Source organism: Sinorhizobium sp. B11, assembly GCA_039725955.1.
Taxonomy (GTDB): Bacteria; Pseudomonadota; Alphaproteobacteria; order Rhizobiales; family Rhizobiaceae; genus Rhizobium.
This window is the reverse complement of sequence record CP091034.1, coordinates 114,337-170,098: the sequence shown is the minus strand read 5'-3', so window position 1 is coordinate 170,098 and position 55,762 is coordinate 114,337. Positions and strand designations below refer to the sequence as shown.

General features: G+C 60.5%; 60 protein-coding genes and 1 tRNA gene (2 of these 61 running past the window's edge). 34 read left to right on the top strand and 27 right to left on the bottom strand.

What is annotated here, in order from left to right; all coding sequences use genetic code 11:
* The 9 genes from LVY75_10580 to LVY75_10540 form a co-directional block, all read right to left on the bottom strand.
* Positions 1-939, bottom strand: partial view of a type II secretion system F family protein gene (locus tag LVY75_10580; GenBank protein ID XAZ23688.1) — the 5' portion only. 69 nt of this gene lie to the left of the window's left edge; only the first 939 of its 1,008 coding nucleotides appear in the window; it begins with the start codon at positions 937-939; its stop codon lies off the left edge, out of view.
* 1 nt (position 940) lies between these two features.
* Positions 941-2,425, bottom strand: a complete 1,485-nt coding sequence (locus LVY75_10575) for a CpaF family protein (GenBank protein XAZ23687.1) — start codon at positions 2,423-2,425, stop codon at positions 941-943.
* 23 nt (positions 2,426-2,448) lie between these two features.
* Positions 2,449-3,726 (bottom strand): CpaE family protein, encoded by a 1,278-nt coding sequence (locus LVY75_10570; protein XAZ23686.1) that lies wholly within the window; start codon positions 3,724-3,726, stop codon positions 2,449-2,451.
* 17 nt (positions 3,727-3,743) lie between these two features.
* The gene (locus LVY75_10565; protein XAZ23685.1) at positions 3,744-4,496 is read right to left on the bottom strand and encodes a CpaD family pilus assembly protein; all 753 of its coding nucleotides are present in this window, start codon (positions 4,494-4,496) and stop codon (positions 3,744-3,746) included.
* Positions 4,493-5,998, bottom strand: a complete 1,506-nt coding sequence (locus tag LVY75_10560) for a type II and III secretion system protein family protein (GenBank protein XAZ23684.1) — start codon at positions 5,996-5,998, stop codon at positions 4,493-4,495. The genes LVY75_10565 and LVY75_10560 overlap by 4 nt, the downstream gene beginning before the upstream one ends.
* Before the next feature lie 11 nt (positions 5,999-6,009).
* Complete coding sequence (gene cpaB / locus LVY75_10555; GenBank protein ID XAZ23683.1) at positions 6,010-6,825, bottom strand: Flp pilus assembly protein CpaB; 816 nt, start codon at positions 6,823-6,825, stop codon at positions 6,010-6,012.
* A gap of 110 nt (positions 6,826-6,935) precedes the next feature.
* Entirely contained in the window at positions 6,936-7,448 is a 513-nt protein-coding gene (locus tag LVY75_10550; protein ID XAZ23682.1) for a prepilin peptidase, read from the bottom strand.
* Positions 7,449-7,547: 99 nt separating this feature from the next.
* Positions 7,548-7,736, bottom strand: coding sequence for a Flp family type IVb pilin (locus LVY75_10545; protein ID XAZ23681.1), 189 nt, complete (start codon positions 7,734-7,736; stop codon positions 7,548-7,550).
* A gap of 51 nt (positions 7,737-7,787) precedes the next feature.
* The gene (locus tag LVY75_10540) at positions 7,788-7,976 is read right to left on the bottom strand and encodes a Flp family type IVb pilin (GenBank protein XAZ23680.1); all 189 of its coding nucleotides are present in this window, start codon (positions 7,974-7,976) and stop codon (positions 7,788-7,790) included.
* A gap of 391 nt (positions 7,977-8,367) precedes the next feature.
* Between LVY75_10540 and LVY75_10535 the strand changes: the two genes are divergently transcribed.
* The 7 genes from LVY75_10535 (at position 8,368) to LVY75_10505 (ending at position 13,909) form a co-directional block, all read left to right on the top strand.
* Positions 8,368-8,769 carry a pilus assembly protein N-terminal domain-containing protein gene (locus tag LVY75_10535; protein ID XAZ23679.1) on the top strand — a complete coding sequence of 134 codons (402 nt, stop codon included), beginning with the start codon at positions 8,368-8,370 and terminating at the stop codon, positions 8,767-8,769.
* A 112-nt stretch (positions 8,770-8,881) separates the two neighbouring features.
* The gene (locus LVY75_10530) at positions 8,882-9,511 is read left to right on the top strand and encodes a pilus assembly protein (GenBank protein ID XAZ23678.1); all 630 of its coding nucleotides are present in this window, start codon (positions 8,882-8,884) and stop codon (positions 9,509-9,511) included.
* Positions 9,511-10,092 carry a pilus assembly protein gene (locus tag LVY75_10525; protein XAZ23677.1) on the top strand — a complete coding sequence of 194 codons (582 nt, stop codon included), beginning with the start codon at positions 9,511-9,513 and terminating at the stop codon, positions 10,090-10,092. The genes LVY75_10530 and LVY75_10525 overlap by 1 nt, the downstream gene beginning before the upstream one ends.
* Before the next feature lie 201 nt (positions 10,093-10,293).
* A complete protein-coding gene (locus LVY75_10520; protein ID XAZ23676.1) occupies positions 10,294-11,514 on the top strand; it encodes a phosphopentomutase in 1,221 nt (406 codons plus the stop codon).
* Positions 11,511-12,479 (top strand): adenosine deaminase, encoded by a 969-nt coding sequence (locus tag LVY75_10515; GenBank protein XAZ23675.1) that lies wholly within the window; start codon positions 11,511-11,513, stop codon positions 12,477-12,479. Before LVY75_10520 ends, LVY75_10515 begins: the two co-directional genes overlap by 4 nt.
* 110 nt (positions 12,480-12,589) lie before the next feature.
* Complete coding sequence (gene upp / locus LVY75_10510) at positions 12,590-13,219, top strand: uracil phosphoribosyltransferase (GenBank protein ID XAZ25685.1); 630 nt, start codon at positions 12,590-12,592, stop codon at positions 13,217-13,219.
* 123 nt (positions 13,220-13,342) lie between these two features.
* Positions 13,343-13,909, top strand: a complete 567-nt coding sequence (locus LVY75_10505) for a TIGR02281 family clan AA aspartic protease (protein ID XAZ23674.1) — start codon at positions 13,343-13,345, stop codon at positions 13,907-13,909.
* Between the two features lie 6 nt (positions 13,910-13,915).
* Here LVY75_10505 and deoA read toward each other — a convergent pair whose 3' ends face one another.
* The 9 genes from deoA to LVY75_10460 form a co-directional block, all read right to left on the bottom strand.
* Positions 13,916-15,223 carry a thymidine phosphorylase gene (deoA, locus tag LVY75_10500; protein XAZ23673.1) on the bottom strand — a complete coding sequence of 436 codons (1,308 nt, stop codon included), beginning with the start codon at positions 15,221-15,223 and terminating at the stop codon, positions 13,916-13,918.
* A 1-nt stretch (position 15,224) separates the two neighbouring features.
* A complete protein-coding gene (deoC, locus tag LVY75_10495) occupies positions 15,225-16,001 on the bottom strand; it encodes a deoxyribose-phosphate aldolase (GenBank protein XAZ23672.1) in 777 nt (258 codons plus the stop codon).
* A gap of 21 nt (positions 16,002-16,022) precedes the next feature.
* A complete protein-coding gene (locus tag LVY75_10490; protein ID XAZ23671.1) occupies positions 16,023-16,817 on the bottom strand; it encodes a purine-nucleoside phosphorylase in 795 nt (264 codons plus the stop codon).
* Positions 16,814-17,203 carry a cytidine deaminase gene (locus tag LVY75_10485; GenBank protein XAZ23670.1) on the bottom strand — a complete coding sequence of 130 codons (390 nt, stop codon included), beginning with the start codon at positions 17,201-17,203 and terminating at the stop codon, positions 16,814-16,816. Before LVY75_10485 ends, LVY75_10490 begins: the two co-directional genes overlap by 4 nt.
* A 1-nt stretch (position 17,204) precedes the next feature.
* Positions 17,205-18,176, bottom strand: coding sequence for an ABC transporter permease (locus LVY75_10480; protein ID XAZ23669.1), 972 nt, complete (start codon positions 18,174-18,176; stop codon positions 17,205-17,207).
* Positions 18,177-18,186: 10 nt separating this feature from the next.
* Positions 18,187-19,290, bottom strand: coding sequence for an ABC transporter permease (locus tag LVY75_10475; protein ID XAZ23668.1), 1,104 nt, complete (start codon positions 19,288-19,290; stop codon positions 18,187-18,189).
* Between the two features lie 7 nt (positions 19,291-19,297).
* Positions 19,298-20,809, bottom strand: a complete 1,512-nt coding sequence (locus tag LVY75_10470) for an ABC transporter ATP-binding protein (protein ID XAZ23667.1) — start codon at positions 20,807-20,809, stop codon at positions 19,298-19,300.
* 72 nt (positions 20,810-20,881) lie between these two features.
* Entirely contained in the window at positions 20,882-21,874 is a 993-nt protein-coding gene (locus LVY75_10465) for a BMP family ABC transporter substrate-binding protein (GenBank protein ID XAZ23666.1), read from the bottom strand.
* A 319-nt stretch (positions 21,875-22,193) separates the two neighbouring features.
* Positions 22,194-22,511, bottom strand: coding sequence for a hypothetical protein (locus LVY75_10460; protein XAZ23665.1), 318 nt, complete (start codon positions 22,509-22,511; stop codon positions 22,194-22,196).
* A 227-nt stretch (positions 22,512-22,738) separates the two neighbouring features.
* Between LVY75_10460 and LVY75_10455 the strand changes: the two genes are divergently transcribed.
* The 5 genes from LVY75_10455 (at position 22,739) to LVY75_10435 (ending at position 26,227) form a co-directional block, all read left to right on the top strand.
* Positions 22,739-22,828 (top strand) — tRNA-Ser (locus tag LVY75_10455).
* Between the two features lie 269 nt (positions 22,829-23,097).
* Positions 23,098-23,814 (top strand): SOS response-associated peptidase, encoded by a 717-nt coding sequence (locus LVY75_10450; protein ID XAZ25684.1) that lies wholly within the window; start codon positions 23,098-23,100, stop codon positions 23,812-23,814.
* 222 nt (positions 23,815-24,036) lie between these two features.
* Positions 24,037-24,243 carry a hypothetical protein gene (locus LVY75_10445; protein ID XAZ23664.1) on the top strand — a complete coding sequence of 69 codons (207 nt, stop codon included), beginning with the start codon at positions 24,037-24,039 and terminating at the stop codon, positions 24,241-24,243.
* A gap of 420 nt (positions 24,244-24,663) precedes the next feature.
* A complete protein-coding gene (locus LVY75_10440) occupies positions 24,664-25,155 on the top strand; it encodes a histidine kinase (protein ID XAZ23663.1) in 492 nt (163 codons plus the stop codon).
* A gap of 79 nt (positions 25,156-25,234) precedes the next feature.
* Positions 25,235-26,227 (top strand): DUF72 domain-containing protein, encoded by a 993-nt coding sequence (locus LVY75_10435; GenBank protein XAZ23662.1) that lies wholly within the window; start codon positions 25,235-25,237, stop codon positions 26,225-26,227.
* Here the strand turns inward: LVY75_10435 and pncB are convergent.
* The 8 genes from pncB to LVY75_10395 form a co-directional block, all read right to left on the bottom strand.
* Positions 26,224-27,528 (bottom strand): nicotinate phosphoribosyltransferase, encoded by a 1,305-nt coding sequence (pncB, locus tag LVY75_10430; protein ID XAZ23661.1) that lies wholly within the window; start codon positions 27,526-27,528, stop codon positions 26,224-26,226. The two genes, LVY75_10435 and pncB, sit on opposite strands and share 4 nt — an antisense overlap.
* Positions 27,529-27,705: 177 nt before the next feature.
* Positions 27,706-27,999: a hypothetical protein gene (locus LVY75_10425; protein XAZ23660.1), complete on the bottom strand. Its 294-nt coding sequence runs from the start codon at positions 27,997-27,999 to the stop codon at positions 27,706-27,708.
* Between the two features lie 142 nt (positions 28,000-28,141).
* Positions 28,142-29,101, bottom strand: a complete 960-nt coding sequence (locus LVY75_10420) for a glyoxylate/hydroxypyruvate reductase A (GenBank protein XAZ23659.1) — start codon at positions 29,099-29,101, stop codon at positions 28,142-28,144.
* 25 nt (positions 29,102-29,126) lie between these two features.
* Positions 29,127-30,755, bottom strand: a complete 1,629-nt coding sequence (locus tag LVY75_10415) for an ABC transporter ATP-binding protein (GenBank protein XAZ23658.1) — start codon at positions 30,753-30,755, stop codon at positions 29,127-29,129.
* Positions 30,752-31,900, bottom strand: a complete 1,149-nt coding sequence (locus tag LVY75_10410) for an ABC transporter permease (protein ID XAZ23657.1) — start codon at positions 31,898-31,900, stop codon at positions 30,752-30,754. Before LVY75_10410 ends, LVY75_10415 begins: the two co-directional genes overlap by 4 nt.
* Positions 31,900-32,988, bottom strand: a complete 1,089-nt coding sequence (locus LVY75_10405) for a microcin C ABC transporter permease YejB (protein XAZ23656.1) — start codon at positions 32,986-32,988, stop codon at positions 31,900-31,902. The genes LVY75_10410 and LVY75_10405 overlap by 1 nt, the downstream gene beginning before the upstream one ends.
* A gap of 150 nt (positions 32,989-33,138) precedes the next feature.
* Entirely contained in the window at positions 33,139-34,971 is a 1,833-nt protein-coding gene (locus LVY75_10400) for an extracellular solute-binding protein (protein ID XAZ23655.1), read from the bottom strand.
* 112 nt (positions 34,972-35,083) lie between these two features.
* Positions 35,084-35,713 carry a TetR/AcrR family transcriptional regulator gene (locus tag LVY75_10395; GenBank protein ID XAZ23654.1) on the bottom strand — a complete coding sequence of 210 codons (630 nt, stop codon included), beginning with the start codon at positions 35,711-35,713 and terminating at the stop codon, positions 35,084-35,086.
* 41 nt (positions 35,714-35,754) lie between these two features.
* On the opposite strand from LVY75_10395, the gene LVY75_10390 reads away from it, so the two are divergent.
* From LVY75_10390 to LVY75_10360, 7 genes are all read left to right on the top strand, one after another.
* Positions 35,755-36,327, top strand: coding sequence for a hydrolase (locus LVY75_10390; GenBank protein XAZ23653.1), 573 nt, complete (start codon positions 35,755-35,757; stop codon positions 36,325-36,327).
* A gap of 111 nt (positions 36,328-36,438) precedes the next feature.
* Complete coding sequence (gene mepA, locus LVY75_10385; GenBank protein ID XAZ23652.1) at positions 36,439-37,533, top strand: penicillin-insensitive murein endopeptidase; 1,095 nt, start codon at positions 36,439-36,441, stop codon at positions 37,531-37,533.
* Positions 37,534-37,627: 94 nt separating this feature from the next.
* Positions 37,628-38,008, top strand: coding sequence for a methylglyoxal synthase (locus LVY75_10380; GenBank protein XAZ23651.1), 381 nt, complete (start codon positions 37,628-37,630; stop codon positions 38,006-38,008).
* A gap of 29 nt (positions 38,009-38,037) precedes the next feature.
* A complete protein-coding gene (locus tag LVY75_10375; protein ID XAZ23650.1) occupies positions 38,038-39,054 on the top strand; it encodes a glucokinase in 1,017 nt (338 codons plus the stop codon).
* 92 nt (positions 39,055-39,146) lie between these two features.
* Entirely contained in the window at positions 39,147-40,934 is a 1,788-nt protein-coding gene (locus LVY75_10370) for an ABC transporter ATP-binding protein/permease (GenBank protein XAZ23649.1), read from the top strand.
* Positions 40,935-40,952: 18 nt separating this feature from the next.
* Positions 40,953-41,777 (top strand): 4-hydroxy-tetrahydrodipicolinate reductase, encoded by an 825-nt coding sequence (gene dapB, locus LVY75_10365; protein ID XAZ23648.1) that lies wholly within the window; start codon positions 40,953-40,955, stop codon positions 41,775-41,777.
* A gap of 22 nt (positions 41,778-41,799) precedes the next feature.
* Entirely contained in the window at positions 41,800-42,435 is a 636-nt protein-coding gene (locus LVY75_10360; protein ID XAZ23647.1) for a 2,3-bisphosphoglycerate-dependent phosphoglycerate mutase, read from the top strand.
* A 72-nt stretch (positions 42,436-42,507) separates the two neighbouring features.
* Here the strand turns inward: LVY75_10360 and phnF are convergent, their stop codons facing one another.
* Positions 42,508-43,245: a phosphonate metabolism transcriptional regulator PhnF gene (gene phnF, locus LVY75_10355; GenBank protein XAZ23646.1), complete on the bottom strand. Its 738-nt coding sequence runs from the start codon at positions 43,243-43,245 to the stop codon at positions 42,508-42,510.
* A gap of 135 nt (positions 43,246-43,380) precedes the next feature.
* Between phnF and phnG the strand changes: the two genes are divergently transcribed.
* From phnG to LVY75_10280, 15 genes are all read left to right on the top strand, one after another.
* Positions 43,381-43,857, top strand: a complete 477-nt coding sequence (gene phnG, locus LVY75_10350; protein XAZ25683.1) for a phosphonate C-P lyase system protein PhnG — start codon at positions 43,381-43,383, stop codon at positions 43,855-43,857.
* Complete coding sequence (gene phnH, locus LVY75_10345; protein XAZ23645.1) at positions 43,857-44,465, top strand: phosphonate C-P lyase system protein PhnH; 609 nt, start codon at positions 43,857-43,859, stop codon at positions 44,463-44,465. The genes phnG and phnH overlap by 1 nt, the downstream gene beginning before the upstream one ends.
* Positions 44,466-44,469: 4 nt before the next feature.
* On the top strand, positions 44,470-45,576 hold the full coding sequence (locus tag LVY75_10340) for a carbon-phosphorus lyase complex subunit PhnI (GenBank protein XAZ23644.1): 1,107 nt from the start codon (positions 44,470-44,472) through the stop codon (positions 45,574-45,576).
* Positions 45,573-46,448 (top strand): alpha-D-ribose 1-methylphosphonate 5-phosphate C-P-lyase PhnJ, encoded by an 876-nt coding sequence (locus LVY75_10335; protein ID XAZ23643.1) that lies wholly within the window; start codon positions 45,573-45,575, stop codon positions 46,446-46,448. The genes LVY75_10340 and LVY75_10335 overlap by 4 nt, the downstream gene beginning before the upstream one ends.
* A complete protein-coding gene (gene phnK, locus LVY75_10330; GenBank protein XAZ23642.1) occupies positions 46,445-47,221 on the top strand; it encodes a phosphonate C-P lyase system protein PhnK in 777 nt (258 codons plus the stop codon). Before LVY75_10335 ends, phnK begins: the two co-directional genes overlap by 4 nt.
* Before the next feature lie 4 nt (positions 47,222-47,225).
* Positions 47,226-47,936, top strand: coding sequence for a phosphonate C-P lyase system protein PhnL (gene phnL / locus LVY75_10325; protein XAZ23641.1), 711 nt, complete (start codon positions 47,226-47,228; stop codon positions 47,934-47,936).
* Positions 47,933-48,550: an acetyltransferase gene (locus LVY75_10320; protein XAZ23640.1), complete on the top strand. Its 618-nt coding sequence runs from the start codon at positions 47,933-47,935 to the stop codon at positions 48,548-48,550. The genes phnL and LVY75_10320 overlap by 4 nt, the downstream gene beginning before the upstream one ends.
* 118 nt (positions 48,551-48,668) lie before the next feature.
* Complete coding sequence (gene phnC, locus LVY75_10315; protein ID XAZ25682.1) at positions 48,669-49,514, top strand: phosphonate ABC transporter ATP-binding protein; 846 nt, start codon at positions 48,669-48,671, stop codon at positions 49,512-49,514.
* Between the two features lie 88 nt (positions 49,515-49,602).
* Positions 49,603-50,511 (top strand): phosphonate ABC transporter substrate-binding protein, encoded by a 909-nt coding sequence (phnD, locus tag LVY75_10310; protein XAZ23639.1) that lies wholly within the window; start codon positions 49,603-49,605, stop codon positions 50,509-50,511.
* A 161-nt stretch (positions 50,512-50,672) separates the two neighbouring features.
* Positions 50,673-51,638, top strand: coding sequence for a phosphonate ABC transporter, permease protein PhnE (gene phnE / locus LVY75_10305; GenBank protein ID XAZ23638.1), 966 nt, complete (start codon positions 50,673-50,675; stop codon positions 51,636-51,638).
* A gap of 7 nt (positions 51,639-51,645) precedes the next feature.
* Complete coding sequence (gene phnE, locus LVY75_10300; GenBank protein ID XAZ23637.1) at positions 51,646-52,992, top strand: phosphonate ABC transporter, permease protein PhnE; 1,347 nt, start codon at positions 51,646-51,648, stop codon at positions 52,990-52,992.
* 138 nt (positions 52,993-53,130) lie between these two features.
* Positions 53,131-53,826: a DUF1045 domain-containing protein gene (locus LVY75_10295; protein ID XAZ23636.1), complete on the top strand. Its 696-nt coding sequence runs from the start codon at positions 53,131-53,133 to the stop codon at positions 53,824-53,826.
* A gap of 13 nt (positions 53,827-53,839) precedes the next feature.
* Entirely contained in the window at positions 53,840-54,979 is a 1,140-nt protein-coding gene (locus LVY75_10290) for an alpha-D-ribose 1-methylphosphonate 5-triphosphate diphosphatase (protein XAZ23635.1), read from the top strand.
* A complete protein-coding gene (gene phnN / locus LVY75_10285; protein XAZ25681.1) occupies positions 54,979-55,575 on the top strand; it encodes a phosphonate metabolism protein/1,5-bisphosphokinase (PRPP-forming) PhnN in 597 nt (198 codons plus the stop codon). Before LVY75_10290 ends, phnN begins: the two co-directional genes overlap by 1 nt.
* An 18-nt stretch (positions 55,576-55,593) precedes the next feature.
* Positions 55,594-55,762, top strand: the 5' end (the start) of a protein-coding gene (locus LVY75_10280) for a GrpB family protein (GenBank protein ID XAZ23634.1). The gene runs 338 nt beyond the window's last position; 169 of the gene's 507 nt are visible here — the first part of the coding sequence; the start codon lies at positions 55,594-55,596; its stop codon lies beyond the right edge, outside the window.

Genomic DNA, 55,762 nt, shown 5'->3' with positions numbered 1-55,762 from the left:
CATGATGAAGTGGCCGCGCGGATCGGTGAACAAGAGCATCATGTATTGCGGCGACGTGAGGTAAACGAGCAGGGCAACGATAAAAGGCAGGGCGCCGATGATGCAGGCCGATGCCTTGGCTTCCATCGACAGCGCCTTGACCTTGGCCTTCATCTTCTTGCGGTCACGCAGCACCTTTGAAAGGTTGCCGATCGCTTCCGACAGGTTGCCGCCAGCCTGCGACTGGATGGCGATGACGATCGCGAAGAAATTGACTTCCTGCAACGGCATCTGATTGGTCATGCGGGCGCAGGCTTCGGGCACGCTGAGGCCGACCTGCTGCGATTCGACGATACGGCGGAATTCGCCCTTGACCGGCTCGACCCCATCGGTCGCAACGAGGCGGATCGCGTCGTTCAGCGGCAGGCCGGAGCGGATGGAGCGGACGATAACGTCGAGCGCATTCGGAAATTCATCAAGGAACTTGTTCTGGCGGCGCGAAATGAGGAAGCCCAGCACCCAGCGCGGCAGACCAAGCCCTGCGGCCACGGGGATACCGAGCATGACCGGTGTCGATGCGCCGGCAATAAAAAGCAAGACCAGCAGCACAAGTGCGAAGAACGCGCTGAAGAGATAGAAACGGGTTGGCGTGATCGGCAGTCCCGCCTGCACCAGGCGGGATTTCAGCGACAGCGTTTTCTTGGTCTTCTCATGCTGCCGTTTTTCGAGATCCTTCAGGCTGTCCTGTACCGATTTTCGGCGCTTCGACAGTTCCTGCACGCGGTCGCGGGCAGCCTTGACCTTGGTGCGATCGACTTCGGCCGATTTGACGCGGTTGATGCGACTTGCCGATTTCTTGTCGCTCTCGATACGCGAGAACAATACGGCATAGCTCACCGCTGCCGCCGCAACGGCTGCAAGAACGACAATTGCCAGCACTGTCGGATCGATGCCGAACATCTCAATCCTTCGATTTCAGTTCCATCTCGTCGAGCGCAGCGGCGAGGCGTTTTTCTTCGTTGTAGTAGCGGGCGCGATCCCAGAAATGCGGCTTGCCGATACCGGTCGACATATGGCGGCCAATCAGACGGCCGCTCGCGTCCTCGCCTTCAATCTCGTAACGCATCAGATCCTGAGTGATGATGACGTCGCCTTCCATGCCGATCACCTCGGTGATCTGGGTGATGCGACGCGAGCCGTCACGAAGGCGCTGCGCCTGGATAATGACATCGATCGAGGAGGAAATGATTTCGCGCACGGTCTTTGCCGGCAGGGTGAAGCCACCCATGGCGATCATCGATTCCATACGGCTCAGGCATTCGCGCGGGTTGTTGGCGTGGATCGTGCCCATCGAGCCGTCATGGCCGGTGTTCATGGCCTGCAGCAGGTCGAAAACCTCTGGTCCGCGCACTTCGCCGACGATGATGCGTTCGGGACGCATACGCAGGCAGTTCTTGACGAGGTCGCGCATGGTGATCTCGCCCTCGCCTTCGATGTTCGGCGGGCGGGTTTCCAGGCGCACCACATGCGGCTGCTGGAGCTGCAGTTCGGCCGTATCTTCGCAGGTAATGACGCGCTCGTCGCGGTCGATATAGTTCGTCAGGCAGTTCAGAAGCGTGGTTTTGCCCGAGCCCGTTCCGCCCGAGATGATGACGTTGCAGCGGACGCGGCCGATGATCTGAAGCACTGTCGCGCCCTCAGGCGTGATGGCGCCAAAGCGCACCAGCTGATCGAGCGTCAGCTTGTCCTTCTTGAACTTACGGATAGTGAGTGCCGGGCCATCGATCGACAGCGGCGGCGCGATGACGTTGACGCGCGAGCCGTCGGGCAGGCGCGCGTCGCAGATCGGGCTCGATTCATCGACACGGCGGCCGACCTGGCTGACGATGCGCTGGCAGATCGAAAGAAGCTGCGAATTGTCGCGGAAGCGGATTTCGGATTCGATGGTCTTGCCGCCGACTTCGATGAAGGTCTGGCCGGCACCATTGACCATGATATCGGCAATGTCGTCGCGCGCCAGCAGCGGCTCGAGCGGACCGTAACCAAGCACGTCGTTGCAGATATCCTCGAGCAGTTCTTCCTGCTCCGAGATCGACATCGCGAAATTCTTGATAGTGATGATATCGTTGACGATATCGCGGATTTCCTCGCGTGCGCTTTCGCCATCCAGCTTGGAGAGCTGCGAGAGGTCGATCGTATCGATCAGTGCAGAAAAGACCTGCGCCTTGGTATCGTAATATTCATCCGTTCGGGCGGGCCGCTTGCGCTGCGGCGTCTGTATAGGCGGCGGCGCCACCTGCTGGCGGACAGGTTCGCGCGACGGCTCGACGAGCACCGCGGGACCGGATGGCGCTGCCGGGGCGGCAGCCGGCATCGGCGGCGGAGGAGCGGCGATACCGCCGGCACCGGCCTTTCCGAAACCTTCATTTCCGCGTTTTCCGAACATTGATCCGATCCAATTCTACTCGTTCACTTGCGCTTCAGAAGGCCGAGCAGGCCGCCCTTCCTGGATTTCTTGATCGCCACGCGACCCGTGACGATGTGCGAGATCTGCGAAAAGGTCTCTGATGTCGGCGACTTCGGGTCGACCTCGGAGATCATCCGGCCGCTGTTGGCGGCGTTACCGAAAAGACCGATATCGAAGGGAATGATGGCGATCGGTTCGACTTCCAGCGGCTCGCAGAAATCTGAAATCGAAATTTCCGGCCGCTTTGGCATGCCGACCTGATTGAGAATGAGATGCGGCACCTTGTCGTTCGGGCGCATCTTGCGGAGCGCATCAAGCATGTTCTTGGTATTGCGAAGGTTAGCGAGGTCGGGAACGGCGCAAATGACGACCTCATCGGCGCTCGAAAGGACCGAACGGGTCCAGTCCGACCAGGCATGAGGAACATCGAGCACCGTCACCGGCGCGCTGCGCTGCAGCACATCCATGACCGGCTGGAAGGCCTGGCCATCGAAATCATAGGCGCGATCGAGAAGCGAAGGGGCAGCCAGAAGCGAGAGATGCTCCGAGCACTTGGTCAGCAGGCGGTCGAGGAAAACCTCGTCAAGCCGCTCCGGTGCAAAGACAGCCTCGGCAATGCCCTGGGCCGGATCCTGATCGAAATCGATGTTCGCCGTGCCATAAGGCAGGTCGAGATCGGCCAGGATCGTTTCGGTCGAGAACAGGTTCGAGATCCCGAAGGCGCAATTGTGAGCGATGGTCGATGCGCCGACACCGCCCTTGGCGCCAATAAAGGCGATCGAGCGGCCAAGCGGCTCGGCTTCCGGATCGACGAAGATCGTCGCCATTGCGACCATGATATCCGGCATGGCGACAGGCTGGACCATATATTCGGAAATGCCGTTGCGGATCAGATCGCGGTAAAGACCGATATCGTTGTAGTAGCCGACGATGATGACCTTGGTCGAGGGATCGCAGACGGCAGCAAGTGGCGCGAGCTCGGCAAGCAGGCCCGCAGGATTCGCCCTGGTTTCAAGGATGATCAGGTTCGGGGTCGGTGCGCTGGAAAACATGTTCGCAGCCGCCGCCGTTCCGCCGCTGGTAATGCGCAGACTGACTTTCGACATGCGACGGTCATTGGCGCAGCGCTCCATCACCCGCTGCAATCCCTCGCTTTCGCAGAAGGCGTGAACGGAGATGCGCGGCAGCGGCCGCATATTTTCCAGTTCGCCCATGCGCATAGCCTCTTCGGCATGGCGGAGCTCGCTGGTATTCTTGATTTCGTAGTCGACGGTGCTCATCGTTTCATCCCGCCTGATCAGAAACCGGTCTGGCCGGAATCGACATCATCGATCGTGGTCGTGGTCGTCCGGTATTCCTGGATCGCCTGATTGCGCCGCTCGGCGTCGATCGGAGTCATGCCGCGCGGAGCAACAAAATCTTCCGGATTGGCGACCTGAGCGGCGAGGTTGTTCTGCGAGGCACAGCCGAAATTGTAGTAATTCTGGTTCGTGAAGTCTGCCGAGATATCCCTCGGCCACTGACCGCACTGGGTCGTTACCGCCGTCATACCGGTAAAACTCAAGCGTATCGGCGCAGCGTCGCGGAGACCGGTTGCTGCATAGGACGTATTGATGATCTTGTTGCTGGCAATGCCACGCGAAGCAAGTTCGGCACGAACCTGGCTGCGCAGGGCGCGAGCCGCGCCTGCATTGACTGATCCCTCCGGAGACAGGATATAGACCGGGCCGGAAGCGCGCGACACGTAATTTTGCGCGAAGCCGCGAATCAACTCGCGCTGTGCGATCGTCAGGCGGCGATCGCTGGAGGCAACGGGAATATCGACCGTTTGTTCGGCTTCCGTCACGACGATCGGGTGGCGCTCCCGGTAATCATCAGGAATGCCTCCGGTCGTGAGCTGGTCACGCGGACCAGCGCAGCCGGAAAGAATTGCAACGGCGAGCGATGCAGCCACGAGCAGAGGCCTTGTCGTGCGGAAATGTATCGCGCTGTAATGGGCCATCGCCTGATCTCTGTTCGTATTCATCGGTTCAGACCCTGCCCCGCTCATTTGTAGATAAATCCGATGGAACCGTGGAACTGCGCATCGGCAACCGGTGCCTGGGAGCTGCCGTAGACTTTGTTGACGCGGTTCATGAAGAAGGCGGATGCGTCATCCGGCGGGCTGAAATTGTCATCCGGCCGATTGAGCTGATTGCGTGCCACCGGGCGCACCAGGTAGGGCGTCGCGATGATGACGAGTTCCGTTTCCTGACGTTCAACCCCCTTCTGGCGGAAGAGCGTGCCGAGAAGCGGGATCTTCGAGACGCCGGGAGTGCCGTTCATCGTCTGAGAGACGTTGTCGCGGATGAGGCCTGCAAGAGCGATCGAACCGCCCGAGGGGAGTTCGACCGAGGTCTCTGCAGAGCGGCGCTGATAGGTGGGCGCGGTCCCTGATACCGACGGCGCCGGCTCCGAGACATTGGTCTTGATCTGCAGGGCGATGCGGCCGGACGAAAGGACCACCGGCTTGAAAGCCAGATTGATACCGTAATTATAGGGAACGACCGTGACGTTGCCCTGGTTGTCCGTCGTCGAATAAAGAACCTGACCGCCGGAATTGAAAGTCGCGGCCTGACCAGAGATCGCCGTCAACGTGGGTTCGGCCAGCGTGCGGACGACCTTGCCCTGTTCCAGCGCGTTCAGATAGGTCGAAATATCGTACTTGCCGATCGAGTTCTTGAAGAGTGCCGCAAGGCCGCCACCGACGACGGATGTGGCCGTATCCGCCGAGGGACTACCAAGCTGGGCGACCGTCATGCCCGAGGAGTTGGTAACGAGATTGTCGAAACCGAGTTGCTTCAGGATTTCGCGACGAACCTCGGCGATCGTGACCTTGAGCGTGACCTGGTCTTCACCCTGGATCTGCAAGAGGTTGACCACCTGCGAGACCTGGCGGTTTTCGGCAAAGAGTGCAACTGCACTGTCGCCGCCGGTGCCTGACGCCGTTTCCGTGCGCGTCGTAGCTTCACCGCCCTTCAGGAACGCTTCAGCGAGCGATGCTGCCTGAGTTGCATCCTGTGGCGTGCGAACGGTACCCGTCAGCACGATATTGTCAGAAACGATCTCGACCTTGATGGCGGAGTCGGGAATGAAGCGGCGCAGATTGACCTCAAGCCCGGATACGTCGCGCTCGATCTCGATATCGAGGCTGACAACCTCCTCGCCGCTGGCGCCGAAAACGAAGATGTTGGTCTGCCCGACCTTCTTGCCGAATAGATAGATGCGCCGCGACGTCCGGGTTACGGCATCGGCCATGCTGGGATCGGAAACGAGAATGTCATGGGCGTCTTCCGGCAGGTCGACCACCAGCGCCTTGTTGAGGCCGAGCTTCAGACGGCGATGCGCGCCGGGACCGCCTTGGGAAATACGGATGAGGCTTTCGGAACCGGCACTGGCCTGCTTCACTTCGAAAGGCGCATGAAAGGAAAACGGCATAACGCCCGTCGCCGCCATTGCCAGAGAAAGGCAGCCGGTCAGGAAAAGCCTGGTGCGCTGTTTTGAGTTGCCCATCTGCATTTCCCTTACTCCGGCTTCACTGAGCCGGTGGCATCCGTAACGATGGAGCCGGACTTGATGACCTGGACGATTGCGCTGCCGTTGTCGCCACTCAGCAGGTAGTCTGCCGCGCTGGTGTCCTGCTCTTGCGCGTCGGCAACGGAGCGCAGGGCGAGTGAAAGGCGATCGGCCATCTGCTGGGCGACGGCCAGAACCTTGGTCTGGTCGGGGGTGAGTTCCAGCGTTGCTGTCGTGCCAACCGCAGCCTTGGTGCCGTCTTCCTTTTCCTCGATCTGCTGGTCGATGGCGAGAACGCGGACGTTACTCAAAACGGTTTCGGTTATATATTTGTCCGTGCCCTGCCCCTTACGCACCATGATCACGTCAACGCGGTCATTGGGGAGTATGAAGCCACCGGCACCGGTCGCCACGGAGATTTCGGTCGCCACGGCGCGCTTGCCGGCAGGCAGCAGCGAGGACAGGATTCGGCTGTTGGAATCGGCGACCTTCTCCGGACGGATCGGTTCGCCCTCGAAGACGGGCAAGCGCACGACAGCGCCCTGCAGATCCTTGATAGCGTCCGGCCGATCGGTCTCGGTAATGAAGCCCTGGACGACCCCGTTCTGGGGCCAGGCTATCCAGTGGACGGCCTTCTCATCCAGCCGCGCGCCGACAGGGAGATTGGCGCTGGAAACCAGGACGTTGACGGTCGGCTCTTTCTCGATGACGGATTGGACCTTCGTGACGACGTTGCCACTACCGGCCATGTTCATCGCAAGAAGACCGGCAAGGCCGGCTGCCACCACAGCGACAGCTAGGATAATAAGGCGGGCCGGTTTCATTGATCATTCCTTAGGGCACGACGCGTTCGCCCCGCAGAATGCTCAGGAATTGGTATAATTATAGTTAATGGAACACTTACATTTTAAGTTAACGGCCGATTAATACGCCGTCATTTCAGGCTTTCCAGCACAGCCAGGAACAACGGCGAGGACGGGAAGGCGACGAAGCCACCAATCGCGATGGCAACACCATAGGGGATCTTCTTGGCGAGCAGGAGCGAATTGGGAATGGGCAGGCCGATCGCCAATATCATATCTGCCTGCGAGCGGATCAACAGGATTGCGACCGTCACCAAGCCGCCGATGAAACTGACATAAACAAGAAAAGACAGCAGAGCTGGATCGTAACCGAACCAGATCGCGGCCGCGCTCAGAAGTTTCGCGTCTCCGCCGCCCATCACATTGAGCGCGAAGAGTGCAAAGCAAATGCCGAACACGATGGCGGCGCCAAGTGCGTGCATTCCGATTGCAGGAAGAGCCATGCCACTCAAAGGCGCCAGCACGGCGAACGAAATCATCAGGATCAACGACACCCTGTTCGGGATCGTCATCGTCAACAGATCGGATATGGCCGCGAAAGCCAGGCAGAGCGGAAAAACCAGAAGGATTGCAGCTACGATCATCTTCTCACCTGCCCCAAGTTCTCATCTGCCCAAGACAAACAGGCTCACGGCGGTTCGCTCGTGAGCCTGATTGCTGTTAGCCAGAGCGACGCTCCAGTATTACAGATTTGTCTTCGTCGTGGCATTGCTCAGCTTTAGACCGAGCTCGCCGAACGTATCGTTGAGCTTGCCGCCGAGCGTGGTGGCGCCAGCAACGAGGGCTACGGAAATGAGAGCGGCGATCAGGCCGTATTCGATTGCGGTCGCGCCGGATTCATCTTTCAAAAAACGGCTAAAAAGCTTGATCATGGTCACTCCTAGCTCCAGTTGATGTTCTGAACCAGAGCTACGCTCGAGTTGTTAGGGAGTGGTCTTCGTCGTAGCGTTGGTCAGCTTCGAACCGAGGCCAACGAACGTATCGTTGAGCTTCTGGCCGAGCGTGGTGGCGCCAGCAACGAGAGCTACGGAAATGAGGGCGGCGATCAGGCCATATTCGATTGCGGTCGCGCCGGATTCATCCTTCAGAAAACGGCTAAAAAGCTTGGTCATGGTTACTCCTAACTCCAGTTGATGTTCAGCACGTCCGCCAACTGTTGCCGTTGATCGGATGGCTGCAACCTACCGAATGGCCGTTTCCATCGACTTAAGGAAATGCGTTAACAAGGTGTAAACGAGACAACCGGCCCAGTCAGGGTAAGTAATCTCTTACCGCATTTGTTGCATTTCTAAGGAATTTCCGGAAGTAATGTGTAGCATTAGCTTCCAGGCATCCAGAAACGGCACACGTTTCTGCTATATGTCGATTCCATGCCTCGTCAGAGCGTGCCGAGACGATGCAATACGTTTCGCAAACGAACATGGCAGGAAAAGCTTAAAGCTTCGTTCACCATTTTTTTCCATTCTATTGGCAATCTGCATTGCGATCGTGAAAGAGGGCCAAATGCCATCGAACGGCAAGACCGTTTTCTTTGCCTGGGTAATTACGGCTCTTATGGCATCCGCAGCCTCCGCCCAGGAAGACATGCTGCGCGTCTATATGGATCACGCGCGCGTCCTGAAGCTCGATCGGCCCGTCAGCAAGGTCATTGTCGGCAATTCCAAGGTTGCCGATGCGACGGTCGCCGACTCCAAGACAATCGTCTTGACGGGCCGCGCCTTCGGCACGACCAACATCGTATTGCTCGATACCGGCGGCAACGCCATTCTGGACGAGCGCATCCTCGTTTCCATCGATGAAGGCAATACAGTGCGCGTCTATCGCCAGACAGAGCGCTCGGTTCTTTCCTGCACGCCCAATTGCGAGCAGCATTCGCAGCAAGGTGAGGCGTCTTCCGGAAACTAGTTAGTTGCGCCCAGCTCGCACCTATTCGTTAAAATAGCTGCTCCGACCTGAAACGGAAAATCAACGAACGCGGCTTAGTGTGGCGCCCGAAGAACATTTTCGGGGCCAGACCATGGCGATCAGTGAGCAGGAGACGGGCAAGGTGCGTGCGTCCCTCCGTTTATCCAGACTTCGCGCCCTGGCTCGCTCACGTGACGGCTCCGCGGCGATCGAATTCGCGCTGCTGGCCATTCCGTATTTCATTATCATATTCGCCATTCTCGAGACCTTCATCGCCTTTGCGGCGGAACAGCTCGTGTCAAACGGCGTCGATACGGTGAGCCGACAGATGCGGACGGGACAGATCACATTCGATCCTGCGCGCGCCGGCTCCCTGACACAGACGCAGTTCCGGCAGGCCTTTTGCAATGAGATCTCGATCATCATCCGCTGCTCGGCGACGGAGGCGGCGACACCTAGCAAGCTCTATCTGGATGTACAGAGCTTCACGAATTTTGCGTCCATTCCAACGACGATCCCGAGAATGTCTTCGGATAAGTATTCCGATCTCAAGACTTCGGATTTCAAGTTCACACCCGGCGGCCCCGGCTCGATCAACATGGTGCGTGCCTATTACCGCTGGTCCATTATTGTCGATCTCGTTCGTCCCTATGTCACAGGCCTTCGCCCTGTCGGCAGTTCCATGCCGAGCGAATATCTGATGGTCGCGACGGCTGCCTTCCAGAACGAGCAGTATCCATAATGGCGCGCCGCGGACTTCTGATAAGGCTGGCTTCAACAACGCGGCGATTTGCACGCGACCGCAAGGGTGTCGGCGCCATCGAGTTTGCAATCATCTTCCCGGTTCTCGTCATGCTCTATCTCGGCGCGTTCGAGATCACGATCGGGCTCAGCGTCAGCAAGCGCACGACACGTGCTGCCGGCTCGATCGCCGATATCATTACCCAGCAGCAGAGCGTGACAAAAAGCTCGCTGACGGATATCGCCAAAGCCGCCCCGGCAATCTTCGCACCCTATGACAGTTCCGGTCTTTCGTTGAAGGTCACGGCAATCCAGATCGACGGCAGCGCCAATCCTACCGTTCTTTGGTCCTGGGCCCAGAGCGGTGCGGCACCCTATGCCAAGAACAGCGCGGTTTCCGATGTGCCCACGGAAATGAAGAAGGCAAACAGCTTCCTCATCCGCACCGAACTCAGCATACCGTACACGCTGCTCGTCTTTGCTCCCAGCTTCTTGCCGGCAGAGACACGCACCATCACGATCAGCCGCAGCTACTTCTATCGCCAGCGTCAAAACGACAATATTCCCTGCGGCGACTGCTAAAGCGTATCGTGATCGCTAGGATCCGCCGACACCCTTTAAGTCCCTGTTTGATAGATGTCGTTCTCGCAAAACCGCTTTAGCGCAAGATGCGCGGCGCTTTCACAGCTCAAATTTGCCAAGCGGTTCCCGTCAATATATGGCTTGGCGCCAGACAGATCGTTCCAGCCATACGCTGACGACAGCAGATAATACGGGTGAAAAATGGCGCGGGCCTTTCTCTTCGTTCTGGATTCCTTCGGTGTCGGCGGAGCGCCGGATGCCGCAGCCTATGGCGATGAAGGCGCCGATACGCTCGGCCATATCGCCGAATTCTGTGCGGCAGGTGCAGCCGACCGAGCCGGACTCCGTTCCGGCCCCCTTGCGCTGCCGAACATGTCTGCGCTCGGGCTGCTGCATATTGCCCGGGCGGCCAGCGGCCAGTTTCCGGCCGGCATGCCGCTGCCGGACAAGATCTACGGTATCTACGGCGCTGCCAACGAAACGTCGCGCGGAAAGGACACGCCGTCAGGTCATTGGGAAATCGCCGGAACGCCTGTTACCTTCGACTGGGGTTATTTTCCGAGCGAGGGCGATGCCTTTCCGCAGGAACTGATCGATGCGCTCTGCCGCGCGGCTGACGTTCCCGGCATTCTCGGCAATTGCCATGCTTCGGGAACCGAGATCATTGCCCGCTACGGTGAAGAGCATATGCGCAGCGGCAAGCCGATCTGCTATACCTCCTCGGATTCCGTGTTCCAGGTCGCAGCTCATGAGGTCTATTTCGGCCTCGACCGCCTGCTCACCTTTTGCCAAATCGCACGCAGCCTGCTCGACCCCTACAATATCGGCCGCGTCATCGCGCGTCCTTTCATTGGCCAAAGTGCTGCGACCTTCCAGAGGACGGGCAACCGCCGTGACTTCTCGGTGCCGCCTCCGGAGCCGACGCTGCTCGACCGGCTTGTCCAACATGGCCGTAATGTGCATGCGGTCGGCAAGATCGGCGACATCTTCGCCCATCAAGGCGTTTCGCGGGTTATCAAGGCAAATGGCAACGACGCCCTGATGGATGCTTCCCTTGCCGCAATCGACGAGGCGGAGGATGGCGATATCGTCTTCACCAATTTCGTCGATTTCGACATGGTATATGGCCATCGCCGCGACGTGCCGGGCTATGCGGCTGCCCTCGAAGCCTTCGACACGCGCCTTACTGAAGTTCATCAGAAGCTGCGGGCCGGCGACCTCGTGGTCCTGACCGCCGATCACGGCTGCGATCCGACCTGGCGCGGCACGGACCATACGCGCGAGCGCGTGCCTATCATCGCCTACGGTCCCGGCATCAGATCGCGTTCGGTCGGCATACGCCGGACCTATGCCGATATCGGCGAGAGCATTGCGCGGCATCTCGGCATTCCCGCGGGGCCGCATGGGAGGAGTTTTCTGTGACATCGCATTTGAAGAAGGTCGAGCTGCACTGCCATCTGGAGGGTGCGGCTCCGCCTGATCTGACCGAGGCACAGGCGCGCAAATATGGCATCGACATCAGCGCCTGCCTGCAGGACGGTGCCTATGTCTGGCATGATTTCGCGAGCTTTCTGGAATGCTACGACAAGGTTTCCGAAGTCTACAAGACCGAGGAAGACTATGCGCTGCTGACGGAAACCTATCTGGAGGAACTTGCCGGCATCGGTACGATCTACAGCGAGCTCATCGTTTCGCCAGACCACGGCAAGCGCATCGGGCTCGGCGCGGACGCCTATATATCAGGTGTGTGTGAAGGCATCCGCCGGGCAAAGGCGAAAAGCGGCATCGAAGCACGGCTTATCGTGACCGGGGAACGGCATTTCGGCCCTGAGAGCGTCATCGGTGCTGCGGAATATGCGGCGAAGGCCAATAATCCCCTGATAACAGGCTTCAATCTCGCCGGCGAGGAGCGGATGGGTCGCGTCGCCGATTATGCGCGCGCCTTCGACATCGCCCGCGATGCAGGGCTCGGCCTCACCATCCATGCCGGTGAAGTTTGCGGCGCCTTCAGCGTTTCGGACGCATTGGACGAGGTGCGTCCCTCGCGTATCGGCCATGGCGTACGGGCGATCGAGGACGCCGACCTCATCAGGCGGCTGGCGGGCCTCGGCACGGTGCTGGAGGTCTGCCCTGGTTCAAACATCGCGCTCAAGGTCTTTCCAGACTTCGCATCGCATCCGTTGCGCAGACTGAGAGAAGCGGGCGTCAAGGTGACGATCAGCTCCGACGATCCACCCTTCTTCCACACATCGCTCAAGCGGGAATACGAGCTTGCCTCGGAGGCCTTTGCCTTCAGCGATGCTGAAATCAATGCTATGACGCGAACGGCCATCGAGGCCGCCTTCGTCGACGAAGAGACACGCAAGGCGTTGCTTGCCCGCCTTTAAAGGCGCGCGGGATTGTTAATGGTCCAGGCAAATCGGTCTCCGCTATTGCAGTGGAGGCGATTTCCATGGAAGAAACAGCCGATAAGAACAAAGAATTGGAAGGTTTCCCTATGGACGGCGTCACAGTCATCGATCACCCGCTCGTGCAGCACAAACTCACCATCATGCGGCGTAAGGAAACCTCGACAGGCAGCTTCCGCCGGCTGTTGCGCGAAATCTCGACACTGCTCTGCTATGAGGTGACGCGCGATCTGGAACTGACGATGGAGACGATCGAAACGCCGATCCAGGAGATGCAGTCGCCGATCCTCGAAGGCAAGAAGCTGGTCTTTGCCTCCATCCTGCGCGCCGGCAACGGGCTCCTGGAAGGCATGCTCGATCTGGTCCCTTCCGCCCGCGTTTCCCATATCGGCGTCTATCGCGACCATGAGACGCTGCAGCCGGTCGAATATTACTTCAAGGCGCCTGAAGATGTCGCCGAGCGTCTGATCATCGTCGTCGATCCGATGCTTGCGACCGGCAACTCCTCAATTGCCGCCATCGACAAGCTGAAGGAGCGCGGAGCGCACAATATCCGTTTCCTCTGCCTGCTGGCGGCTCCTGAAGGCATCAAGAACTTCCGCGCCGCGCATCCCGATGTTCCGGTCTTCACAGCAGCGATCGACAGCCATCTGAACGAGAAGGGCTATATCGTGCCCGGTCTCGGTGATGCCGGCGACCGGATGTACGGAACCAAATAGTTTCAATTTCCTTTACCAATTCCAAATCCTTCAGGCCCGGGCGGTTCGTCCCGGGCCTTTTTATGTCGCCGTTAGCAACTTTTCAGCACTTATGGCTTAGCTGATTGAAGTGTGAGGTCCCGCATGAGGCGGGGTTTATACAGGAAGGATTTCTGTTTCATGCTCATGCGTACCGTCATATTTGCCAGCATCGCGGCTGCGCTGGCGACACAAGTGCCTTCCCTGCTCACCCGCACGACGCAGCCCGGCAATACGATTTCCGCAAATTTCGTCTCGACCGAGGATAGCGCGCCCGATGCGCCGGCCACGATCGCCGATGGCGGCATGATCCGCCTGCAGGCCGATGCTCAGGGTCATTATACCGGCAATTTCAGGATGAACGGCAAGCCCGTACAGGGGTTGATCGATACCGGCGCCACCTTTGTCGCGCTGAACGAAAGCCTCGCCCGCAGGCTCGGCTTTACCGGCAACCAGCTCGATTTCCGCTATGCAGTCAATACCGCGAACGGCCAGACCAAGGCGGCGCATGTGACGCTCGATCGCATAGAGATCGGCGGCATTCGCGTTCGCAGCGTCGAAGCCTTCGTGTTGAAAGACGAGGCGTTGAGCGGCACGCTTGTTGGCATGAGCTTCCTGCAGAAGCTTGCCTCCTATTCCGTGGCCGACGGCTCCCTCAGCCTCAAGCAGTAAATTCCATCAGATACGGCCGGCGATGACAGGTGGAAGCTCCGGCTTCTCGTCTGCAATACGATAGTTTGCAGCAAGAGAGGCGACGGCCTTTTCGGCCGAAGCCTCGTCTGCCGCGTGAACGAGCGCGATCGGATCGCCCTCATGCACATGCGTTCCAAGCGGCAGCAGGCCGGTGAAGCCGACGCTGTGGTCGATCCGGTCGGCCGGATGGCGTCGTCCGCCGCCGAGATCGATGACGCTGACGCCGACATCACGGGCATCGCAGGCGGCGAGCCAGCCGGCGCGCGATGCCGGAACCGGCCGTTCGACGGGCGCCTTGCGCAGATAGGCATCCGGCCGTTCCAGAAGATCGGCCGGGCCGCCGAGCATATGGACCATGCGCGCGAAGATCTCCACAGCGTTGCCGGAAGAGAGAGCATCCTGCGCCTTGCTCTCCGCCTCGAGAAGCGAAGTCGCGATACCCGACTGCACGAGCATTTCGGCGGCAAAGGCAAGCACGATCGTTTCGAGGCGGGTACCGGTCTTTCGCCCTGCCAGAAAATCGAGGCAGTTGCGGACTTCCACGGCATTGCCGGCGCTATCGGCAAGCGGTTGGTTCATGTCCGTGATCAGCGCAGATGTCTTCACACCCGCGCCATTTGCGACCTCCACCAGGGAATGCGCCAGCACGATTGCCTGCTCCGGATCGGCCATGAAGGCGCCGTTACCGGTTTTGACATCGAGCACCAGGGTCTGAAGGCCGGCGGCAAGTTTCTTCGAGAGGATAGAGGCTGTGATCAGCGGGATGGAATCGACGGTCGCCGTTACATCGCGCACGGCATAGAGCCTGCCGTCGGCCGGCGCCAAAGCACCGGTCGGGCCGATGATGGCGCAGCCGACCTCTTTCACCACCTTGCGGAAGAGACCGGCATCCGGATTGATCGTATAGCCTGGAATGGATTCGAGCTTGTCCAGCGTTCCACCGGTATGGCCAAGGCCGCGACCTGATATCATCGGTACGGCCAGACCGCAGGCAGCGGCAATCGGGGCAAGCATCAGCGAGACGTTGTCGCCCACCCCGCCGGTCGAGTGCTTGTCTGCGACTGGCCGGCCGATGCCTTCCCAGGAGAGCATGTCGCCGGAGCGCGCCATGGCGAGCGTCAGTGCAACGGTCTCGGTGCGCGACATGCCCTTGAACCAGACGGCCATGGCGAATGCGCCGATCTGGCCTTCCGACAGATTGCCGGCAGCCAGCGCCGCGATAAAGGCGTCGATATCACCAGTCGGCAGTTCCGCGCCGTTGCGCTTCTGGCGGATGATCTCCTGCGGGATCATCTCAATAGCTCGAGGCTGCCGCCGGCTTCGGCTCCGTGCCGCTGAGAACGGAGAGGATATTGTCGAGCAGGCCGGACGCGCCGAAACGAAAGGTGGAGGGCATCGCCCAGTCCGGCGTCATGATGGTTTCGGCAAGGCTCAGATAAAGGGCAGCATCGGCGACGGTCGATATGCCGCCGGCCGGCTTGAAGCCCACCTTGCGACCACTCTCGCGGATCGCGCGGATCATGATGTCGGCCGCTTCGAGCGTCGCGTTGACGGCGACCTTGCCGGTGGAGGTCTTGATGAAATCGGTGCCGGCTTCGATCGCCAGTTCCGAGGCGCGGCGGATGAGAGCGGCATCCTTCAGCTCGCCGGCTTCGATAATGACCTTCAACAGGACAGGCGCAACACATTCGGCGCGCACGGCCGCGACCATATCGATAACGGCCTTCTCGTTGCCTGCCATCAGCTTGCGATAGGGGATGACGAGATCGATCTCATCGGCGCCATCGGCGATCGCCTCACGCGTTTCGGCGGCGACATCGGCGATTTCCATATCACCGGAGGGAAAATTGACAACGGTCGCAATACGGACCGGGTGGCCCTTGCCGAGCACGATGCGGGCATGGGCGACGAAACGAGGCCAGATGCAGATTGCCGCGCTGCTGCCATAGGGTGTCTGCGCGCGGGCGCAAAGCGTGTCGATCTGCTCCTGGGTGCAATCGTCCTTCAGGTTTGTGAGATCGAGAAGGGAAAGGGCGACGGCGGCCGTTTCCCGGCTGGAATGGCTGTTCATTTTCGCTTCCTCCACCGGCAATCAGTGTCCGGCAATCATTTCTTTGAGTATGGCGGCGAGACGGGCACCGCCAACCGGCGCCATATCCTTGGTTTCCTCGTGGCTGAGCTCGTTTCCGGTCATGCCAGCCCCATAGTTGGTGATTACCGAGGCTGCCGCAACCCTCAGGCCCAGCATTCTTGCGATGATGACTTCAGGCACGGTCGACATGCCGACCGCATCGGCGCCGAGAATACGCGCCATGCGGATTTCGGCCGGCGTTTCGAAGCTCGGGCCCGAGAACCACATGTAGACGCCGCTTGCGAGCGGGATGCCGAGCGTCTTCGCTGCCTTTTGCATCGCCGCCGAAAGCTCGGCATCATAAGCGTTGGTCATGCCGACGAAACGATGATCGCTCTCCTGCCCGATCAGCGGGTTCATGCCGGAATAATTGATGTGGTCGGCAATCTGCATGACCGAGCCGGGCGGAATGTCGTCTTTCAGTGAGCCCGCCGAATTGGTGAGGATCAGGGCCTCGACGCCGAGGGCGTGCAAGACCTCGATCGGCAGGCGCATGGCATTGGCATCGCCCTTCTCATAATAGTGGACGCGGCCGGAGAGCATGATGACCGGCACCGAGCCGAGATGGCCGGCGACGACCTCTCCGGCATGGCCGGAGACGGCGCTGACCGGGAAACCCGGCAGGTCCTTGTAAGGAATGCACACGACATCGGTAAGCTCGCTGACAAGCGAGCCGAGGCCGGAGCCGAGCACGATGCCGTAGCGCGGTTTGAGCCCGCCGAGCAGAGCCGCGAGCAGATCGATGGTCGCGATCATCCGAGTTCCGTCTCGAAGCTGAAGGGAAGAAGCTGTTCCATGGTCATCGTCTTCTTCACGCCGGCTTCGTCGCAAAGGTAGATCTTCGTGTCCTTGCCGGCGAATTCCGAGATCTTCTGCCGGCAGCCGCCGCAAGGCGGGCAGAGCGGCAGTTTTTCGGCGATGACGGCCATTTCGACGATCTTCTTCGCGCCACCCATGATCATGGCGCCGATCGCCGTCGGCTCGGCGCACCACCCTTGAGGGAAGGAGAGGTTCTCGATATTGGCGCCGGTATAGACCTTGCCATCCTCGGCGCGGATCGCCGCGCCGACCGGGAACTTGGAATAAGGAGCGTGCGCGAAGGCCATGGCGCCGCGCGCGGCTTCGAACAGGTCGTGAGACATATCAACGCTCCTTCGTATAGGGCACGCCGCCGGCCTTCGGCGGAATTGCAACGCCGATGAAGCCGGCGAGCAGAACACAGGTCAGGATATAGGGCAGTGCCTGGAAAACCTGTACCGGTACCTCGCCGATCAGCGGCACCTGTTTGCCCTGCATGAAATTCGCCAACGCATCGAGGAAGCCGAAGAGCAGGCAGGCGAACATGACCGGCACCGGCCTCCACTTGGCAAAGACGAGCGCGGCAAGCGCGATATAGCCCTTGCCCGCCGACATGTCCTTGATGAAGGCCGCCGATTGGGCGATCGCCAGATAGGTGCCAGAGAAGCCGCAGAGGATGCCGGCGCACATGACAGCGCGGTAACGCAGCCAGGTTACCGAAATACCAGCCGTATCCACCGCACCCGGATTTTCGCCGACAGCACGAAGACGCAAGCCGAAACGCGTGCGGTAGAGGACCCACCAGGAGAAGGGCACGGCGAGAAAGGCGAGATAGGTCAGGATATTGTTGCCGGAGATCACGCCGGCATAGAGCGGGCCAATGAGTGGCACGTCCCTGATAGCATCGGCACCCGGCAGAATGATCGGTGCGAAGCGGGCGTCGGGCGCGAGCTGCGGCGTGCGGCCGCCCTGGCCGAACCAGGCCTGGCCGAGCACGATGGTGATACCGGCGATGAAGAAGTTGATGGCCACGCCCGAGATGATCTGGTTGCCGCGATTGGTGATCGAGGCAAAGCCATGCACGAGGCTGAGCGCCACCGAGCAGACCACACCGGCGCCCAAGCCTGCCCAGGCCGAGCCAGTGAGATAGGCCACACAGGCGGCCGCGAAGGCAGAGCCCAACATCTTGCCTTCGAGACCTATATCGAAGATGCCGGCGCGTTCGGAAAACAGGCCGGCAAGTGCGGTAAAGATCAGCGGAATGGAGAGCCGGATCGTCGAACTCAGAACGCTGATGAAAATTTCATAATATTCCATCGTCTGTTCCTCAGGCTCGCTTGAACTGCTGGTAGATGCGCACCATTGCCGGGCGGAACATGTATTCCAGCGCACCGGCAAACAGGATCACCAGACCCTGGATGACGAGGATCATCTCGCGGGTGATGTTGGGCATTTCGAAGGAGATCCAGTCGCCGCCCTGATAGAGGACGCCGAAAAGGATCGCTGCGAAGATGATGCCGAGCGGATGGTTTCGTCCCATCAGCGACACGGCGATGCCGACGAAGCCGGCGCCACCGACGAACTCCACCTGCAGACGGGCCGACGAGCCCATGACCGGATTGAGCGCCATCATGCCGGCGAGCGCGCCTGACAGCAGCATGGCGATGATGATGGTGCGCGCATGAGGCGTGCCGGCATAGGCGGCGGCTGTCGGGCTGACGCCCAGCGTGCGCATATCGAAGCCGAGCTTGCTGCGCCAGACCAGCACCCAGACGAACCACGCGGCGAACAGCGCGATGATGAAGGAGACGTTGAACGGGGCCGCACCGAGCTTGGAACCGAACATGGTCATGACCCAGCCGAGCTTCGGAAGCTGCCCGCCCTCGAGAAAGGTGCGGGTTTCCGGCGCCATCTTGCCCGGCACGATCAGCACATGCACCAGCAAATAGACCATAAGGGCGGCTGCGATATAGTTGAACATGATCGTCGTGATGACGATGTGGCTGCCGCGCTTGGCCTGCAGGAAGGCGGGAATGAAGGCCCAGGCTGCCCCGAAGAGACCGGCTCCGATAACGGCGATCGGCATCGTCACATACCAGGGTACATAGTTGTCGAGCGCCAGCGCCACCAGCGCACAGCCAAGGCCGCCGACATAGGCCTGGCCTTCTGAGCCGATGTTGAAGAGGCCGGCATGAATGGCGACGGCAACGGAAAGGCCGGTGAAAATGAAACTGGTCGCGTAATAGAGCGTGAAGCCAATGCCTTCACCGCTGCCGAAGGCGCCTTCGATGAGCAGCGAGAGGGCAGCCAGGGGGCTTTCGCCGATCAGCCAGACGACGAAGCCGGAGATCAGGAAGGCAACGACCAGGTTCAAAAGAGGGATCAGACCGTAATTGATCCATCTCGGTAGTGTTACGGAAGCAGTGCTCATCGAGGCCTCACGCGGCAATGCCGGCCATCATCAGGCCGAGGGTCTGTTCACCGGCATCGGGCGTCTTCTCGCCGACGACGTGGCCGGCAAACATGACAAGGATACGGTCTGAAAGGGCGCGGATTTCGTCGAGCTCGACGGAGACGAGCAGAATGGCCTTACCCGCATCGCGCATCTCGATGATCCGGCGATGGATGAATTCGATGGCGCCTATATCGACGCCACGGGTCGGCTGGCCGATAATCAGCATCTTCGGATCGCGCTCGATCTCGCGGGCGACGACAATCTTCTGCTGGTTGCCACCGGAAAAATTCGCCGTCTTCAGGCGCGGGTTCGGCGGGCGGATGTCGTATTTCTCGATCTTTTCCATCGCATCCTTGCGGATGGCGTCGAGATCGAGCAGCGGGCCGCGGCTGTATTCGGGACGGTGGTGATAGCCGAGTACGGCATTTTCATATTCTTCGAACTTCAGCACCAGGCCCATGTGGTGGCGGTCTTCGGGAATATGCGCGAGGCCGAGCTCACGCAGGCGGGCCGGATCGGCCTTGTCGATCGGCTGGCCGTCGAGCAGGATTTCGCCGGATGCCGGCTTGCGGATACCCGCGATCGCCTCCAGCAGTTCCGACTGACCATTGCCGGCCACACCGGCAATGCCGACGATCTCGCCGGCGCGGACATCGAAGGAGACGTTGTCGACCATCGTCACGCCCCTGTTGTCCTTGACCGTCAGGTTGCGGACGGACAGCAAGACATCGGCGGGCTTTGCCTCGCCCTTCTGGACCCGCAGCAGCACGCGGCGGCCGACCATGAGTTCGGCGAGCTCTTCAACCGTGGTCTCGCTGGTCTTGCGGGTGGCGACCATCTCGCCGCGGCGCATGACGGAGACAGTGTCGGTGATCGCCATGATCTCGCGCAGCTTGTGGGTGATGAGGACAACGGTCTTGCCCTCGTCGCGCAGCACGCCGAGAATGCGGAACAGGTGATCGGCCTCGGCTGGTGTCAGCACGCCCGTCGGCTCATCGAGGATCAGGATCTCGGCGCCGCGATACATGGCCTTGAGGATTTCCACACGCTGCTGCAGGCCGACCGGAAGCTGCTCGATCAGCGCGTCCGGGTTGACCTCCAGGCCGTATTCGGTCTCCAGCCGCTTGAGCTCGGCGCGCGCGGAAGCAACGCCCCTTGCCAGCAGCGCGCCGCCTTCGGCGCCGAGCATGATGTTTTCGAGGACGGTGAAATTGTCGACCAGCATGAAGTGCTGGTGCACCATGCCGATGCCGGCGGCGATCGCTGCCTGGCTATCCTTGATGGTGATGGGCTGGCCGTTGACGCGGATCTCGCCGCTATCGGCCTGGTAAAAACCGTAGATGATGGACATCAGGGTCGATTTGCCAGCGCCGTTTTCCCCGATAATGCCATGGATCGAGCCCTTGGCGACGGTCAGGTTGATGTCCTTGTTGGCGTGAACGGCGCCGAATTTCTTGTCGATGCCGACAAGTTCGATAGCAGGCTGGTCTGTCACAGCAGGCTCCAAATAAGAAAAGGGCGTATGGCGAAAATCCTTGTCCGCCATACGCCCGATCTCAGTTACGACTCACTTCGGGCAGGCATTGTCCGTGGTGTAATCGTGAACCTTGACGGTGCCAGCAATGATGTCGGCCTTGGCCTTGTCGACGGCAGCCTGCATCTCCGGCGTGATCAACGGCTTGTTGTTGTCGTCCATGGCGGCGGCAACGCCGTCTTCCTTGACGCCGAGAGACTGGACACCGGCCGTGAACTTGTCGTTCTTGGTGTCATTATAGGCGTTGTAGACGGCGAGGTCGACGCGCTTGACCATCGAGGTCAACACGGAACCCGGATGCAGGTGGTTCTGGTTGGAATCGACGCCGATCGACAGTTTCTTGTTGTCGGCTGCCGTCTGCAGAACGCCGAGACCGGTGGCACCGGCTGCCGCGTAAACGACGTCAGCACCCTGGTCGATCTGGTTCTTGGTGAGCTCGCCGCCGCGGACCGGGTCGTTCCAGGCTGCACCGGTCGTGCCGGTCATGTTCTGGAAGACTTCGATGTCGGCCTTGGCGGCGCGTGCGCCCTGCTCGTAGCCACATTCGAACTTGCGGATCAGCGGAATGTCCATGCCGCCGACGAAGCCGACCTTGCCGGTCTTGGACGCCATGCCAGCGAGAACACCGACGAGATAGGAGCCTTCCTCTTCCTTGTAGAGGACGGAGCGGACGTTCGGCTTGTCGACGACGGAGTCGACGATGATGAACTTGGTGTCCGGGAATTCAGCGGCAACCTTCTCGACAGCCGAGGTCCAGGCGAAGGAAACGGCAACAACCGGGTTGAAGCCGCGGCTTGCGAAGTTGCGGATGGCCTGCTCGCCCTGGGTGTCGCCGGTCGGCTCGAAATCGCGGTAGGCGATGCCGGTTTCCTTCTTGAACTTTTCAGCACCGTTGAAAGCAGCTTCGTTGAAGGACTTATCGAACTTCCCGCCGGTGCCGTAAACGAGAGCCGGCTTGATGTCGGCGGCAAGCGCCGTCGTCGACATCGCTGCCACGGCAAGGAGGGTGAGAAGGGATTTTTTCATGAGTTTGCAGCCCTGTTGTTGCTATTTGTTTGGGGTCCTCCCGCAAGCCTTTTTCAGGCATGTCTGCGGAACCACCGACCTCCCCCCGGAGGCCTGGCTGCGTGCATCCTTGCATGGCTCCACAAAAAATTCACGAGAAATTTTTCGGTTGGTAAAGATTTGCCATTATTGCCGAAAATCAATCCACAGGTCCTGAATTCTGGGCAAATCGACCGCTAAAATGCGGATTTTCTAACCAGTGGCCTGGCGGCATCGGGCTCATCATCCCGCCATTTCGGGAACTGCCGATTGCACTTTTTCACACCCTCCAGCTCTTCAGCTATGCGGTAAAGCGGCCGGCCACCGGCGGCTTCTTGTAGCCAACCATCCACAGGATGAGCGACAGCACCAGAAACACGGCAAAGGCCGGCTGCAGCATGAGCCACTGGAAGATGAAAGCGTAGAAACGCGGATGGACATAATAGGAAACGGAAGACTGGAGCGCGGTAAGCGTCGAGGGGCTGACATCCTGCCACGCATCCGACATCGGGGTCATGAGCACTTGCGAGGATGCAACGGACTGAATGGAATCGATGGTTCCGGCAATGACCGCAACTGCCAGCGCAAACAGGCTGGCAAGACGCAACAAGAAACGCATCAAATCCTCCGATGACGGGTGTGCCTTGATGTCCGGCGAGCCGCGCCAATCTCCACTCAAACCTAGAGATAGGCTCGGAGCAGACACAGCGCAATGGACGGCATGCGCGCAGTTTTATCGGAAGAAGTCAAAAAACTGTTAGATTTGGGTTGATCGGCAAAAATTCTTGGGTATATATCGCGCCGTTCCGACGATTTGCTCCTCTCCAAGGCGCGAACGCCCAAAAAGGACAGGTGGCCGAGTGGTTTAAGGCGCACGCCTGGAACGCGTGTGTACGTGAAAGCGTACCGTGGGTTCGAATCCCACCTTGTCCGCCATTTTTCATCTAAATACCTGTATTCCCTTATCCTTTTCTGATTTCCGGTTGGGGCGACCCTGGAATTGATCCCAGTAACGCGATGGCTTCGCCTCGTCGCTTCAAACGCACAAACTCTGCAGCCGCGTTAACGCCAACATTTTTTCCTGCAAACAAATCCTTGACGGTTCTTTAGCTTCGCCTAATGTGTTCTCTTTATGTTCCGTTGATTGGCCCGAACCTTGTCCGATCAGCGCAAAGCAGGGCCGAGCTCAGAGCGGAGGGAAAAGCATGTGCGGGAGAGTGTTCGTCAAATCCGATCTGGTCACGCTGATGCAGGCTTTTGCCTTTGCCGGCAGAGAAGGTGCGCTCGGCATGGCAAACCAGTTTCCGCGCTACAACGGCGCTCCGAGCCTGGATTACCCGATCATCATCATGGATGTTGACCGGAACAACAACATGGGCGCCAACTTCGCACCGGCGCAATGGGGGCTGAAGCCGGCCTGGTGGAAAGCCGGGATGCCTACGCCGGTCAACGCAAAATGCGAAGAAGTTGCCGACAAGCCAATGTTCCGGAATGCGTACCAGAGCAGCCGCTGCCTCGTGCCGATCGACGGGTATTTTGAATGGAAAAAACTCGAACCTTCGGGAAAGAAGAAGCAGGCCTATGCAATCGCGATGAAGAGCGGGCAGCCTTTTGCTCTCGCCGGCCTCTGGGAGAGGTGGCGCGATCCAAAAACCGATTTGCAGGTTCGGACTTTTGCCATCCTCACCTGCGCCGCCAACGAAATGATGTCGACTATCCACGACCGTATGCCTGTTATCCTGCATGAAAAGGACTATCAGCGCTGGCTATCCGACGTGCCGCCGCCGCATGATTTGATGACGCAGTTTCCAAGCGAACTAATGACCATGTGGTCGATCGGACCCAACGTCGGCAATCCAAGGAATGACCAGCCCGATATCATCGAGGAGATCGACCCTGATCCAGAGCCGTCTTTCCTATAGTCGGCGGCGAAACAAATCTCAGCATTGTTGAGGCGCGGCTTAATTGCGCGAGGTGTCGATGTCCGAACTTCTCCCTGCCCCATCAACGATGATATCCGCCTGCACATCCCGCCGGCCAAGTTCGGCGGCGCGACGAAATTCGTGGGCTTCTCCACAACTCGACCCTAACGCGATAGGTTGGTCCACATTTTCATTGCCAACGACACAGAGGGGAGACCAGCAATGGCGAATTTCAAGGCTGAAGACGAAGCGATCGGAACGATCATCCTGGTGGAGGAACTGTTTCAAACCATGGTCAAGTCCGGCATCCTGCCTGCATCCGTTATGGCGGATGTCGTGCGCGGCGCAGTTGCGAGGCTGGATACGACTGATCATTTCGGCGCGGGTGCGGCTGTCCGCCACTATTTCGAAAGCTGGCTGTCGAAGTAGATAATCTTATCTGCTGCATAGGGTGCGGCAGCTTTCAACTGCTCTATAGCGAATGTCAGATCAATGCCTGTCATGTCACAATCTGACATTTCCCACACGGCGTATGGGCAATCTTGTGCCAGTTATGCGTCCTATGCGCGGCGGTAGTTGAAAGCCCCACCGCCAGGATGGGATTGGCTGCCGCGGCGGACATCCATCCCGAAGAAGGCCTCCGTGCGGCCTAGCGCGGTCGCCTTCGCAATGTCTTTGCTTGAAGACACCAAAAATGGACTGCGCGTTTAAATATTGGGCGCTTTGTGACCCGCGATCGGTAAGGCTTGGCAAAGCAAAAGCCGGTAACGATCCTATGTGGCGCGATCCGGAGCGAGAGGGGCGGCAAGGGCTGCTGCCCGCCGGGACGCGACCATGCGGGGACCTACCATGAAGAAGCTCATCATTGCCGCAGCCTTTGCGGCATTCCTGCCTGTGATTGCCCAGGCGGAAACGCTGGAATTTCCGAGCGACGATCCGGTCGCGACCGTGACCATTCCCGACAACTGGGGGCCGAAGGAGACGGAGACCGGCATCGATGCCCAGTCCGAGGATTCGGCGATCTATCTTTCAATCGACGTTGCCGATGAAAAGACCAGCGACAAGATCATCGACGAGGCCTTCGCCTTCCTGCAGAAGAACGGCGTCGCCATCGAGGAGAAGACCCAGAAGGAATCCGAAGCCGAAATCAACGGCATGAAGATGAAAACCTTCGACTGGGACGGCAGTGACAAGGAAGGCCCGGTCAATATCGGCGTCGCCGTCCTTTCGCCTTCTGAGGGCAAGCTGCTCCTGATCACCTATTGGGGCACCAAGGGCAAGCAGGACGCTCATGACGACGAGCTGATCGCCATCATCAGCTCGCTGAAGCCGGCCGGCTGATTTTGAGACGAGGCGCTGCCGGCAAGGCGGCGCCTTTCTTCATTCGGGAACAAGAGCGCACGGGCACAGTTCCCTTTGCATGACAAAAACAAGGGCAAAAACAGGCACGATCCGCATCGGCATATCGGGATGGACCTATGCGCCCTGGCGCGGTGTCTTCTATCCCAAGGGATTGGCCAGGAGGAGCGAACTTGCCTATGCCTCGCGGCAATTTCCCTCCATCGAGATCAACGGCACATTTTACGGGCTGCAGAAGCCGGATGTTTTTGCCCGCTGGCGCGATGAAACACCCGATGGTTTCGTCTTTTCGGTCAAGGGCTCGCGCTATATCACGCATCTCAAGCGCCTGCGCGACATCGAAACGCCGCTTGCCAATTTCCTCGCCTCCGGCCTCATGCGCCTGGGCACCAAACTCGGGCCGATCCTCTGGCAATTTCCGCCAGGCCTGACATTCAATGCCGATCTCTTCGCAAATTTCCTGGCAATGCTGCCCGAGAATACGGATGCCGCGGCCGATATCGCGAAACGGCATGACGAACGGCTTGACGGCCGCGCCTGGACGAAGAGCGAGACGACGCAGCCGATGCGCCATGCGCTGGAAATCCGCCACGACAGTTTCTGCACGCCCGAATTCATCGAACTGCTACGCAAGTACAAGGTCGGGCTAGTGGCGGCCGATACGGTGGAATGGCCGCGGCTGATGGATGTGACGGCGGATTTCATCTATTGCCGCCTGCACGGATCGGAGCAGCTTTACATCAGCGGCTATAGCGATGAGGCGCTTGATCGCTGGGCCCGGCGCATCGATGCGTGGACGCATGGAATCGAGCCCGATGATGCCGACCGCATCAAGCCGCCGCTGAAACGCTCGGCGAGCGGGCGCGATGTCTATGTCTATTTCGACAACGACGTGAAGGTACGTGCGCCGGCCGATGCCCATTCACTCGCCGACAAGCTCGGCGTCGCCCGGCCGCCGGATGATGGTCTTGTCGTCAAGCCAAAACGCCGTGGCGGCAGGACGGTGTTCGAGGAGCCGCGCCGGCACTGGCCGGCGCTGCGGTCGACGATTTAGACCAGCACGGCCTGATCGGTGCGGTCCTCGGTGCCGAAGAACTTCAGATAGCGCTCGACTTCGGCAGGCTCGCCGGTCGCCTTCTGAGGATTGTCCGAAAGCTTGACGGCGGGGCGGCCATTGGCGTCGCTCACCTTGCAGACGATCGAAATCGGCAGGAAGTCGGAACTGTCGTTCGGTGCGCAGCCGGCGAAGTCATTCGTCAGGTTCGTGCCCCAGCCGAAGCTCATGCGCACGCGGCCTTCGAAATGCTTGTAGGTATCGATGATCGCATCGACATCGAGGCCATCGGAGAAGATCAGGAGTTTTTGGCGCGGGTCGCGGCCCATCTTCTTCCACCAGTCGATGATCTTTTCGCCGCCTTCGACCGGCGGAGCGCTGTCCGGGCGGAAGCCTGTCCAGTCGGCCACCCATTCCGGTGCGTCGCGCAGGAAGGCGGCGGTTCCGAAGGCGTCCGGCAGCACGATCAGCAGGTTGCCGCCATAGAGCTTGTTCCAGTCGCGCAACACCTTGTAAGGCGCGTTCTTCAGCTGCTCGTCGGTCTCGGCAAGGGCTGCGGCGACCATCGGCAGCTCGTGGGCATTGGTGCCGACGGCTTCGAGATCGGAATCCATAGCCAGCAATACATTGCTGGTTCCGGTAAAGGCCGGGCCGATGCCTTCCTTCAGCGCTTCGACGCACCAGCGCTGCCAGAGGAAGCTGTGGCGGCGGCGGGTACCGAAATCGGAAATGCGCAGGCCCGGGAGTTCACGGAGCTTCTCCACCTTGGCCCACATCTTGGCTTTGGCGCGGGCATAGAGAACATCGAGCGTGAAGGGGCCCATCGCCTTCATGGCAGCGCGCGAGCGCATCTCGTTGATGATGGCAAGGGCCGGGATTTCCCACATGGTCGTTTCCTTCCACGACCCATGGAAATCGAGCACATATTGCCCGTCTTTCTTGGAGAGCTCGTATTCCGGCAGCTGGAAATTGGAGAGCCAGGCAAGGAATTCCGGCTCGAAGATCTGGGCGCGGCCATAGAAGCTGTTACCGGCGAGCCAGATCATCTCCTTCTTGGCGAGCTTCAGCGTGCGCGCATGATCAAGCTGCTCGCGCAACTCGCCCTCGTCGATCTGTTCGGCGAGACGCACGCGTTTGGTGCGGTTGATGAGGGTGAAGGAGGCATTCACATCTGGATAGAGCTTCCAGATCATCTGCAGCATCAGAAGCTTGTAGAAGTCCGTATCGATCAGACTGCGGACGATCGGATCGAGTTTCCAGGTGTGATTGTAGACGCGTCTTGCGATATCGGTCCTGGCCATGAAGCTCCTGCCTGTCCGTCAATCCGGTCAGGCGCGACCGTCTCGCGGCCAGCGCACGAAACCGGCTCGTGCGCCTTCTTATCGAAAAATCGATAAACAAAGTCCAGAAAAAACAACAATGATACCCCGCAGCCATTCTAGCTGCGGGGCGTGGTTTAAACGTTTGATATCAGCTCGTTATTGTGCAGGTGCCGCGGGCTGGGCCGGCACAGTGCCGCCATTCTGTGGCGGAGCCGCCGGAACTTGAGACTGCATCTGCTGACCGGGCTGCTGCGGGGCGACATCATCGGCCTCCTTCTGACCCCAGATCTCCACCGGAATCCAGACAAGGAAAGCCAGCACCAGTGCAGCGACCAGTACGGTCAGGATGCGATAGCCGGTACGGCCCTGCTTGGCCTTGACAGGCGAAATCTGCTCTTCGGCATGAAGCTTTTGATCGGACTTTTCCCAACGCGTTTCCGTATGCGTCATGATCGTCTCCTTGCGGTAATCCGTAGACAACGGCCTGCGGAGCTTCCGGAATGAAACGAGGAGCAGCGTGGTATGGTTCCGAGAAGGACTCTTTAGAGCATGTCGTTATCGCAAAACCGCGGCACACTTATGCGCGGCATGCTTAGTACCCAGAGTTACGATCGACGACGAATTGCAGCGCCTCGCCCCGTTCGAAGCGGACGATCTGGGTTTCGACATGGCGGAAAAGCGCGTTCTCTTCGGAGATCGCAGCGTCGTGCGGGGTGATGAAGACATTGTCCAAATGCCAGAGCGGATCGCCCGCCGGCAGCGGCTCGACCTCAAAGACGTCGAGCGAGGCGCCGCCGAGCACGCCGCCCTCAATCGCCGCCACGATATCGGCCTGGACCTGGCTCTTGCCGCGGCCTCCATTGATGAAGACCGGTTTGCCGAGCGCGCCGCCCTGGCGGAGCTTGGCGAAGAAGGCCTTGTTGTAGAGGCCTGATGTCTCAGGCGTCAGCGGCAGCAGGCCGACGACGATATCGGTCTTCGACAGGAAGGTATCGAACTGCGGGCCGTGGAAGGTTTCGATGCCTTCAACTTCCTTCTTCGAGCGTGACCAGCCGATGACATTGAAGCCCATGACCCTCAGCTTGGCGACCGCGTCCTGGCCGAGAATGCCGAGACCCATGACGCCGACGGTAATTTCGGCGGCTTCCGGCGGGACGAGCTTGCCCCAGACACGGTCGCGCTGGTCCCGGTCATGCGCGCGCTGCAGGCGCAGATGCATGAGGCATTGCATGACCACCCATTCGCTCATGCGTGTCGTCAGGCTGCGGTCGGCGAAGCGGACGATCGGGATGTCGGGCAGATCAGGAATGGAGAGGATGCTATCGACCCCGGCGCCACCTGAGAACAGTACCTTCAGGTTCGGCGCCCGCTTAAAGATATCGGCATCCGGCTTCCAGAGCAGCGCATAATCGACGCCGGTCAGGTCGAGCTCCTTGCTGGCCGGATCGGCTGAATTGATGCTGCCGCGGTCGGCAAAGGCGGTCTTCAGGATGCGGGCGACGGTCTCAGGGTCGAACTTGAGATCGACGAGGATGGGAGGTCTTGCTGACATGATCTTCTTTACTGCTGCCCGTCTTTCACTGCTGAACGGCTGATGTCGGTACCGCCTCGATATTAAAGGCGGCCGCCATCAATGCCTTGGTATAGTCATCCTTCGGCGCCTGGAAGATATCCGCTGACGGCCCCTGCTCCACCACCTTTCCGAAGCGCATGACGATGACATCATTGGCAAGCGCTTTCACCACCTTCAGGTCGTGGCTGATGAAGAGATAGGCGAGATCATGCTTCTTCTGCAGATCGCGCAAGAGGTCCACGACCTGCGCCTGCACGCTCATGTCAAGCGCCGAGGTCGGCTCGTCCAGCATGACGAAGCGTGGCTTCAGCACCATGGCGCGGGCAATGGCGATGCGCTGACGCTGGCCGCCGGAGAATTCATGCGGGAAGCGCCAGCGGGTGAGCGGATCGAGGCCGACTTCTTCGAGCGCCCAGCAGACGCGCTGATCGCGCTCTTCTGATGACAGCGAACGTTCATGCACTTTCAGGCCTTCGGCAACGATATCGCCGACGGACATGCGCGGGCTCAGCGAACCATAGGGATCCTGGAAGACGACCTGAAGCTGGTTGCGCAGCGGCCGCATGTCCGTGAATGAATAGCTCGCTATATCTTTTCCGACGAAGGAAATGCGCCCCTTCGAGGAGATGAGGCGCGTGAGCGCCAGGCCGAGCGTGGTCTTGCCGGAGCCGGATTCGCCGACGACGCCGAGCGTCTGCCCGGCCCGGAGCGTCAGGTCGATGCCATCGACGGCCTTCACGTGATCGACCACCTTGCGCATGAAACCGGCCTTGATCGGGAACCAGACCTTGATGTCATTGCCTTCCATGACAACAGGCTTGGAGGCATCGGTCACCGGCGGTTCGCCGCGCGGTTCAGAGGCGAGCAGGTGGCGCGTGTAGTCGTGCTGCGGATTGGTGAAGACCTCTTCCACCGGTCCGGTCTCGACGATCTTGCCCTTGGTCATGACGCAGACGCGGTCGGCGAATTTGCGCACGATGCCGAGATCGTGGGTGATGAAGAGCATGGACATGCCGTGCTCGCCCTTCAGCTTGCGCAGGAGTTCGAGGATCTGCGCCTGGACCGTGACGTCGAGTGCCGTGGTCGGTTCGTCGGCGATCAGCAATTCCGGCCGATTGGCGAGCGCCATGGCGATCATCACACGCTGGCGCTGGCCGCCAGAGAGTTCATGCGGATAGGCTTTCAGCCGCTTTTCCGGCTCGCGGATGCCGACCTGGTTCAAGAGTTCCAGCACGCGGGTGCGTGCCGCCTGCCCGGTCATGCCCTGGTGCAGCGCCAGGATTTCGGCAATCTGCTTTTCGATCGTATGGAGCGGATTGAGCGAGGTCATCGGCTCCTGGAAGATCATGGTGATGTCGTTGCCGCGCACTTCGCGCATTTCGCGGTCAGAGGCCTTCAATAGGTCCTTGCCCTTGAAGAAGATCTCGCCGCCCGGATGGCTTGCCGAGGGATAGGGCAGAAGCCGCAGCACCGAATTGGCCGAAACCGACTTGCCGGAACCGGATTCACCGACCAGCGCGACAACCTCGCCCTTGCCGATATCGAAGGAGATGCGATCCACGGCAAGCGAGGTCTCGCCACCCTGATGGAAGGCGACGGAGAGATCGCGGACGGAGAGCAGAGCTGCACTCATTGGAACGTCTTTCTCGGATCGAAGGCATCGCGCACCGCTTCGCCGACGAAGATCAAGAGCGAGAGCATGATCGACATGGTGAAGAAGGCGGTGAGCCCAAGCCACGGCGCCTGGAGGTTGGCCTTGCCCTGGGCGATCAGTTCACCGAGCGAGGGAGAGCCCGGCGGCATGCCGAAGCCCAGGAAATCGAGCGAGGTCAGCGTGGTGATCGAGCCCGAGAGGATGAAGGGCAGGAAGGTCAGCGTCGCGACCATCGCATTCGGCAGCATATGCCGCCACATGATGGTGCGATTGTTGACGCCGAGCGCCCTTGCGGCCCGGACATATTCGAAATTGCGGGCACGCAGGAACTCGGCGCGCACGACGCCGACGAAGCCCACCCAGGAGAAGAGCAGCATGATGCCGAGCAGCACGAAGAAGCCGGGCGGCAGGATGGCGGCAATGATAAGCAAAATGTAGAGCACCGGCATCGAGGACCATATCTCGATGAAGCGCTGGAGGAGAAGGTCGGTCCAGCCGCCGAAATAGCCCTGAATGGCACCCGCCGTCACACCGATGACGGCCGAGCAGATGGTGAGCACGAGGCCGAAGAGAACGGAAATGCGGAAGCCATAGATGACGCGGGCCAGAACGTCGCGGGCCTGATCGTCCGTGCCGAGCCAGTTGAGATTGCCGAGCCTGCAGCCGGGATTTTTGATGCCCTGCGGATAGGCCGAGCAGCGCTCCTCCTTCGACATCAGCCAGAAGGGCGGGGTCGGGGCCGAATGCGGGATGTTGGAATTGACCGACTGGTAGGAATAGCGGATCGGCGGCCAGATCATCCAGCCATTGGCATCGATCTCATCCGCGATGACGGAAGAGCGATAGTCGGTCTCGGCCAGGAAGCCGCCGAATTTATCTTCCGGGTAATCGACGACGACGGGGAAAAGGATCTCGCCCTTGTAGGAGGCGATGATCGGCCGGTCGTTGGCGATGAATTCGGCAAGCAAGCTAAGTACGAAGAGGACGAGGAACAGCCAGAGCGACCAGTAGCCGCGCTTGTTGGCCTTGAAGTTGTTCCAGCGCCTGATGTTGGTGGGCGAGAGCAGGCCTTTGCGGGGCGGGCGGACGGGTGCAGCCGTCGTCGGGTTTGCGGCGACATCCATCAGACGTCCCTCCGCTCGAAATCGATGCGCGGATCGATCCAGGTATAGATCAGGTCGGAAATCAGGCCGACGAAGAGGCCGAGCAGCGAGAAGATGTAGAGCGTCGCAAAGACGATCGGGTAATCGCGGTTGACGACCGAGAGATAACCGAGGCGGCCGAGGCCATCGAGGGAGAAGATGTTCTCGATCAGGAGCGAGCCGGTGAAGAAGGCGGAGATGAAGGCGCTGGGGAAGCTTGCGATGACGATCAGCATGGCGTTGCGGAAGACATGGCCGTAGAGCACCTGCCGTTCGTTCAGGCCCTTGGCGCGCGCGGTGATGACATATTGCTTCTTGATCTCGTCAATGAAGGAATTCTTGGTCAGAAGCGTGGTGGTGGCGAAGGATGCGAGCGCCAGCGAGATCAGCGGCAGCGTGAGGTGCCAGAAATAGTCGAGCGGCTTCTGCCACCAGGCGAGCTGATCGAAATTATCGGATGTCAGGCCGCGCAGCGGGAACCAGTCATAGAAGGAGCCGCCGGCGAACAGCACGATCAGCAGGATGCCGAACAGGAAGCTCGGCACGGCATAACCGACGATGATGACGCCTGACGTCCAGACATCGAAGGAGGAGCCGTCCTTGACCGCCTTGCGAATGCCGAGCGGAATGGAGATGGCGTAGGAAAAGATCAGGATCCAGATGCCGAGCGAGATCGAGACCGGCAGCTTCTCCTTGATGAGATTGAGCACGGTCGTATTGCGGAAGAAGCTCTCGCCGAAATCGAAGCGGATATAGTTCCACATCATTTCGCCGAAGCGGGTGAGCGGCGGCTTGTCGAAACCGAACTGCTTTTCCAGCTTGGCGATGAGCTCTGGATCCAGCCCTTGAGCGCCGCGATATTTCGAGCCTTCGTCGCCGCCACCGCCACCAAGGAGATCGCCGCCGCCAGACAGGCGCTGGTCGGCGCTGTCGGCCTGGCCAGTCAACTGGGAGATCACTTGCTCGACCGGACCGCCGGGGGCGAACTGCACGACGATGAAGGAAATTGCCATGATGCCGACGATCGTCGGGATCATCAGGAGCAGGCGGCGAAGGATATAGCCCCCCATCAGTCTCGAGCCTCGGGGGATATCTTCGCCTGCACGCCATCCAGTCTATTGCCGTTCAATCTGCCAGCCTTCCCTTGCCGGCAGGTGCCGGCCGTTTCATGATTCGTCGATGCCATTTGGAGCGCAGGCCTCTTTGCATTGCAAGTCTGCTCATTTCGCCGAAGTGGACCACCAGGCATCGGGGAAGCCGAGGCTGTATGCCGGAAACTCTGCCGGACGCGTCACCGTGTTCCAATAAGCAATCGAATAGGTGTCGCGGTAGAACAGCGGAATGACATAGTGATTGGCGAGCAGCACGCGGTCCATGGCCTTGATGGCGGCAACCTGCTCATCTCGATTGGGAGCAAAAATAATCATGCGAACGAGCGCATCGATGGCCGGATTGGCGATGCCGGCATAGTTGCGCGAGCCCTGCTGATTGGCGGAACCCGATCCCCAGTAGTCGGCCTGCTCGTTGCCCGGGTTCACGGTCTCAGCCCAGACATTCCAGATCATATCGTAGTCGAAGCTGCGCGCGCGGTTGGTATATTGCGCGGCATCGACTGTGCGGACCCGCGCATCGATGCCGATCTTCTTCAGATTGGTGGCATAGGGCACCGCCCAGCGCTCAAGCACGGGACTCGACAACAATATCTCGAAACTCATCGGCTGGCCGCTCTTGGCATTGACCATGCGATTGCCCTTCAGCTCCCAGCCGGCTTCCTTCAGAAGAGAGATCGCTTTGCGAAGGTTGTCACGGCTCTTCTGCGGATTCCCGCCGACGGGATTGCTGTAGGGGGTCGTGAAGATGTCCGCGGGGACCTGATCCTTCAAGCCCTGAAGAATTTCAAGTTCCCTGCCCTGCGGAAGGCCGGATGAGGCAAGATCGGTGTTCCAGAAGTAGCTGTCGATGCGCTTGTAGCTGTTGAAGGCGACGGTGCGGTTCAATTCCTCGAAATCGAAACCGTAGTTCAACGCCTCGCGCACCCGCTCGTCCTTGAAGATGTCGCGCCGCATATTCGGCACCAGCGCCTGCATGATGCCGGTGGAACGCAGGGGATTGGTGACTTCTTCCTTCTTGATGCGCCCTTCCTTCACGGCGGGGAAATCATATCCTGTTGCCCAGCGCGCAGCAAAAGTCTCCTGCCAGTAATCGCTGTTGCCGGCCCGAAACGCTTCAAACTCGACGTCCCGATCGCCATAATAGGTGTAGAGAATGTTGCGGAAATTGTTCTGACCGATATTCACATTGAGGTCTTTGCCCCAATAGTCATCCCGCAATTCGTAGCGGATCGTCGCACCAGCCGAGAAGGCGGCAATCTTGTACGGCCCCGAACCCATGACGGGCTCAAGCGTCGTTTTCGAGATATCTCGCGGCTTACCGTCCGGCCCCGGTGCCTCCCACCAGTGTTTCGGCACGATCATCAGCTGACCAAGAATGTTCGGCAGCTCGCGATTGTTCTTCTCGTCGAAGGTGAATGTAACGTCCCGCTCGCCCGTCTTCTCGGCCTTGACCACGTGATGGTAGTAGTTTCCGGCAAGCGGGTTCAGCTCCTTGGTCTTGTCGAAGCTGAAAACGACGTCTTCGGGCGTGACCGGCTGGCCATCGGCCCATTTCGCCTCCTCGCGAAGGCGGAAGGTCGCGCTCGAGACATCGGCCGGATAGGAGAGACCTTCAGCAAGCAGGCCATAGGAGACGAGAAGTTCATCATCGGCGGGCTTCAGCAGGGTATCGTAAACCAGCGACAAGCCTACCGCTGTCTGGCCTTTGGCCAGCAAAGGATTGAAGGTATCGAAAGTGCCGCTAGAAGACAGGCGCAGGTCGCCGCCTTTCGGAGCATCGGGATTGACATAGTCGAAACGAGTAAAGCCCGGCTTGTACTTCATTTCGCTGATGACCGAGCTGCCGATTTGGAACTGCTGGTCCTGAGCCGCTACAGTCACAGGCGCAAGCGCACCAACCAATGCTACCAGAACACCGATTTTCGACCACGAAGCCGCCATTCATTCTTCCCCTGTTATTAGCTTTCGCCGACAATACGAGAAATGCAGGCGAAAAACAGGAAAGAGTTTGTTTTTTACCAGGCTCGCGAAATTTTGACCTTATCATTGGAGATCAGGGCGTCACTTCCTCGAGACGCTTGCGAAGCATGCGCCGCAGCTCCCCGACCAGGCGCGGATCGCCCGAGCCGTCGGGGTCGTTGGCGGCGGCGACAACGATGCGCAAAAGCTCCAGGACGAGAGCGCCCAGTAGATCCACATCGCGCTCGACCGACGGTTCGGCATTCTTCAGGAGTGCGGTGATGCTGGTGCGAAGCTCCGCGCGCGATTTCGCCTTACGCTCCTTGGGAACGTCGCGCCGCGCGGCAAGAACCGGAAATTCCTGATAATCCTCGATGAAGCGGCCAAACCGCGTGAAGATGGCGTCACCGATTTCGGCAGCACCCTTCCCCCGGGTCTTCTCAGCGAGGTCTGCGAGCCCGCTATTCAGACGCTGCAGGCGATCGATATGCAGCGCCTCGGCAAGGAGAAGTTTGGTCGGAAAGAACTGATAGAGCGAGCCGATCGACGAATTCGCTGCCGCTGCAATCTCCGTCATGGTCGCGGCGTCATAGCCCTTTTCGAGAAAGACCCTCGCTGCTGCCTCGAGCAACACGGCGACGCGCTCATGCCCGCGCTGGCGCTTCGGCACACGGGTTTGCGGTTCCGGGCTTGATTTTTGTGAGGCTATCCTCGTATTTGTCATTGTGAGGATATCCTCATATTTCTTCACCACGGAGACTTCTCATGTCCCTCTACGATCCCAAGACCACCGCACTCATTTCCATCGACCTGCAAGGCTTTATCGTCAGCCGGCAGCTCGCCCCTCATTCGGCCCGGCAGGTGATCGAGAATACCGCCGCCATCGCTACCAAGCTGAAGTCCGAAGGCGGGACGGTGATACTCGTCACTGTCGGATTCTCCCCGGACTATGCCGATGCTGTCAACCAGCCGGTGGACGAGCCGGCGGTTTTCCCCGAAGGTGGCCTTCCGGCGGCCGCGCTTGAAGCACCGGCGGAAATCGCTGCGCTCGCAGCCGACATCCATATCGTCAAGCATCAGTGGAGCGCCTTCTACGGCACGGAGCTGGATCTCCAGCTTCGCCGCCGCGGCATCGGGACTGTGATCCTGACGGGCATCGCCACGAATTTCGGCGTCGAGGCGACGATCCGCGATGCCTATGCCCATAATTACGCTGTCATCGCCGTCGAGGATGCGATGAGCACCTTCACCGCCGAGATGCATTCACTGTCCTGCGAGCGCATCTTGCCGCGCCTTTCGCGCGTGCGCAAAACGGCCGAGGTCTTGACCAACAACTGACGATGCGGCGATCCGTCCTCGTCCCGCCGGCCAAAACATCGATTCACCAAAATTGCTTTTCACGATAGATTCGATCGCAAATCACTTTGGTAAATGCGGCAAGGGAACGGCATGGCTTTCAAGGCCCAGACTTTCAGGACACTCGGCAAATTGGCCTTTGACTTCAGAACGTTTGGCAAGCTAACGCTTGCCGGCGCAATCGGCGCAAGCCTTGTCGCCGGCGATGTCGGCGCACAGCAGAAGACGCCAAGCCCCGGCAGCGCCAAGGCCATCTTCGGCGCGGTGAAATTGCCGACGCAGGGGCCGGCGCAGCCGATCGGTTTCTACGCCAAAGGCTGCATGACCGGTGCGGAGGCGCTGCCGGCCGACGGGCCGACCTGGCAGGCGATGCGCCTTTCGCGCAACCGGCGCTGGGGCAATCCCGCGATGATCTCACTTCTGGAAAAGTTCTCGCAGGATGCGCGGGCCAAGATCGGCTGGCCCGGTATCCTCGTCGGCGATATAGCTCAGCCGCGCGGCGGGCCGATGTTCAACGGTCACGCCTCGCACCAGATCGGCCTCGATGCCGATGTCTGGTTTACACCCATGCCCGCCCAACGCCTGACCTACGAACAGCGGGAAGACCTGCCCTTCACCACCATGCTGCAGAAAGATAAGTTCCTGACCGTCGACCCGAAAGTGTGGAGCGAGCAGCGGGCAGAACTTCTGATGCTGGCGGCAAGCTATCCGCAAGTCCAGCGCATCTTCGTCAACCCGGCGATCAAGAAGAAGATGTGCGACACCTGGACCGGCGACCGCACCAATCTCGGCAAGCTCAGGCCCGAATACGGGCACGATTCGCATTTCCACATCCGCATGAAATGCCCGCCGGGCGACAAGGGCTGTACGGGGCAGGCGCCGGTGGCGGCCGGGGACGGCTGCGACAAGTCGCTGGCCTGGTGGTTTACGAAAGAGCCGTGGGCGGCGCCGAAGCCGAGTGCAAAGCCGCCGAAGCCGCCGCGTGAGGTCATGGTCTCCGACCTGCCGAAGGCTTGCTCGGCCGTTGTCAACGCCCCGTCCATCGCCTCCGCGGAAGCCGGGACCTATGGTGGTCCCTCCGCGGCGAGTGCACTGACGGCGGCCCCGGCGGCGGCACCACCTGTCGATACCGGCAGCGCGCTTCCTTCCGTCGGCCCGGTTCCGAACGACAAGCCGATGGTGCAATAGGCTGAACGGGCTGGCGGGCGGCTGTCTTTCAAATCACAAACGCCTGGTGTAGAAGCGGCCAAATCGATTGAATTCTCGCGCGGAGGGTCCGACCATGGCCGGCAGCAAGTGCCTAGCATTGATTGCGCATGACCAGAAGAAGGACGACATGGCGGAATTTGCCCGCCGAAACAGAGATCTCCTCGCCCAATGGAAAATCGTCGCTACCGGCACGACCGGCGGGCGTGTGCTCGATGCCGCACCCGACCTTCACGTGACCCGGCTGCAAAGCGGCCCGCTCGGCGGCGACCAGCAGATCGGTGCACTGATTTCCACCGGCGAGGTCAGCGCCCTGATCTTCTTCGTGGACCCGCTGACGCCGATGCCGCATGATGTCGATGTGAAGGCGCTGATGCGGCTTGCGATCGTGTACGACATTCCGATGGCGCTCAACGGGTCGACAGCCGAAAAGCTTCTCCCTACCCTCAACGCCTGATCCCCTCGGGCTACAGCACGGAACCGGCCATGACTGCATCCTCTACTCCCTTGCCCTTTCCGATCCTGATCGGTGACATCGGTGGCACGAATGCCCGCTTCTCCATTCTGACGGATGCCTATGCGGAGCCGAAGCAGTTTCCCAATGTGCGCACCGCCGACTATCCGACGATCGACGAGGCAATCCAGAAGGGCGTGCTCGACAAGACCTCCGTGCAGCCGCGTGCAGCGATCCTTGCCGTTGCCGGCCCGATCAAGGCCGATGAAATCCCGCTGACCAACTGCCCCTGGGTGGTCCGCCCAAAGAGGATGATAGAGGGCCTCGGGCTCGTCGACGTGCTCGTCGTCAACGACTTTGAAGCGCAGGCCCTGGCGATCGCGGCACTCTCGGACGATAATCGCGAACGTATCGGCAACGCCTCTGGTGACATGGTCGCCTCCCGTGTCGTTCTCGGACCGGGCACGGGCCTCGGTGTCGGTGGCCTCGTCCATACCCAGTCGACGTGGATTCCGGTTCCGGGCGAAGGCGGGCATGTCGATCTCGGGCCGCGCAGCAAGCGCGACTATGAAATCTTCCCGCATGTCGAGACCATCGAAGGCCGCATTTCGGCCGAGCAGATCCTCTGCGGACGCGGCATCGTCAACCTCTACCGCGCCATCTGCGCGGTCGACGGTGTGGGGCCGACAATGAGCGACCCGGCGGACATCACGTCGCATGCGCTTGCCGGCAGCGACAAGGTCGCGGTCGAAACCGTCTCGCTGTTTGCCACCTATCTCGGCCGCGTGGCGGGCGACATGGCGCTGCTTTTCATGGCCCGCGGCGGTGTCTATCTCTCGGGCGGCATCTCGCAAAAGATCCTTCCGGCACTGAAAATGCCAGAATTCCGGGCCGCTTTTGAAGACAAGGCTCCGCATTCGGCGCTGCTGCGGACGATCCCGACCTATGTCGTCACGCATCCGCTGGCTGCTCTTGCCGGGCTTTCTTCCTATGCACGCATGCCAGGAAACTTCGGCCTTTCGACGGATGGGCGGCGCTGGCGGGCCTGAGCCTGTCTAGCCAAAGCTTCTTCGACTCTTTATAGAGCCCGCGAATATGCGTGCCGCGCTCAAGGCATGCGATCCTGAGACAGGAAATCTTTTTGGAAGCCGCCGACAGCAGACAACCACACGCCAACAGCGATACCGTAACCGGCATCCTGAAACGCATCATTGCGGAAAACGGCCGGGACCATCTCTGGGGCTATGTCTTCGCGATTGCCTGCCTGATCGTTGTGGCGCTTTCGACGGCTTTCACCGCCTGGATCATGCGGGCGATCATCGACGAGGCCTTCGCCAACAGGCGTGCGGACGTCGTCTGGATCATCTGTCTTTCCATTTTCATCGCCTTCATGCTGCGCGGTTTTGCGAGCTACGGGCAGGGTGTCGCGCTATCGCGGATCGGTAACGATATCGTCGCGCGCTACCAGCGGCGGATCTATTCGCATCTGATGACGCTCTCCGTCGGCTACTACAACGAGGCTCGTTCGGCGCATATCGCCGCCCAGGTGAGCCAGAACGTCACCGGCATCCGCGACGTTTTGAACCTGACCATAACCTCGACGGTCCGTGACCTCCTGACTTTCGTCGCCCTGATCGGCGTCATGGTCGTTCAGGACCCATTGCTGAGCCTTGCCGTTTTCATTCTGGCACCGCCGCTGCTTTATGCGCTGCGTTATGTTTCCAAGCGTCTTCGCTCGGCAACCCGCGAGGCAGTCAACCTCAACAGTCATGTTCTCGGCGCCATGCAGGAGACGATTCAAGGTATTTCCATCGTCAAGGCCTTCACGATGGAAGACGCACTTGAAAACAAGGTCAACAAGTTGATTTCGGCGGCCGAAGGCCGGGCGAACCGCATAGCGCGGCTTTCCGAACGCACCTCGCCGCTGACGGAGAGCTTTGCCGGATTCGCCGTCGCGAGCGTGCTTGCCTATGCGGCCTACCGCTCGATCTACCAGGGCGTACCGCCGGGTGCCTTCTTCTCCTTCGTCACGGCGCTGCTGCTCGCCTATGATCCGGCCCGTCGCCTTGCCCGCCTGCAGGTTCAGATGGAGCGCGCCGTCGTCAACGCCCGGATGATCTACGAGTTGCTCGACATGGAACCGCGTCAGCGCGAATTGCCGGATGCAAAGCCGCTTGTCGTGACCGAGGCAAAGATCGAGCTGCGAAACGTCTCATTTGCCTATGGCAATGAAAGCGTGCTGAACACTGTGACGCTGACGGCCGAGGGTGGAAAAACGACAGCACTTGTCGGCCCGTCGGGCGCCGGCAAGTCCACCGTCATCAGCCTCATTCCGCGCTTCTACGATCCACAGGAAGGCCAGATCCTGATCGACGGGCAGGATATTGCGCATGTCACCAAGCAGTCGCTGCGTCAGCAGCTCGCCTACGTTTCGCAGCAGCCCTATCTCTTCGAAGGCACGATCCGCGATAATATTCGCTACGGTCGTCCGGAAGCGACGGATGAAGAGATCGAAAAGGCGGCGCGGCTTGCCTATGCGCATGACTTCATCGTTTCCCAGCCCCAGGGATATGACACGCCCGTCGGCGAAAACGGCGTGACACTGTCAGGCGGCCAGCGCCAGCGGCTTTCGATTGCCCGTGCCTTGGTGCGCAACGCGCCGATCCTGCTTCTCGACGAAGCGACCTCGGCGCTCGATACGGAATCGGAAGCAGCCGTTCAGAAGGCGCTCGACGAGGCCATGACCGGCCGCACGGTCGTCGTCATCGCGCACCGGCTTTCGACCGTGGTGCGCGCCGACAAGATCATCGTGATGCAGCAGGGCCGCGTCGTGGAAGAAGGCAATCACGAGACGCTTGCGAAGGTCAGCGACGGTCTTTACGCTCGCCTCAATAATCTGCAGAGGCCTTCGGCTTCTGATTCATACTGATCGGGATGACGGACTGACATGAGCGACGCTGCGATGAAACTGGTTGTGGTCGGAGCGGCGGGGCGCATGGGGCAGACGCTCATCCGTCTCATCCATTCCATCGATGGTGTTACGCTGCATGCAGCGGTCGAGCGGCCGGGCTCTCCTTTCATCGGCAAGGATGCCGGGGAAATATCAGGGCTCGGTACCAACGGCATCATCATCGGCGACGATCCGCTGGCAGCGTTCCTCCATGCCGAGGGCGTGCTGGACTTTACGTCACCTGCTGGCTCCATCGAATTTTCCGGTCTCGCCGCGCAGGCCCGCATCGTTCATGTCGTCGGGACGACCGGCTGCTCGCAAGAAGACGATGCGAAGATTGCGGCGGCTTCGCGCCATGCCCGCATTGTCAAATCCGGCAATATGAGCCTTGGCGTCAATTTGCTTAGCGTTCTGGTGCAGCAGGCAGCCCAGGCGCTCGATCCTGTCGACTGGGACATCGAAGTCCTCGAAATGCATCATAAGCGCAAGGTCGACGCACCCTCGGGCACGGCGTTGCTGCTCGGCGCCGCGGCGGCGAAGGGCCGCAATATCGATCTTGGCGCGAAGTCCGTACGCGTGCGTGACGGCCATACCGGCGCGCGGGAAGCCGGTACGATCGGCTTTGCGACATTGCGCGGCGGCTCCGTCATCGGCGAGCATTCGGTGCTCTTTGCCGGCGAAGGCGAGACCGTCACCCTTTCGCACAGCGCAACCGACCGTTCGATTTTCGCGCGCGGCGCCATCAAGGCAGCGCTTTGGGCGCGCGACAAGAAACCGGGGCTCTATTCCATGCTCGACGTTCTCGGGCTTTCTTCCCATTGACCATTTCTCGGAGGCATTTTTCATGAGCGGTACCCTCGTCCTCGTTCGCCACGGCCAGAGCGACTGGAATCTCAAGAATCTTTTCACCGGCTGGAAGGACCCCGATCTGACCGAGCTCGGCATCCAGGAAGCCACGACCGGCGGCCAGGCGCTTGCCGACTATGGCATCAAGTTCGATATCGCCTTCACCTCCGCGCTGGTGCGCGCGCAGCACACCTTGAAGCTCGTCCTCGACAAGGTCGGCCAGCCTGATCTCGAGACGATCCGCGACCAGGCGCTGAACGAACGCGACTACGGCGACCTCTCCGGTCTCAACAAGGACGACGCGCGCGCCAAGTGGGGCGAAGAGCAGGTGCATGTCTGGCGCCGCTCCTATGACGTTCCGCCTCCGGGCGGAGAAAGCCTGCGCGACACCGGCGCCCGCGTCTGGCCTTACTATCTGACGGAAATCCTTCCGCGCGTCCTGCGCGGCGAAAAGGTGCTGGTTGCCGCGCACGGCAATTCGCTGCGTTCGCTGGTCATGGTTCTCGACAAGCTCACCCGCGAGCAGGTTCTGTCGCTCAATCTCGCGACCGGCGTGCCGATGGTCTACAAGCTGAAGGCTGATTCCACCGTCGCTTCCAAGGAAGTGCTCGGCGACATGTCCGGCGCGCACTGAGCACGATCAGGCATCGATAAGGTTCAAGGCCGGGCTCGCGCCCGGCCTTTTCGTTTTCAGTCTTCGCCATATTCAGTTCTCGATGGTGAACTGGACGCGGTCGGCGGCAAAGCGGCTGATGGAATATTGCACCGGCACGCCTTCCAGATCGGTGTTCATCGCCTTGGTGATCAACAGGACGGCGCCCGGTGTCAGCTCGAGATCGGCGATATCGCCGGCGTCGGCGTGGGTGGCAGTGATCTCCGTGGTGGCGCGCACATAATCCGACAGGCCAAGTACCGCGAAAGCCTTGGTGATGGACTCGGTCTTCCTGTAGATCTCGCCGATGCCGGCAAAACGTGAGGCAGGGAACCAGCTCGTCCCGCGCGCGACGGGCCGTTTATCCGCATCACGCACCGTTTCCAGCCGGATGACCGGTGTACCCTCGGCCACGCGCAACCAGCGGGCCACTTCGGCATCGGCCACTTCTTCTGCATGGCCGAGCAGGAGCGCGTGTGTCTCGCGTGCCTGATCTCTGAGACCGTCGGTGAAACGGGTACGGCGGCTGATCGGAAAATTCAGGCGCTCCTTGCGCTCGATCAGCGTGCCGCGGCCCTGCACCGCGCGCACGATGCCTTCCTGGGCAAGGGCTGCGAGTGCGCTGCGGACGGTATGCCTGTTGACGCCGAACTGCAGCGCCAGAACAGTTTCCGGCGGCACCATGCCCGTTTCGTCGTAGGCGCCACGGCTGATCGCCTCGCGGATCCTGTCGGCGATCTGCCGCCACAGCGCCACCCCTGTCTGCCGCTGCACCTGCTTTATTCCTGCCATCGCACCCCTGCCCATTCATTTCCTAGCTCGGCCAATTTCGGTCGCGCCGTGTCACACGCTTGTCACCTCGCCGATTTAGGGATAAGTATAGCTTGTATGGTTGTCTATATCAATAGACATTTCGAGGAAAAGATGATGACGGCAGCGGAGAAGACGGTAGCTGCGGCGCGAACGGATGACGGGCGTAAACGCACCGTCGATCTGCTTGCCCGCGCCGAGACACAGGAATTGCTGGCGGCGTGGGATGCGCTGGCGGAAAAGCCGGTCTTTCAGCCGGTGCGTGGCCCGGAAACCGGCCTCGTCATGGTCCGCGGCCGCATCGGCGGCGGCGGAGCGCCCTTCAATCTCGGCGAAGTGACAGTGACGCGCGCGACGGTGCGCCTCGCCTCCGGTTCCGTCGGCCATGCGCAGGCACTTGGTACCGACCGTGAGAAGGCGCGGCTTTCAGCCATCTTCGATGCGCTCTGGCAGGAAGAGGCGACCAAGAGCTTCGTCGAAGAAAACCTGCTTTCGCCGATCGCTCGGCGGATCGGCGACGACGTCAACCGCAAGGCTGAGGAAACGGCTGCGACCCGCGTCGATTTCTTCACCATGGTCCGGGGAGAAGATTGATGAGTGCCAAGACCGATGTTCTGACCGGCGGCTTTGTCGAGCCGGTCTTCCAGGCCCAGAGCGTGTTCAAGATGCTGATGGACGGCATGGCCCGGCCCGGCACGATCCAGACCGTAACACCCGACATCGTGCCACCGGCACCACTCGGCATTGCCGCCGGCGCGATCGGCCTGACGCTCTGCGACCATGATACTCCGGTCTGGCTTTCCGCGGGGCTTGCCAAGTCGGCGGTTCCGCAATGGCTCGGCTTCCACGCCGGCGCACCTATGACCACCGAAAAGGCCGAAGCGCGCTTCGCCTTCGTCGAAGCCGGCATGGCTCTTTCCACGTTCGGCCTGTTTGCATCAGGCACGCAGGAATATCCTGATCGTTCCACGACTGTCGTGATCGAACTTGCCGATCTCGAAGGCGGCCACCGGCTCGCACTGATGGGACCGGGCATCCAGAGCGCGGCCGAGATCGCACCGGTCGGCCTGCCGGAAACCTTCCTGCGCCTCTGGACGGAAAACCGCGCGCTTTTTCCGCGCGGCGTCGACATCGTGCTGACGGCGGGCAAGCGCTTCCTCTGCCTGCCGCGCACCACCAAGATCACAGCAACGGAGATCTGAGCTCATGTATGTTGCCGTCAAGGGTGGCGAGGCCGCCATCGCCAATGCTCACCGCCTGCTCGCCGACCGCCGGCGTGGCGACCGCTCAGTTCCGGCGATCGGCATCGAGCAGATCGTCGAACAGCTGGCGCTCGCCGTCGATCGCGTCATGGCGGAAGCCTCGCTCTACGACCGCACTCTTGCAGCACTTGCCGTGCGCCAGTCGCGCGGCGACATGATCGAGGCGATCTTCCTGCTGCGCGCCTATCGTACGACGCTGCCGCGCTTCGGCTATTCGAGGCCGCTCGACACCGCCAACATGCAGATCGAACGCCGTATTTCAGCGACCTATAAGGATCTTCCCGGCGGGCAGCTGCTCGGCCCGACCTTCGACTACACGCACCGCCTGCTCGATCCCTCGCTGCTTTCGGACGAGGCCGTGGAAGAGCCGGCGCTGCGGGAGGCGGAGAGCGGCCGCGTCATGCGCGTTTCCGAGATCCTCGGCCAGGAAGGGCTGATCGAAAACGACGGCGAACTGCCCGAGGACCACGAGACGGGCGACCTGACGCGCGAGCCGATGGAATTCCCGATGACCAGGGATCTTCGCCTGCAGGCGCTGGCCCGCGGCGACGAAGGCTTCCTTCTGGCACTCGGCTATTCCACCCAGCGTGGCTACGGCCGCAACCACCCCTTCACCGGTGAAATCCGCATCGGCGAGGTCGAGGTGGAATTCGATGTGCCGGAACTCGGATTTGCCGTTTCGCTCGGCACGATCCAGCTCACCGAATGCCAGATGGTCAACCAGTTCAAGGGTTCGGCCAAGGCGCCGCCGCAGTTCACCCGCGGCTATGGCCTGGTCTTCGGCCAGAGCGAGCGCAAGGCGATGGCCATGTCGCTGGTGGATCGCGCATTGCGCGCCGAAGAGCTTGGCGAGGATATCACCGCGCCAGCGCAGGACGAGGAATTCGTCATTTCCCATTCCGACAACGTGCAGGCGACCGGTTTCGTCGAACACCTGAAGCTTCCGCATTATGTGGACTTCCAGGCCGAACTCGACCTCGTCCGCCGCATGCGCCGCGATTTCGAAGCCGCCCGCGACAGCGGCGAGACCCAAAAGGAGGCCGCCGAATGAGTGATCTCGCCACCTACAATTTCGCCTATCTCGACGAACAGACCAAGCGCATGATCCGCCGCGCCATCCTGAAGGCGATCGCCATTCCCGGCTATCAGGTGCCCTTTGCCAGCAGGGAAATGCCGATGCCCTACGGCTGGGGCACCGGCGGCGTGCAGGTGACGGCAGCCATCATCGGGCCTGATGATGTTCTCAAGGTCATCGACCAGGGCGCCGACGACACGACGAACGCCGTCTCCATTCGCGCCTTCTTCCAGAAAGTCGCCAATGTCGCCGTCACGACCCATACCAAGGACGCGACGATCATCCAGACGCGCCACCGCATCCCCGAGGAAAAGCTCGGGACCGGGCAGGTTCTCGTCTACCAGGTACCGATCCCGGAACCGCTGCGCTTCCTCGAACCGCGCGAAACCGAGACACGCAAGATGCATGCGCTGGAAGAATACGGCCTCATGCATGTGAAGCTCTACGAGGATATCGCCCGCAACGGTCGCATCGCCACGACCTATGCCTATCCGGTGAAGGTCAACGGCCGCTATGTCATGGACCCCTCGCCGACGCCGAAATTCGACAATCCGAAAATGCACAAGTCCGAGGCACTGCAGCTCTTCGGTGCCGGTCGTGAAAAGCGCATCTATGCGGTGCCGCCCTATACGGATGTCGTCAGCCTCGATTTCGAAGACCATCCCTTCGAGATCCAGCGCTTCGGCAAGCCATGCGCGCTCTGCGGCGCGGAGGAAGTCTATCTCGACGAGGTGATCCTCGACGACAAGGGCGGGCGCATGTTCGTCTGCTCCGACACCGACTATTGCGACGACCGCCGAGCACATGGACATGCCGGCGAAATGCTGGCCCGGGAGGCTGCAGAATGACCGAAACACCGCTTCTCAAAGTCAGCGACCTCTCGAAATTCTACGGCAACCGCATCGGCTGCAAGAATGTCTCCTTCGAGCTCTGGCCGGGCGAAGTGCTCGCCATCGTCGGCGAATCCGGCTCGGGCAAGACGACGCTGCTCAACTGCATTTCTACCCGGCTGATGCCGACGACCGGCAGCGTCGAATATCACATGCGCGACGGCAGCTACCGCGACCTCTACCACATGAACGAGGCCGAGCGCCGCTTTCTGATGCGCACCGACTGGGGCTTCGTGCACCAGAACCCCGCCGACGGACTGCGCATGACGGTCTCGGCCGGCGCCAATGTCGGCGAACGCCTGATGGCGATCGGCGATCGGCACTATGGCAAGATCCGCTCCACCGCAATCGACTGGCTGGAGCGCGTCGAAATCGACGCCGGCCGCATCGATGACCAGCCGCGCGCCTTTTCCGGCGGCATGCGCCAGCGCCTGCAGATCGCCCGCAACCTCGTCACCGGCCCGCGCCTCGTGTTCATGGACGAGCCAACCGGCGGTCTCGACGTTTCGGTGCAGGCACGCCTGCTCGATCTGGTGCGCGGCCTCGTCAACGATCTCGGTCTCTCGGCCATCATCGTCACGCACGATCTCGCCGTCGCCCGCCTCCTGTCGCACCGAATGATGGTAATGAAGGACGGCCATGTCATCGAGCAGGGTCTGACTGACCGTGTGCTGGACGACCCGCGCGAGCCCTATACCCAGCTCCTCGTTTCCTCGATCCTGCAGGTTTAAGAAAATGGCAACGCCTCTCGTCGTTTCAGAAGTCGCCAAAAGCTTCACCATGCACCTGCGCGACGGCCTCAAGCTGCCGGTCGTCTCGGATGTCTCCTTCTCGGTGGCATCGGCCGAATGCGTCGTGCTCGGTGGCCCATCGGGCATCGGCAAAAGCTCGCTGCTCAAGATGATCTACGGCAATTATGCCGTCGACAGCGGACAGATCCTCGTCAACCACAAGGGCAAGATCGTCGATCTCGCCGCCGGCGACCCGCGCACCGTCCTGGACGTGCGCCGCCACACGCTCGGTTACGTCAGCCAGTTCCTGCGCACTGTGCCGCGTGTTGCGGCCCTCGACGTCGTCGCCGAGCCGCTGCTTGCACGCGGCGAAGCGGCCGACAGCGCCCGCGAAAAAGCAGCAAGCCTGCTCGAAAAGCTCAACCTGCCGGAAGCGCTCTGGCAGCTGCCGCCCTCCACCTTCTCGGGCGGCGAACAGCAGCGCGTCAACATCGCCCGCGGCTTCATCACCGATCACACGATCCTGCTGCTCGACGAGCCGACCGCCTCGCTCGACGCTAAGAACCGTGCCGTCGTCGTCGGCATGATCGAGGAAAAGAAGAAGGCGGGCGTCGCTTTGCTCGGCATCTTTCACGATGAGGAAGTGCGTGAAGCCGTTGCCGACCGCATTCTCGACGTCCAGCAATTCTCTCCGCGAAAGGCGATCGCAGCATGAGCCGCAAGCTGGGCGTCGAGCCCTATTTCCATGAAACCGCCGCCGTCTCCAACTCGACCTTCGGCCGCTACACGGAAGTTTCCGAGCGCTGCCGCATCAGCGAAGCGGAGTTCGGCGACTATTCCTACATCATGCAGGACGGCTCGATCTGGTGCGCGACGATCGGCAAGTTCGTCAACATCGCCGCCGCAGTGCGTATCAACGCAACCAACCATCCGACCTGGCGCGCGACGCTGCACCACTTCACCTACCGCGCCGTCGATTACTGGCCGGATGCCGACATGGAGAGCGAATTCTTCGAATGGCGCCGCTCCAACCGGGTCGTCATCGGCAATGATGTCTGGATCGGTCATGGCGCCACGATCCTGCCCGGCGTGACCGTCGGCAACGGGGCCGTCATCGGCGCGGGGGCCGTCGTCTCGAAGGATGTCGCTCCCTACACGATCGTCGGCGGCGTGCCGGCCAAGCTTATCCGAGAGCGCTTTCCGAGAGAGATCGGCGAGCGCATGGACAGGCTTGCCTGGTGGGACTGGGAACACGACCGGCTACGCGGCGCACTGGCTGATTTCCGGGCACTTGGCGCCGAAGACTTCCTTTCGCGCTACGGCGGCTGAGCCGAATGTTACGGGGCAGAGTTTTGTGACAGGACTTACACAAAACTGACACGCGAGGTTCATGAAGCGGGACTAATGCGATCCCAGAAGCAAGCCTGAAATGCGAGGGAAGAGCATGATGTTCGAACTGAAGAATGTCACACGCCGGTTCGGAAAGAAGCTCGCTGTCGACTCCGTAACGCTGAACATTCCTCAGGGCCAGATGGTCGGCATCATCGGCCGGTCGGGCGCCGGCAAGTCTACGCTCCTGCGTATGATCAACCGCCTGCAGGAGCCTTCCTCCGGCACCATCCATTTCGGCGGTGTCGAGGTCTCCGGCCTTCGCGGTCAGGCATTGCGCAACTGGCAGCGCGACTGTGCGATGATCTTCCAGCAGTTCAACCTCGTGCCGCGCCTCGACGTTCTGACCAACGTCATGCTCGGCCGTCTCAACCATCGCTCGACGGTCCTTAGCCTGCTCAACGTCTTCACCCGCGAAGAGCGCATCCAGGCGATCGCGGCACTCGAGCGCCTCGGCATCGAGCAGACGGCACTGCAGGCAGCGGGCACGCTTTCGGGCGGCCAGCAGCAGCGTGTGGCGATCGCCCGCGCGCTAATGCAGAACCCGAAGATGGTTCTGGCCGACGAGCCGATCGCTTCGCTCGACCCGCTGAACGCCAAGATCGTCATGGATGCCCTACGAAACATCAACGAGCGCGAGGGCATCACCGTCATCACCAACCTGCATACGCTCGATACGGCCCGCAGCTACTGCGAACGCATCGTCGGCATGGCAGGCGGCCGTGTCGTTTTCGACGGCAAGCCTTCCGAACTCACTACCGAGGCCGTGAAGGAAATCTATGGCACGGACAAGGACGGTGCGGGCATCGACGAAACGATGACCTCGACCGCAATCAATATCGCTCCGGAAGGAGCCGAAAACCAATCCGCCGGCACCCAACCGCTGGCGCTGGCCGGTCTGTGAGAGGGGCGGCCGCGATCGAATGCCCGCGTCAAGGGCAGATTTCTTCGTACCAAAACGACCGGGCGCCCGGTCATTCAGGAGAGAACCCATGTTGAAGAAAGCACTCTTTGCGGCTACGGCGATCCTGTCGCTCGCAGCCGGCGCTGCCAATGCCGCTGACCTCAAGGAATTCCGCGTCGGCATCCTCGGCGGCGAAAACGAAACCGACCGCCTGCGCAACTATGCCTGCCTTGCAGACCACCTGAAGCAGGAATTCGGCTTCGAGAAGGTTTCGCTCTTCCCGGCCGCCGACTATGACGGCGTTATCCAGGGCCTCCTCGGCGGCACGCTCGACTTCGCTGAACTCGGCGCTTCCGGCTACGCATCCGTCTACATCAAGGACCCGAAGGCTGTTACGCCGATCCTGACGACGCAGCAGAAGGACGGCTCCACGGGTTACTACTCGATCGGTCTCGCCCTGAAGTCCTCCGGCATCAAGACGATCAAGGACGCCAAGGGCAAGAAGCTCGGCTACGCCGATCCGGATTCCACCTCGGGCTATCTCGTTCCGCTGACGCAGATCCCGAAGGACACGGGCATGCCGAACGACAAGTTCTTCGCTTCCACGCAGTTCAACGGCGGCCACGAGAACAACCTGCTCGCTGCTTACGACGGCAAGGTCGACGTTGCTGTTGACGATAGCTCGGGCATCGGCGACTTCAAGGACGGCTACACCTCCGGTACCTTCCGCAAGGAAGTCGACAAGGGCGCCGTCGATCCGAACAAGCTCGTTGAAGTATGGCGTTCGCCGCTGATCCCGAACGGCCCGCTCGTCGTTCGCAACGCTCTCGGCGAAGAGTGGCAGAAGAAGCTCACCGCCTTCTTCACCGCCCTGCCGGAGAAGGACCACAAGTGCTTCGCAGCTATCGAAGGCGGCGACTACAAGGGCTACGCCCCGGTCAAGCACGACTTCTACAACGCTGTCGTAGAAGTTCGTAAGGCTGCTATCGGCGGCTGATTGCGCCATCCGTATACGGGGCGGCCGGCAACGGCCGCCCTTTTTCTTGTGACTACAGCGCCGCGCGTCAGACGCGCAAAGGACGCTGTAGAACTCTAAATTGCTGCATAATTCCTTAAATCGAGCCCGATTTAAGGAATTATGCAGTAGGCGAGGCGTTCATGACTATTGCCGATACACAGCAGCATGTGCCGATGCAGAGCACGAAGGAAATCGCCACAGCCTGGGACAGGATGATCGCCAGGCGGCGTTTCTATACCGCGCTTGGTCTGGTGATCCTCATCGCCGCCTTCGTCAGCTCCGTGCGCTTTGCCGACGAGAGCAATGCAGGTCACTTCTTCGAACGCCTGCCGCATTTGTTCGACTTCCTGAGCTGGCTTATCCCAAAAGACTGGACCGATGTCTGGCGCGCGCTTTTCGATATTGCGAGCCCGAATGACAAGGGTGGCGAAGAATTCAATTTCGCCAATGGCCGCGTCTATGTCTGGGGCAGCTTCTACATTCCTGAGTATTTCGAGCTGATGATCGTCACGATCAATATCGCGCTCGTTTCGACCATCATCGCCTTCGTCTTCGCCGTTCCGCTCAGCTTCTTTGCTGCACGCAATCTGACGAAGAACTGGCCGCTGCGCATCTTTACAAAGCGCATCATGGAATTCCTGCGCGCCTTCCCGGAAATCGTCATCGCCGGCCTGTTTTCGGCGATCCTCTCGATCGGACCGGTGGCGGCCATCATCGCGATCACGCTCCACACGATCGGTGCACTCGGCAAGCTCTTCTATGAAGTTGCCGAAAACATCGACATGAAACCGGACGAAGGCATGCGCGCCGTCGGCGCGAACTGGCTGGAGCGGGTACGTTTCGCCGCTCTGCCGCAGGTCATGCCGAACTATGCGTCCTATGCGCTGCTGCGCCTCGAGATCAACGTGCGCGCTTCGACCATCATCGGCGCTGTCGGCGGCGGCGGTATCGGTGAAGAGCTCAAGCTTTCCATTTCCCGCGGTTTCGGCGCGAAGACCGTGGCGCTCGTGCTGCTGCTCTTCGTGACGATTGTCGCTGTCGACCAGTTCTCCGCCTGGCTGCGCCGCCGGCTCGTCGGCGAACACGCCTTCCTCCTGCAACATTGAGGCTGCCATGACGGTCATCGACGCAAACCGCATGCATGAGATCGAAACGCGCTATCCGGAATATTTTCACAAGTCCTTCCGCCAGCGTTTCGGCGGTCTCCTCATTGTGCTCGCGACAATCCTCTACGGCTTTTATGCCGTCTGGTTTTTCGACCTGCCGAAGCTCATCGCCGAAGCCCACTGGGAACGCTTCGGCATCTATATGAGCCAGTGGATCAGCTATGACGTGCAGCCGGAATTCCGTATCCAGGACGATGGCACGATCCAGACGCGCTATCCACGCTTCTCACCGCTTGGCGACGATCCGCATCCGGATTGGCTGAAAACCAACACGGATGGCAGCATCACGGTTCTCGTCGGCGGCAGCGGCCGCACGGTGACGGTCAGCAAGAGCCAGACGACGATCGTTGCCCATGGCATGACGGTGCCGGTCGATGTCAGCAGCGGCGCACCGAAAGTCGTCGGTCCGGTTCCTGGCTGGATGACGGTCTATGACGACAACGTGCTTGCCAATCTCGGTTTTGCGGGGGATGTCAGCATTTCCGTCGACCGCGTGAAAGTGCGCAAGCGATTTATCGGCTGGGCGAACTTCGTCTTCGATACGCAGTCGCCCTTCTTCGACAAGCCGGCAAGCGAGGTCATCAGTCTCATCGTCTCCGGCCCGCGTATCCATCCCGATCAGTCGAACCTGTCGCTCGCTTTCGACAATATCTGGAACAACAGCGAATGGCAGCATGGCGATGTCTGGACCAAGCTGTTCCAGACGATCGTGATGGCCTTCCTCGGCACGTTGCTCGGTTCGCTCGCGGCCTTCCCGCTCGCCTTCATGGCAGCGCGCAATATCACGCCAAACAGGTTCCTCAATCAGGCCCTGAAGCGCTTCTTCGACTTCCTGCGTTCGGTCGACATGCTGATCTGGGCGCTGTTCCTGACGCGCGCCTTCGGCCCCGGTCCTCTTGCCGGTTCCGGCGCCATCTTCCTCACGGAGACAGGCACGCTCGGCAAGCTCTACTCGGAAGGTCTCGAGAATATTGACAACAAGCCGCGCGAAGGCGTGAAGTCGACGGGCGCCTCGACCGTGCTGGTGCATCGCTACGGCATCATGCCGCAGATCGTCCCCGTCATCGTCAGCCAGACGCTCTATCAGTGGGAATCGAACGTACGCGGCGCGACGATCATCGGCGCCGTTGGCGCCGGCGGTATCGGTCTCAAGCTCTGGGAAGCCATGCGCACCAATTCCAATTGGGAAAACGTCGCATACATGGTCATCCTGATCCTGATCGTCGTCTTCCTGTTCGATACCGCATCGAATGCACTGCGCCATCGCCTGATGGGCACTAAGGCCGGCCACTAAGCCCGATCAAATGATGATGACGGCCTGCCGTCATCATCATTCTGTCATGGAAATCTTTTAGCCGGAGCGTGCTTGCGGTTCACCGCCAAATCAATGCACATTGCGCTCCCCATTCGGACGATCTCCAGGATAAAAGCCTTGCGCTACGCTCTCTATTTTTCGCCGTCCAAGGATCATTCCCTGACGGATGCGGCCTCTGTCTGGCTCGGCCGCAATGCCTTTACTGGCGAGACCTATCCGGCACCCGAATACAAGACATTGCCGTCAAACGAACAATTCGAACTGACCGCCGATCCGCGCCGCTACGGCTTCCACGCGACGATCAAGGCGCCCTTCGAGCTTGCCTCCTCCGTGACCGAAAAGGACCTGATGGCGGTCGTCGAAGATTTTGCCGCCAAGACGCCGGCCTTTGAAATCCCCGAGCTGGTGCTCGGACAGCTCGGTCGCTTCTTCGCACTTGTTCCGGGTTCGCTGCACCAGCCGCTTCAGGATTTCGCCGCAAAGGTGGTAAAGTCTTTCGAGCCATTCCGGGCGGCACTCTCCGAGGCCGATATTATCAGGCGCAAACCGGAAAGGCTCTCCGAGAGCCAGCGCAATAATCTCATGCGCTGGGGCTATCCATATGTCATGGATGACTTCGGCTTCCATATGACGCTGACCGGTCAGGTGCCGGAAGAGCGCGCGGAAGTGATGAAGGCGATCCTGACGGAGCGTTTTGCAGCTTTCACCGGCAGGCCGCTTCACATTTCCGGCCTTGCCGTCTTTAGCGAGGAGGCGCGCGGCGCGCCTTTCAAAGTTCACACATGGCTGCCTCTTGCTGGCGCCAAAAGCTGAAAGATTTTCTGACATGAGCAAAGAAACCGTTCTTTCAAATGCCCGTATCGTTCTCGAGGACGACATCCTTTCGGGCTCTATCCTGATACGCGACGGCAAGATCGCCGATATTTCAAAAGGCATTTCGGTAGCCGGCGAAGACTTTGAGGGCGACTACATCATTCCTGGCCTCGTCGAGCTGCACACGGACCATCTGGAAGGCCACTATTCGCCGCGTCCGGGCATCCGCTGGAACAAGACGGCGGCCATCCAGGCCCATGACGCGCAGATCGTCACCTCAGGCATCACCACGGTCTTCGACTGCCTGCGCATGGGTGCTGACGAAGACGGCGGCTTCGAGCACGGCGAGATGCGCGAGATGGCCGATGCCATCCAGTCCGCCGAAAAGGAAGGGCGCCTGCGTGCCGAACATCTCCTCCATCTGCGTTGCGAGGTTTCGGCCGACAATGTGCTGCAGCACTTCGCGGATTTCGAAAACGATCCTTATGTCGGTCTCGTCTCGCTGATGGACCATGCGCCGGGCCAGCGCCAGTTCCAGACAATGGACCAGTACATCTTCTACTATCAGAAGAAGCGCGGTCTTTCCGACGAGGAGTTTGCCCGCTTCTGCGCCAGACGCATCGCCGAGTCCGATCGCAATTCGACGCCAAATCGCGACGCGATCTCCAAGGTCTGCGCCGAACGCGGCATCACCGTCGCAAGCCATGACGATGCCACATCTGCCCATGTCGATGAGGCGATCGAAAACGGCGTTCGCCTGGCCGAATTCCCGACCAGCATCGACGCAGCCCGGCTGTCGCACGAGAACGGCATGAGCGTTCTGATGGGCGCGCCGAACATCGTGCGCGGCAAGTCGCATTCCGGCAATATCGCCGCGCGTGATCTAGCGCAGCTCGGCGTTCTCGACGTGCTTTCGTCCGACTATGTGCCGCTCAGCCTGCTTCATGCGCCCTTCATTCTTGCCGACGAGGTCGAGGGCATTACCTTGCCGAAGGCAATTGCAATGGTGACGGCAACGCCAGCACGCACCGTCAGCCTCAACGATCGCGGCCGCATCGAAACCGGCCTGCGTGCCGATCTCGTCCGCGTCCACCGTTCACATGGCGTGCCGGTGACGCGTTCCGTCTGGCGTGAAGGACGCCGCGTCGCATGATGATGTCACACGAACCCCATCCGGGCGCTGGTGCCGAACGCGGCATCATGGTCGTCGTCGTCGGCCCGAGCGGGGCCGGCAAGGACACGCTGATGAACCTTGCGGCCCGGCATTTCGATCGCCGCGAAGACGTGCATTTTGTCCGCCGTGTCATCACTCGCGATGGCGATGCCGGTGGGGAGGATCACCTCGCCGTTTCGGATGCGGGATTCGCATCGATGGAGCAGTCCGGCGCCTTTGCGGTGTGGTGGGAGGCGCATGGTCTCAAATACGCCATTCCGGCGGAGGTTTCCGTTGCACTTTCCAGGGGTCACCTCGTCGTGGCCAATGGCTCGCGCTCGGCCCTGCACCGTTTCCAGGCTGCTTTCCCGCGGCTGAAGGTCATCAATGTGACGGCCCGCCCGGAAGTGCTGGCCGGCCGCCTGGAGGCGCGCGGCCGCGAGACGCACGAGGACATCATGGCCCGCCTCGCACGCGGCCCGCTGACGGTGCGCGGCGATTACGACGTCGTGGAGCTCGACAATAGCGGCTCGCTGGAAGAGGCCGAGCGCAAGATGGTCGACATCCTGGATGGCTTCCTGAAGGAAATCGTCTAAACGAGGCAGGAAACGAGAATGGCCATTCGTGTCGTCCGCTATGACCCGGAATGGCCGTCTCTCTTCCGCCGGATCGTCGGCGAACTGGAGCCGTTTCTTGCCGATCTCGCCCCCGTCTTTCATCACGTCGGCAGCACATCGGTGCCCGGATTGGCGGCAAAGCCGAAGATCGACCTGCACGCTGCCT

Excerpts from the sequence above, each read along its gene's own strand:
- LVY75_10575 (XAZ23687.1), bottom strand. The coding sequence starts at position 2,425 with ATGTTCGGAAAACGCGGAAATGAAGGTTTCGGAAAGGCCGGTGCCGGC.
- LVY75_10570 (XAZ23686.1), bottom strand. The coding sequence starts at position 3,726 with ATGAGCACCGTCGACTACGAAATCAAGAATACCAGCGAGCTCCGCCAT.
- LVY75_10565 (XAZ23685.1), bottom strand. The coding sequence starts at position 4,496 with ATGAGCGGGGCAGGGTCTGAACCGATGAATACGAACAGAGATCAGGCG.
- LVY75_10560 (XAZ23684.1), bottom strand. The coding sequence starts at position 5,998 with ATGGGCAACTCAAAACAGCGCACCAGGCTTTTCCTGACCGGCTGCCTT.
- cpaB (XAZ23683.1), bottom strand. The coding sequence starts at position 6,825 with ATGAAACCGGCCCGCCTTATTATCCTAGCTGTCGCTGTGGTGGCAGCC.
- LVY75_10550 (XAZ23682.1), bottom strand. The coding sequence starts at position 7,448 with ATGATCGTAGCTGCAATCCTTCTGGTTTTTCCGCTCTGCCTGGCTTTC.
- LVY75_10545 (XAZ23681.1), bottom strand. The coding sequence starts at position 7,736 with ATGATCAAGCTTTTTAGCCGTTTTTTGAAAGATGAATCCGGCGCGACC.
- LVY75_10540 (XAZ23680.1), bottom strand. The coding sequence starts at position 7,976 with ATGACCAAGCTTTTTAGCCGTTTTCTGAAGGATGAATCCGGCGCGACC.
- LVY75_10535 (XAZ23679.1), top strand. The coding sequence starts at position 8,368 with ATGCCATCGAACGGCAAGACCGTTTTCTTTGCCTGGGTAATTACGGCT.
- LVY75_10530 (XAZ23678.1), top strand. The coding sequence starts at position 8,882 with ATGGCGATCAGTGAGCAGGAGACGGGCAAGGTGCGTGCGTCCCTCCGT.
- LVY75_10525 (XAZ23677.1), top strand. The coding sequence starts at position 9,511 with ATGGCGCGCCGCGGACTTCTGATAAGGCTGGCTTCAACAACGCGGCGA.
- LVY75_10520 (XAZ23676.1), top strand. The coding sequence starts at position 10,294 with ATGGCGCGGGCCTTTCTCTTCGTTCTGGATTCCTTCGGTGTCGGCGGA.
- upp (XAZ25685.1), top strand. The coding sequence starts at position 12,590 with ATGGACGGCGTCACAGTCATCGATCACCCGCTCGTGCAGCACAAACTC.
- LVY75_10505 (XAZ23674.1), top strand. The coding sequence starts at position 13,343 with ATGAGGCGGGGTTTATACAGGAAGGATTTCTGTTTCATGCTCATGCGT.
- deoA (XAZ23673.1), bottom strand. The coding sequence starts at position 15,223 with ATGATCCCGCAGGAGATCATCCGCCAGAAGCGCAACGGCGCGGAACTG.
- deoC (XAZ23672.1), bottom strand. The coding sequence starts at position 16,001 with ATGAACAGCCATTCCAGCCGGGAAACGGCCGCCGTCGCCCTTTCCCTT.
- LVY75_10490 (XAZ23671.1), bottom strand. The coding sequence starts at position 16,817 with ATGATCGCGACCATCGATCTGCTCGCGGCTCTGCTCGGCGGGCTCAAA.
- LVY75_10485 (XAZ23670.1), bottom strand. The coding sequence starts at position 17,203 with ATGTCTCACGACCTGTTCGAAGCCGCGCGCGGCGCCATGGCCTTCGCG.
- LVY75_10480 (XAZ23669.1), bottom strand. The coding sequence starts at position 18,176 with ATGGAATATTATGAAATTTTCATCAGCGTTCTGAGTTCGACGATCCGG.
- LVY75_10475 (XAZ23668.1), bottom strand. The coding sequence starts at position 19,290 with ATGAGCACTGCTTCCGTAACACTACCGAGATGGATCAATTACGGTCTG.
- LVY75_10465 (XAZ23666.1), bottom strand. The coding sequence starts at position 21,874 with ATGAAAAAATCCCTTCTCACCCTCCTTGCCGTGGCAGCGATGTCGACG.
- LVY75_10460 (XAZ23665.1), bottom strand. The coding sequence starts at position 22,511 with ATGCGTTTCTTGTTGCGTCTTGCCAGCCTGTTTGCGCTGGCAGTTGCG.
- LVY75_10450 (XAZ25684.1), top strand. The coding sequence starts at position 23,098 with ATGTGCGGGAGAGTGTTCGTCAAATCCGATCTGGTCACGCTGATGCAG.
- LVY75_10445 (XAZ23664.1), top strand. The coding sequence starts at position 24,037 with ATGGCGAATTTCAAGGCTGAAGACGAAGCGATCGGAACGATCATCCTG.
- LVY75_10440 (XAZ23663.1), top strand. The coding sequence starts at position 24,664 with ATGAAGAAGCTCATCATTGCCGCAGCCTTTGCGGCATTCCTGCCTGTG.
- LVY75_10435 (XAZ23662.1), top strand. The coding sequence starts at position 25,235 with ATGACAAAAACAAGGGCAAAAACAGGCACGATCCGCATCGGCATATCG.
- pncB (XAZ23661.1), bottom strand. The coding sequence starts at position 27,528 with ATGGCCAGGACCGATATCGCAAGACGCGTCTACAATCACACCTGGAAA.
- LVY75_10425 (XAZ23660.1), bottom strand. The coding sequence starts at position 27,999 with ATGACGCATACGGAAACGCGTTGGGAAAAGTCCGATCAAAAGCTTCAT.
- LVY75_10420 (XAZ23659.1), bottom strand. The coding sequence starts at position 29,101 with ATGTCAGCAAGACCTCCCATCCTCGTCGATCTCAAGTTCGACCCTGAG.
- LVY75_10415 (XAZ23658.1), bottom strand. The coding sequence starts at position 30,755 with ATGAGTGCAGCTCTGCTCTCCGTCCGCGATCTCTCCGTCGCCTTCCAT.
- LVY75_10410 (XAZ23657.1), bottom strand. The coding sequence starts at position 31,900 with ATGGATGTCGCCGCAAACCCGACGACGGCTGCACCCGTCCGCCCGCCC.
- LVY75_10405 (XAZ23656.1), bottom strand. The coding sequence starts at position 32,988 with ATGGGGGGCTATATCCTTCGCCGCCTGCTCCTGATGATCCCGACGATC.
- LVY75_10400 (XAZ23655.1), bottom strand. The coding sequence starts at position 34,971 with ATGGCGGCTTCGTGGTCGAAAATCGGTGTTCTGGTAGCATTGGTTGGT.
- LVY75_10395 (XAZ23654.1), bottom strand. The coding sequence starts at position 35,713 with ATGACAAATACGAGGATAGCCTCACAAAAATCAAGCCCGGAACCGCAA.
- LVY75_10390 (XAZ23653.1), top strand. The coding sequence starts at position 35,755 with ATGTCCCTCTACGATCCCAAGACCACCGCACTCATTTCCATCGACCTG.
- mepA (XAZ23652.1), top strand. The coding sequence starts at position 36,439 with ATGGCTTTCAAGGCCCAGACTTTCAGGACACTCGGCAAATTGGCCTTT.
- LVY75_10380 (XAZ23651.1), top strand. The coding sequence starts at position 37,628 with ATGGCCGGCAGCAAGTGCCTAGCATTGATTGCGCATGACCAGAAGAAG.
- LVY75_10375 (XAZ23650.1), top strand. The coding sequence starts at position 38,038 with ATGACTGCATCCTCTACTCCCTTGCCCTTTCCGATCCTGATCGGTGAC.
- dapB (XAZ23648.1), top strand. The coding sequence starts at position 40,953 with ATGAGCGACGCTGCGATGAAACTGGTTGTGGTCGGAGCGGCGGGGCGC.
- LVY75_10360 (XAZ23647.1), top strand. The coding sequence starts at position 41,800 with ATGAGCGGTACCCTCGTCCTCGTTCGCCACGGCCAGAGCGACTGGAAT.
- phnF (XAZ23646.1), bottom strand. The coding sequence starts at position 43,245 with ATGGCAGGAATAAAGCAGGTGCAGCGGCAGACAGGGGTGGCGCTGTGG.
- phnG (XAZ25683.1), top strand. The coding sequence starts at position 43,381 with ATGACGGCAGCGGAGAAGACGGTAGCTGCGGCGCGAACGGATGACGGG.
- phnH (XAZ23645.1), top strand. The coding sequence starts at position 43,857 with ATGAGTGCCAAGACCGATGTTCTGACCGGCGGCTTTGTCGAGCCGGTC.
- LVY75_10340 (XAZ23644.1), top strand. The coding sequence starts at position 44,470 with ATGTATGTTGCCGTCAAGGGTGGCGAGGCCGCCATCGCCAATGCTCAC.
- LVY75_10335 (XAZ23643.1), top strand. The coding sequence starts at position 45,573 with ATGAGTGATCTCGCCACCTACAATTTCGCCTATCTCGACGAACAGACC.
- phnK (XAZ23642.1), top strand. The coding sequence starts at position 46,445 with ATGACCGAAACACCGCTTCTCAAAGTCAGCGACCTCTCGAAATTCTAC.
- phnL (XAZ23641.1), top strand. The coding sequence starts at position 47,226 with ATGGCAACGCCTCTCGTCGTTTCAGAAGTCGCCAAAAGCTTCACCATG.
- LVY75_10320 (XAZ23640.1), top strand. The coding sequence starts at position 47,933 with ATGAGCCGCAAGCTGGGCGTCGAGCCCTATTTCCATGAAACCGCCGCC.
- phnC (XAZ25682.1), top strand. The coding sequence starts at position 48,669 with ATGTTCGAACTGAAGAATGTCACACGCCGGTTCGGAAAGAAGCTCGCT.
- phnD (XAZ23639.1), top strand. The coding sequence starts at position 49,603 with ATGTTGAAGAAAGCACTCTTTGCGGCTACGGCGATCCTGTCGCTCGCA.
- phnE (XAZ23638.1), top strand. The coding sequence starts at position 50,673 with ATGACTATTGCCGATACACAGCAGCATGTGCCGATGCAGAGCACGAAG.
- phnE (XAZ23637.1), top strand. The coding sequence starts at position 51,646 with ATGACGGTCATCGACGCAAACCGCATGCATGAGATCGAAACGCGCTAT.
- LVY75_10290 (XAZ23635.1), top strand. The coding sequence starts at position 53,840 with ATGAGCAAAGAAACCGTTCTTTCAAATGCCCGTATCGTTCTCGAGGAC.
- phnN (XAZ25681.1), top strand. The coding sequence starts at position 54,979 with ATGATGTCACACGAACCCCATCCGGGCGCTGGTGCCGAACGCGGCATC.